The sequence below is a fragment of the Bilophila wadsworthia ATCC 49260 genome, assembly GCF_000701705.1.
GTDB classification, from domain to species: domain Bacteria; phylum Desulfobacterota; class Desulfovibrionia; order Desulfovibrionales; family Desulfovibrionaceae; genus Bilophila; species Bilophila wadsworthia.
Window position 1 is genome coordinate 1 of record NZ_JNJP01000011.1, and the last position, 57,671, is coordinate 57,671.

At 57.3% G+C, this 57,671-nt stretch carries 45 protein-coding genes, 1 tRNA gene and 2 pseudogenes (1 of these 48 running past the window's edge); 21 read left to right on the plus strand and 27 right to left on the minus strand.

The window, feature by feature from the left end:
• Window positions 1–140: 140 nt before the first annotated feature.
• A complete protein-coding gene (locus T370_RS25650) occupies window positions 141–377 on the minus strand; it encodes a transcriptional regulator (RefSeq protein ID WP_029435177.1) in 237 nt (78 codons plus the stop codon).
• A gap of 201 nt (window positions 378–578) precedes the next feature.
• Here T370_RS25650 and T370_RS0106480 point away from each other — a divergent pair, with 201 nt between their 5' ends.
• The gene (locus T370_RS0106480) at window positions 579–1,289 is read left to right on the plus strand and encodes an XRE family transcriptional regulator (protein WP_051643771.1); all 711 of its coding nucleotides are present in this window, start codon (window positions 579–581) and stop codon (window positions 1,287–1,289) included.
• Between the two features lie 272 nt (window positions 1,290–1,561).
• Complete coding sequence (locus T370_RS0106485) at window positions 1,562–1,774, plus strand: hypothetical protein (RefSeq protein ID WP_248604228.1); 213 nt, start codon at window positions 1,562–1,564, stop codon at window positions 1,772–1,774.
• A 677-nt stretch (window positions 1,775–2,451) separates the two neighbouring features.
• Here T370_RS0106485 and T370_RS0106490 read toward each other — a convergent pair.
• The 7 genes and pseudogenes from T370_RS0106490 to T370_RS26265 all read right to left on the minus strand — a co-directional run bounded on the left by T370_RS0106490 (window position 2,452) and on the right by T370_RS26265 (window position 10,709).
• Window positions 2,452–3,978, minus strand: a complete 1,527-nt coding sequence (locus T370_RS0106490; protein WP_029435181.1) for a tripartite tricarboxylate transporter permease — start codon at window positions 3,976–3,978, stop codon at window positions 2,452–2,454.
• A 24-nt stretch (window positions 3,979–4,002) separates the two neighbouring features.
• A complete protein-coding gene (locus tag T370_RS0106495) occupies window positions 4,003–4,455 on the minus strand; it encodes a tripartite tricarboxylate transporter TctB family protein (RefSeq protein ID WP_029435182.1) in 453 nt (150 codons plus the stop codon).
• 54 nt (window positions 4,456–4,509) lie between these two features.
• Entirely contained in the window at window positions 4,510–5,469 is a 960-nt protein-coding gene (locus tag T370_RS0106500; protein ID WP_029435183.1) for a tripartite tricarboxylate transporter substrate binding protein, read from the minus strand.
• Between the two features lie 45 nt (window positions 5,470–5,514).
• A complete protein-coding gene (locus T370_RS0106505) occupies window positions 5,515–7,104 on the minus strand; it encodes an FAD-dependent oxidoreductase (RefSeq protein WP_029435184.1) in 1,590 nt (529 codons plus the stop codon).
• Entirely contained in the window at window positions 7,101–8,765 is a 1,665-nt protein-coding gene (locus T370_RS0106510) for an FAD-binding protein (protein WP_029435185.1), read from the minus strand. The genes T370_RS0106505 and T370_RS0106510 overlap by 4 nt, the downstream gene beginning before the upstream one ends.
• Before the next feature lie 87 nt (window positions 8,766–8,852).
• Window positions 8,853–9,635: a GntR family transcriptional regulator gene (locus T370_RS23515; protein ID WP_029435186.1), complete on the minus strand. Its 783-nt coding sequence runs from the start codon at window positions 9,633–9,635 to the stop codon at window positions 8,853–8,855.
• A 445-nt stretch (window positions 9,636–10,080) separates the two neighbouring features.
• A pseudogene (locus T370_RS26265) lies at window positions 10,081–10,709 on the minus strand (GntR family transcriptional regulator).
• A gap of 1,045 nt (window positions 10,710–11,754) precedes the next feature.
• Here T370_RS26265 and T370_RS0106525 point away from each other — a divergent pair.
• The 10 genes from T370_RS0106525 to T370_RS0106575 all read left to right on the plus strand — a co-directional run bounded on the left by T370_RS0106525 (window position 11,755) and on the right by T370_RS0106575 (window position 21,105).
• Window positions 11,755–12,384, plus strand: coding sequence for a DUF47 domain-containing protein (locus tag T370_RS0106525; protein WP_029435188.1), 630 nt, complete (start codon window positions 11,755–11,757; stop codon window positions 12,382–12,384).
• Window positions 12,377–13,384 carry an inorganic phosphate transporter gene (locus tag T370_RS0106530; RefSeq protein WP_029435189.1) on the plus strand — a complete coding sequence of 336 codons (1,008 nt, stop codon included), beginning with the start codon at window positions 12,377–12,379 and terminating at the stop codon, window positions 13,382–13,384. Before T370_RS0106525 ends, T370_RS0106530 begins: the two co-directional genes overlap by 8 nt.
• Window positions 13,385–13,508: 124 nt before the next feature.
• On the plus strand, window positions 13,509–13,883 hold the full coding sequence (locus T370_RS24200) for a hypothetical protein (RefSeq protein ID WP_016360568.1): 375 nt from the start codon (window positions 13,509–13,511) through the stop codon (window positions 13,881–13,883).
• A 191-nt stretch (window positions 13,884–14,074) separates the two neighbouring features.
• On the plus strand, window positions 14,075–15,511 hold the full coding sequence (locus tag T370_RS0106540; protein WP_029435190.1) for a putative sulfate exporter family transporter: 1,437 nt from the start codon (window positions 14,075–14,077) through the stop codon (window positions 15,509–15,511).
• Window positions 15,512–15,543: 32 nt separating this feature from the next.
• Complete coding sequence (locus T370_RS0106545) at window positions 15,544–15,714, plus strand: hypothetical protein (RefSeq protein WP_005028661.1); 171 nt, start codon at window positions 15,544–15,546, stop codon at window positions 15,712–15,714.
• Window positions 15,715–15,805: 91 nt separating this feature from the next.
• Window positions 15,806–16,039, plus strand: a complete 234-nt coding sequence (locus tag T370_RS0106550) for a GMP synthase (RefSeq protein WP_237910708.1) — start codon at window positions 15,806–15,808, stop codon at window positions 16,037–16,039.
• 887 nt (window positions 16,040–16,926) lie between these two features.
• Window positions 16,927–17,934, plus strand: coding sequence for a TRAP transporter substrate-binding protein (locus T370_RS0106555; protein WP_029435191.1), 1,008 nt, complete (start codon window positions 16,927–16,929; stop codon window positions 17,932–17,934).
• A 243-nt stretch (window positions 17,935–18,177) separates the two neighbouring features.
• Window positions 18,178–18,723: a TRAP transporter small permease gene (locus T370_RS0106565; protein ID WP_029435192.1), complete on the plus strand. Its 546-nt coding sequence runs from the start codon at window positions 18,178–18,180 to the stop codon at window positions 18,721–18,723.
• Complete coding sequence (locus T370_RS0106570) at window positions 18,720–20,027, plus strand: TRAP transporter large permease (protein ID WP_029435193.1); 1,308 nt, start codon at window positions 18,720–18,722, stop codon at window positions 20,025–20,027. The genes T370_RS0106565 and T370_RS0106570 overlap by 4 nt, the downstream gene beginning before the upstream one ends.
• Window positions 20,028–20,094: 67 nt before the next feature.
• Window positions 20,095–21,105, plus strand: a complete 1,011-nt coding sequence (locus T370_RS0106575) for a TRAP transporter substrate-binding protein (RefSeq protein ID WP_029435194.1) — start codon at window positions 20,095–20,097, stop codon at window positions 21,103–21,105.
• Between the two features lie 93 nt (window positions 21,106–21,198).
• On the opposite strand, the gene T370_RS0106580 is transcribed toward T370_RS0106575, so the two are convergent.
• Together T370_RS0106580 and T370_RS0106585 are read right to left on the minus strand one after the other, a co-directional pair.
• Window positions 21,199–22,173 carry a DMT family transporter gene (locus T370_RS0106580; protein WP_034505945.1) on the minus strand — a complete coding sequence of 325 codons (975 nt, stop codon included), beginning with the start codon at window positions 22,171–22,173 and terminating at the stop codon, window positions 21,199–21,201.
• Window positions 22,174–22,341: 168 nt separating this feature from the next.
• Window positions 22,342–23,280, minus strand: a complete 939-nt coding sequence (locus T370_RS0106585) for a LysR family transcriptional regulator (RefSeq protein ID WP_029435196.1) — start codon at window positions 23,278–23,280, stop codon at window positions 22,342–22,344.
• Between the two features lie 369 nt (window positions 23,281–23,649).
• Between T370_RS0106585 and T370_RS0106595 the strand changes: the two genes are divergently transcribed.
• From T370_RS0106595 to T370_RS24205, 3 genes and pseudogenes are all read left to right on the plus strand, one after another.
• A tRNA-Leu gene (locus T370_RS0106595) sits at window positions 23,650–23,734 on the plus strand.
• Between the two features lie 187 nt (window positions 23,735–23,921).
• Window positions 23,922–24,344, plus strand: coding sequence for a tyrosine-type recombinase/integrase (locus tag T370_RS0106600; protein WP_029435198.1), 423 nt, complete (start codon window positions 23,922–23,924; stop codon window positions 24,342–24,344).
• Window positions 24,345–24,427: 83 nt separating this feature from the next.
• A pseudogene (locus tag T370_RS24205) lies at window positions 24,428–25,183 on the plus strand (IS5 family transposase).
• Between the two features lie 136 nt (window positions 25,184–25,319).
• On the opposite strand, the gene T370_RS0106610 reads toward T370_RS24205, so the two are convergent.
• The 3 genes from T370_RS0106610 to T370_RS0106625 form a co-directional block, all read right to left on the minus strand.
• Window positions 25,320–28,043: a response regulator gene (locus T370_RS0106610; RefSeq protein ID WP_029435199.1), complete on the minus strand. Its 2,724-nt coding sequence runs from the start codon at window positions 28,041–28,043 to the stop codon at window positions 25,320–25,322.
• A gap of 177 nt (window positions 28,044–28,220) precedes the next feature.
• On the minus strand, window positions 28,221–30,566 hold the full coding sequence (locus tag T370_RS0106615) for a PAS domain-containing hybrid sensor histidine kinase/response regulator (RefSeq protein ID WP_029435200.1): 2,346 nt from the start codon (window positions 30,564–30,566) through the stop codon (window positions 28,221–28,223).
• A 768-nt stretch (window positions 30,567–31,334) separates the two neighbouring features.
• The gene (locus tag T370_RS0106625; protein WP_029435202.1) at window positions 31,335–33,032 is read right to left on the minus strand and encodes a sensor domain-containing diguanylate cyclase; all 1,698 of its coding nucleotides are present in this window, start codon (window positions 33,030–33,032) and stop codon (window positions 31,335–31,337) included.
• A gap of 559 nt (window positions 33,033–33,591) precedes the next feature.
• Here T370_RS0106625 and T370_RS0106635 point away from each other — a divergent pair.
• The 6 genes from T370_RS0106635 (at window position 33,592) to T370_RS0106660 (ending at window position 43,292) form a co-directional block, all read left to right on the plus strand.
• Window positions 33,592–34,755, plus strand: coding sequence for an MFS transporter (locus T370_RS0106635; protein ID WP_029435204.1), 1,164 nt, complete (start codon window positions 33,592–33,594; stop codon window positions 34,753–34,755).
• Window positions 34,756–35,107: 352 nt separating this feature from the next.
• Window positions 35,108–36,439: an SWIM zinc finger family protein gene (locus T370_RS0106640; RefSeq protein WP_029435205.1), complete on the plus strand. Its 1,332-nt coding sequence runs from the start codon at window positions 35,108–35,110 to the stop codon at window positions 36,437–36,439.
• Window positions 36,436–38,094 carry a DUF5691 domain-containing protein gene (locus T370_RS0106645; RefSeq protein ID WP_029435206.1) on the plus strand — a complete coding sequence of 553 codons (1,659 nt, stop codon included), beginning with the start codon at window positions 36,436–36,438 and terminating at the stop codon, window positions 38,092–38,094. The genes T370_RS0106640 and T370_RS0106645 overlap by 4 nt, the downstream gene beginning before the upstream one ends.
• A gap of 9 nt (window positions 38,095–38,103) precedes the next feature.
• Window positions 38,104–39,198: an ATP-binding protein gene (locus T370_RS0106650; protein WP_005028626.1), complete on the plus strand. Its 1,095-nt coding sequence runs from the start codon at window positions 38,104–38,106 to the stop codon at window positions 39,196–39,198.
• Window positions 39,199–39,563: 365 nt separating this feature from the next.
• A complete protein-coding gene (locus tag T370_RS0106655) occupies window positions 39,564–41,978 on the plus strand; it encodes a DUF5682 family protein (protein ID WP_029435207.1) in 2,415 nt (804 codons plus the stop codon).
• Between the two features lie 147 nt (window positions 41,979–42,125).
• Complete coding sequence (locus tag T370_RS0106660) at window positions 42,126–43,292, plus strand: VWA domain-containing protein (protein ID WP_029435208.1); 1,167 nt, start codon at window positions 42,126–42,128, stop codon at window positions 43,290–43,292.
• Window positions 43,293–43,533: 241 nt separating this feature from the next.
• Here T370_RS0106660 and T370_RS0106665 read toward each other — a convergent pair whose 3' ends face one another.
• The 14 genes from T370_RS0106665 to kdpF form a co-directional block, all read right to left on the minus strand.
• Window positions 43,534–44,094: a GGDEF domain-containing protein gene (locus tag T370_RS0106665; protein ID WP_248604229.1), complete on the minus strand. Its 561-nt coding sequence runs from the start codon at window positions 44,092–44,094 to the stop codon at window positions 43,534–43,536.
• 377 nt (window positions 44,095–44,471) lie between these two features.
• Complete coding sequence (locus T370_RS0106670) at window positions 44,472–44,849, minus strand: rhodanese-like domain-containing protein (RefSeq protein ID WP_005028618.1); 378 nt, start codon at window positions 44,847–44,849, stop codon at window positions 44,472–44,474.
• Between the two features lie 186 nt (window positions 44,850–45,035).
• Window positions 45,036–45,527, minus strand: coding sequence for a MucR family transcriptional regulator (locus T370_RS0106675; protein ID WP_005028616.1), 492 nt, complete (start codon window positions 45,525–45,527; stop codon window positions 45,036–45,038).
• Window positions 45,528–45,589: 62 nt separating this feature from the next.
• The gene (locus T370_RS24900; protein ID WP_156034358.1) at window positions 45,590–45,829 is read right to left on the minus strand and encodes a hypothetical protein; all 240 of its coding nucleotides are present in this window, start codon (window positions 45,827–45,829) and stop codon (window positions 45,590–45,592) included.
• Window positions 45,830–46,172: 343 nt separating this feature from the next.
• On the minus strand, window positions 46,173–47,507 hold the full coding sequence (locus T370_RS0106680; protein ID WP_248604230.1) for a cytochrome c peroxidase: 1,335 nt from the start codon (window positions 47,505–47,507) through the stop codon (window positions 46,173–46,175).
• 152 nt (window positions 47,508–47,659) lie between these two features.
• Entirely contained in the window at window positions 47,660–47,839 is a 180-nt protein-coding gene (locus T370_RS0106685) for a hypothetical protein (protein ID WP_029435211.1), read from the minus strand.
• A 75-nt stretch (window positions 47,840–47,914) separates the two neighbouring features.
• Window positions 47,915–48,211 (minus strand): hypothetical protein, encoded by a 297-nt coding sequence (locus T370_RS0106690; protein WP_009380014.1) that lies wholly within the window; start codon window positions 48,209–48,211, stop codon window positions 47,915–47,917.
• A gap of 95 nt (window positions 48,212–48,306) precedes the next feature.
• Window positions 48,307–49,635 carry a sigma-54-dependent transcriptional regulator gene (locus T370_RS0106695; RefSeq protein ID WP_005028609.1) on the minus strand — a complete coding sequence of 443 codons (1,329 nt, stop codon included), beginning with the start codon at window positions 49,633–49,635 and terminating at the stop codon, window positions 48,307–48,309.
• Between the two features lie 469 nt (window positions 49,636–50,104).
• Window positions 50,105–51,844 carry a sensor histidine kinase gene (locus T370_RS0106700; RefSeq protein ID WP_029435212.1) on the minus strand — a complete coding sequence of 580 codons (1,740 nt, stop codon included), beginning with the start codon at window positions 51,842–51,844 and terminating at the stop codon, window positions 50,105–50,107.
• A 7-nt stretch (window positions 51,845–51,851) separates the two neighbouring features.
• Entirely contained in the window at window positions 51,852–52,979 is a 1,128-nt protein-coding gene (locus tag T370_RS0106705) for a universal stress protein (RefSeq protein WP_005030358.1), read from the minus strand.
• Window positions 52,980–53,021: 42 nt separating this feature from the next.
• Window positions 53,022–53,579 (minus strand): potassium-transporting ATPase subunit KdpC, encoded by a 558-nt coding sequence (gene kdpC / locus T370_RS0106710; protein WP_009380019.1) that lies wholly within the window; start codon window positions 53,577–53,579, stop codon window positions 53,022–53,024.
• Between the two features lie 106 nt (window positions 53,580–53,685).
• Window positions 53,686–55,716 carry a potassium-transporting ATPase subunit KdpB gene (gene kdpB / locus T370_RS0106715; RefSeq protein WP_009380020.1) on the minus strand — a complete coding sequence of 677 codons (2,031 nt, stop codon included), beginning with the start codon at window positions 55,714–55,716 and terminating at the stop codon, window positions 53,686–53,688.
• Between the two features lie 177 nt (window positions 55,717–55,893).
• Complete coding sequence (gene kdpA / locus T370_RS0106720) at window positions 55,894–57,600, minus strand: potassium-transporting ATPase subunit KdpA (protein ID WP_005030365.1); 1,707 nt, start codon at window positions 57,598–57,600, stop codon at window positions 55,894–55,896.
• 9 nt (window positions 57,601–57,609) lie between these two features.
• Window positions 57,610–57,671, minus strand: the 3' portion of a protein-coding gene (kdpF, locus tag T370_RS24905) for a K(+)-transporting ATPase subunit F (RefSeq protein ID WP_148399697.1). It continues 28 nt past the right edge of the window; only the last 62 of its 90 coding nucleotides appear in the window; the start codon falls outside the window, past its right edge; it ends in the stop codon at window positions 57,610–57,612.

The window sequence follows — 57,671 nt, forward strand, 5'->3', positions numbered from 1 at the left end:
CACCTTGGATTGCAAGCCTCCCTCTATCGCCCGTTCGTTGACTGCGGAAACCAGCACCGTTACGGCCTGTTCCCATTCAAGGTGAGCTACCTCGGCAAGTACGGTGCTGCGGATTTGCCGATGGGATCGGGATTGTTCGTTCATGCCGCTGCCTCCTTTCTGGGATCATGGAGAAGGTTTTCAGGCACCCCGATTTTGCGGAGCGCGTCCAGCACGGCGGGGCTATGCCGGTAGCCATACAAAACGGCTGTAACCAACGAGGGATGACGTCCGGCCATTCGGGCGACATCCACCAAATCCAGCCCACGGGCATCCAATTCTTTTCGGATAGTCCAGCGATTGTTAGCGCGGGCATCTCCAAACTTCTTGTTGCTCATTCTTGGAACCTCACAAACGTGTAGGGTTGACCCGAAGAAAACAGGTCTGTAGGGTAAATTTGTTGGTCAATTCTTTTACCCTGCAAAATGTTTTTATACGTTTGTTTTGTCAATTGCAAGCGTTTGTTTGCTTTCGACTTAATTTTTATTAAAAATATTTTGTAGCCAAAAATATAACAATATATCGGTAGGTTACAATATATGAACAAGAAAAAAACTCCTTTCGACTCCACTTTCGACTTCTCGTCAGAAACTCGAAACACCCTTGGTAGTAGAATTCGTCAACTCTGGTTAGAATCTGGAGAAAAACAGGATGACTTTGTTCGAGAACTGAATGTGAGCACAGTGACCCTCGCCAACTACATGAACAATTCAAGGAAACCTGATTCTGAATTTTTGTTGTCTTTAAAAAGAAAACTAAACATAAGTTTAGACTGGCTCTTAACAGGCGAGAGCTCTAGAGAGACAAGTGGAGTATTTCCAGAAAAAGAATCAGAGGTAGAATTTATCCCCATGGTGGAGGCGCGACTCTCCGCCGGGTGTGGAAGTTTGGAAACAAGTGGAGAAAGTGAGCGAGGATACGCTTTTCGAAAAGATTTTCTTGCTAGAAAAGGTAATTATAAGAATATGGTACTGATGCGTGTATCTGGGGATAGTATGGAGCCGGAAATATACAACAACGATGTTGTCCTCATTGATCAAAGCAAAAAAGACATATTCCCTGGAAGGATTTTTGCTGTAGGCTTTGAAGAAGCAATTTATTTAAAGCGGATAGACATGTTACCCGGAAAGATCGTTTTGAAGAGTGCTAATTTGGCTTATCCCCCTGTAGAGCTGGACGTCAGGGGACAGTGTGAAGACTTCTTCCGCGTCATAGGCCGCGTTTTGTGGAGTGGACGGGAATACAAGTAGGAAACGAAAAATCGCGGCCTGTTTTGACCGCGAAAAAGATAGGCGTTTTGGTGTACGTTTTGACACCAAACAACGAAACGGGCGGCTCCGATGAGGAACCGCCCGTTTTACTTATTCCGCGATCAATCTGTCCCAAATCGCGCGCCATTTTCGTACAGCAGACGATCAAAAACGATCAATCTGTCCCAAATCGATCGCCGCACTCGCTCAAGCTAAATCTCCCCTAACCACGCGCCGCGCAAAAGGATTCCCGGTGGATGCGGAAATACCCCGTGTCCCAAATCGATCGCTACCCCGGTATCCCTGCCGCACAGGAGGCGTTTAAACAGGCTCAGAAAAAGGGATTCGAATGCTACGGCCTCGGCATCATGTGTTCGAGTATTGCAACCTTGCTGCCTCATACCAGCCGCGTCATTGAGACGCTTCCACAGCTTGCTCCGGCACTGTTCGGACTGCTCGAAGGAGTCTTGAGGAGGAACGCATGACGGACACTTTCCGACTGTGCCGCCTTGGGCTTTTGCCGAGGATGCCGCTGTGCCTCGGAAAACATGTCGAATGGGATGACGATACTGCCCGCCAGTGCCGTTTGTCTCGTTTTATAACCAGATAGGAAGGAAAAATATGAGTCTTGGGAAATGGATATCGGTGGTGATTGCGATTCTGACCGTCATAGCGGATGAGATGGACGAATAAAACTCGCTAAAGGGTATCCGGTTTTCCCGGATACCCTTGTCCCTGTTAAGGAACAATATTTTTTGCGGAAGTTGCCTTCTCATATAAAAATACTAAATCTAAATTTATTAAATTAAGATTTAGTAAATTATGATTTAAAAATCAAAAATAAAGAGAGATTTATTGGAATAAATAAAATAATTTCAATTGATTAACAATATTTACGAGTGACAGGGCAGTTGCCTTACCATCGTCTACGGCAGAATACGCATAGGAAAACCGGAATTCATCAGAATACGGTTTGCGAGCCAAAACCGCACAGGTACTATGCCTGTGCCGGATGTACGGGCGACGTGCAGTTACGGAAATTCAGCGCCTTTGTTCTGAACCCAAGGCAAAAAGAAGGGATACCCGAATCTAATCAGGTATCCTTTCTTTTCTGCTATTCATTTTACATCAGAGAGTTTATTCGTAAAATAATATATTTTAATTAATCAGATATATTCTTTGCAGCCTTTTTGATCTTTGAAAGATAAATATACGATGTCAGGATAGTCAACACTATAAAAAATAATGCGAATGGTCTCGTAAAGAATACAGTCCAATCATTGCCTGAAATAAGCAGCGTCTGCCGAATTTTTTCTTCCAAAAGCTGTCCAAGGAAGAAAGCCACAATGAGCGTAGGGAGGTTTAAAGACATTTTATTCAGTAGATATCCAATAATACCAAACCAGAACATTACCCACACATCAAACATATTGCCATTGAAAACATATGCTCCCAGAATACTAAAAACAAGAATACAAGCATATAAAGTTGAACGAGGTATGTTCGTCAGGCGGCGCACATAGCGAATGAAAACGCTACCTATCAGCAAGGTAAAAAAGTTGGAAATCAGCAGCACCGCAAAAAGAGCATAGAGCAGCGATGCATGATCTTCCATAAAACGGGGGCCCGGTACCAACCCCTTGATCATGAATCCTCCCATGATCAGAGCCGCCGCAAGGTTACCGGGAATCCCCAGCGTCACCAATGGGACCAGATTAGGGCCGTTGACGGCGTTATTGCCCGCCTCGGAAGCGGCAATCCCCTCTAAGGCTCCCTTGCCAAACAGTTCAGGCGTCTTGGACTTCTTACGCGCCCACAGATAACTCAAATAGGCTCCGACAGTCGTACCGATGCCTGGAACGATGCCTATGATGCTACCGATGAACGTGGAACGTCCGATAGTAGGTAGGCAAGTCTTGAACTCTTTGGCTGTAACCCTGTTGTCGTCCGGGTTGGAGCTAATGATGATCTTTTCCTCCTGCTCCCCACTTTTCCTCTGGGCCAAACGCTGCCGGAAATAATTTTCCGCCTGCAACAGCACTTCCGAAAAGGCCAATAGCCCAATAACCATGGGCATAAGGCTGAATCCGTCGGCCAAATCGACAATGCCGAAGGTCAACCGCATGGTACCAAATTCCGGATCGGTGCCTACTGTGGCAAGAAAAAGCCCCAAGGCTGTCGAAAGCAGGCCCCGTAGAGGATCGGCAGTGGCCGCTACGGAAATAACGACTAAAGAGAAGAGCACGACCATACTGTATTCGGGCGGGCCGATGCGCAAGGCAATAGCCGCGACGGGGGCAGCCAAGAAGATCAGCACCAAATCGGACAAAGCATCGGCCAATACAGAGGAATAAAGAGCCGTCTGCATGGCTTTTCCGCTCTTTCCTTGTCTTGCGAGCGGGTACCCGTCAAAGGTAGTGCACATAGCCTGCGGCGTACCGGGAATATTGAATAAAATAGCGGGCAGAGAACCGCCGAAATTTCCTCCCTTGGAAAGCCCCATGAGCATGGCGATTCCGGGAATCGGACCGAGATAATAGGTAAAGGGCAGGAGCAGGACGATGGCCATAGTGTCCGTCAACCCGGGGATGGACCCCATAATGGCGCCACACAAAACTCCAATAAAGGCCCAAAAGAAATTTTCCCAAGCAAAAACGAGATCCAGAGCCCCAATAATATCTTCAAGCATAGTGTTCTCCGATACGGTTGCGTACTAAAAAAGAATACCGCTTGGTAAAGGATAATTAAGAAAAAAGACAACTATCCCGTAAATAACTCCAAGCAAAAGAAGAGGCGTCAGTACAATACGTATCAAACCACGCTCGAGGAAAAAAAATATGTATATCATGCCAAATACAGCATTAGTCACAAAAAATCCGACGTACTCCGTGCTCATGATACAGACGGCGTAACTCACTATAAGAAAAAGGATACGCGGGAAAACGGAATCGGATGGATTGGAAAACGCCTTGGCCACTGCTTCCAAAGAAATATTTTTTCCTGTGGTACGCAGAGCCATAAACAGGGCTGGAATGGCAAGGAAGATGATTGTCAGGCGCGGGTACATGGCCTGCTCTTCGCCTGAGATCTGCTGTGGGATAATTACAAACCACAACAGTGCGCAAAGACAGAGGAACAGACATCCTATGAAGCGATCTATCAGCATAGGGCCCCCTTTATTCCCGGAGGAAAACCCTCCGGGAATGATTGGTACTATTGACTAGTTGCTGTCCTGCTCATTGTACTTCAGCATTTCTTGAACGGATTCAACGGAATGACGTGAAAAGGCATCATAATCCTTTCCGGAAAGGAACTGCGGGATGAATCCCGCCGCCTTCATCTTGTCCTGGAGTTCAGGATTTTTCAGGACGTTGGCAATAGCCTGTTCCCACTTGTCGCAAATGGCCTTTGGGGTCCCCTTGGGGAAGGCAAAGCCGTACATCAAAGAGGTTGCAAAGGGATATCCCATGTCACGCAGCTTGGGCACGCCGGCAATGTATGGGACTTCCGAAGTTCCCAAATTGGCCAGCACAAGCAAGTCTCCCTTGCGGGCCGCCTGATAACCGGCGGTCCCCACGCCAAGCTCACACGCGTCAATATGCCCGCCCATCAAGTCAGCCGTGGCTGGTCCGCCACTCTTATACATGACCAGCCTGAACTTGATGCCCTCGTGAATAGCCGCGGCGTGAAGAACTTCAAGAGCTTCCTGACTGGCTCCGGAACCCACGGATACGGTGCCGGGATGTGCTTTGGCGTAATCCACAAGTTCCTTCCACGTCTTATAGGGCTTATCCGGACGCGTGAGGAGCAGGCGATCCTGCGGCATATAAGCTCCTACAAAAATGATGTCATCCAAATTGTAGGCAGGAGCCTTGAGAAAATAGGTGGCCACCAGCGCATTGCCGATAGCTCCGCCAATGACGGTATATCCATCATTTTTAGCCTTCAGGCCAAAATTCAATCCGGGGATGCCGCTTCCTCCCCCCTTATTGACGATGACGAGGGGCTGCCCCAGTTCTTTGGACAGATAGTCTGCGACCATCCGAACCGAAACATCAGCCGCACCGCCCGGAGCAAAAGGAACTATACAGGTCACAGCCTTGTCGGGATACTGCGCCGACGCGGAACCTGTACCTGCCAACAACAACGCCGCCAAGAGCAACCCAAAGAAACTCTTCATGATATACCCCTTTTCATGCCAGCCGAACGAGATCGGCTTTTGGAGTTAGCGAAGAAGATAGGGAATATTGACGTACAGAGCCTGTTGAGGACATTCCACTTCACAAGGCAGACAGAACCAGCAGTTCCTGTAGTGCCCAGTGGGACCGCCACAGGACAGGCAACGCGATGCTTCGTCCCGGGCCTCCTGCTCAGTCAAATATTGCGTCGTTTCAGTGAAATCTCCGGTACCCGTGCAGAAGTGGCCCAAGCCCGTTTGACGAGGGATAGCGACGGCATTGCCGGTATCAACGGTAAAGTCGTCTACATAAGGACCGGCGTACTGACGGCCATAGAACATGTCCTGACCAGCCAAGAGACGGATGATCGAGGTAGCTGCGCGACGTCCGGAAGCCATAGCGTATACGGCGGACGAAGGCCCATGCTCCATGTCGCCGGCGGCGAAGATAGCCTTGTCTCCGAGCTGCAATGTCACGGGATCAAGGGTGACATCTCCCACAAGCTGCGTCAGCTGGCTGTCCCGTTCCTGCCCCACGGCCATAATGACGCTGTCAGCCTCTATGCTGCGGATCTCGTCGGCCTTAAAGTCAGGGTAGTCCAGACATTGCGGCGGCAGCAATTCCAGATCATGACGGCAAGACAACGCCAGTTTCCCGTTTTTGCCCTCCACTTTCACGGGTGCCCAGGTAAAAGCAAATTTGATGCCCTGCTTCCTGGCCTTGGCAATATCTTCAGCATCGGCTCGGAATGCATCAATGGTGCGGCGATAAACGATGGTAACGCTTTCCGCGCCTTGACGCATGGCCGCTTGCGCGCTGTCGAGAGCCACATATCCGCCGCCAACCACCACGACATGGCCGGACAACTTTTGACAGCCCCCTGCACGGACTTCCATAAGAAATCGGAATGCCGACAGCACGCCCGGCAATTCTTCTCCTTCAATAGACGCCTTGCGTCCGCCTCCCGCTCCCAGAGCGAGTACTACGGCATCATAACGTTGCGATAAATCATCCAATGCCTTCTGATCCACGATACGCTGGCCATAATGAAAGACAACGCCAGCCTGTTCCATGATGCCGACAGCCTCATCCAGCACGGCGTCGGGGAGTTTCCAAACGGGCAGGATATTCCGTAACACCCCTCCGGCTTTACCCTCCGCTTCATACACGCTTACGGCATGCCCCGCCTTGCGCAGATCATGAGCCGCCAATAACCCTGCCGGACCCGCTCCGATCACGGCCACCGTTTTGCCGGACGCTTCGGCGCACTCCAGCGGAAGCATCTTTTCTCCGGCAAAGAGATAACGCTTGATGCCGTTAATATTGACGGCCTGCCCGTCGACCTTGCAGCGGTTGCAGGCATGTTCGCAGGGGTGGTCGCAAATGCGGCAAATCAGCTGGGCAAATGGCAAATCCTGAGCGATTACGGCACGGGCTTCATCATCCTTCCCGCGAGCCACCAACTGCACATATCCCTGAATGTTCAGGCCCAAAGGACAGGCCGCGGAACAAGGGGCGCGATTGATCCGAATATTGTCGAGTATGCACGTCTCCGCACACTTTCCACAAAAAATACATTTCGTCTTGTCCACGACGAGGTTGTCGGTCAACGCCTCAAGAAGATTGCCGGCGCTCATGCGGTTTCCTCCATTTTGATGACAGGTGCGTATGAAACACGAATATCTTCCAAAGAATCCCCCTGGGTAAGCACGATGTGCTTCAGCCACTGGGCATCATCCTTGACGGGGTAATCCGAGCGCATATGCCACAATCCCCACCGGCTTTCCTTCCGCTCCTTGGAGGCCACGGCACTCATGGCCGCACATTGGATGATGTTTTCCACTTCATATGCCTTAAACAGATCATGCTGATTCCTGATGCATACCTCCGTACGCAGTTCACTACGGAATCTGTCCATCCACCACAGTGCCCTGTCGAGCTTGTATTCATTCTTAGGAGGCCGTACATAGTCGTTGATCAGACGGCGGACCTTGTATTCGAACTCTTCAATGGGAACCTGCCCGCCGGTTTGGGCAAGTTTGGCGTCACGATCCCGAATGACGTCCATGACCTGTTCGTCGTCAATGACGGGGTCGGCTACCGTACGGGCGTATTCCGTGGCGTTTTCCGCCGTAATCTGTCCATAGGTGAAAGCTCCGCTCAAGTGTCCCCGGGCCACCAGGGAAACGTCTCCCGCCGCATACAGCCCCGGCACGGAACTCTCTCCGCGCTCGTTGATCCGGATGCCCGTCAGACCGTGCCCGCCGCACAGGTAACAGTCCGTCGGCCACAGCTCGATTTCTCCGGTACGGAAATCAACGCCGCGGCCCTTAAAGAAGCGCTCCTGCACGGGCCGTTCCGTGGAGAAAAGCAGTTCCTCCACTTCACGGATCTTTTCCTCGCTCAAATGGCGCATGTCGATCCGCATGGGGCCACGCAGCGCCATATGCTCCGAGTGCATGAGGTGAATCCCCGGATGATTTTCTTGAAATTCCTGTGCGAAGGCATTGAGCAAATGAGCCCCACGAGTGAGCGTGATGTACAGCAGGGGGGCGTTGATATCCTTAATGATGTAGTAAACAAGCGTATACTCGAAGCCTGAAAGCTCCGCCCCGGCGCGGTAGGCCATTACATAGCCGTCGCCGGTATTCCCGGGGAAATCGTAAACGCCATAGAGGTAGCCGTTTTCCGGCAAACCGAACCGTGCCGTACCGCCTGAGCACAAGATCACGCTCTTGGCTTTACAGACCACGATTTCCCCTGTGCGCACGTTGATCCCTACGGCACCGCAAACCCGGTCGCCATCCTTGAGCAGCCGCAGGGTCATGATCCTGTTGTACACTTCCGCGCCATACTCATGGGCCTTGGCCGCCAGAATGGTCTTGAGTTCGGGCTCCTTCATCGTGATGCAGAATTTGCCCTTGTTGTGGATCTGCAACTTGTCATATTCGCCCTTTTCATCGACGGGAAAACATACGCCCCAGTCGATGAGCTCCTGCATCACCGCCCAAGTACGCTGGGCCATGACATAGTTAACAGGTTCGTCCATGATGCCCTGACAAGCCTCGCCATTGGTCTCGACATACAATTCCGGGGTTTCTTCCGTGCCTGGAATGGAAACGATATTCATAGCGTCCATACCACGCGCGATGCAGCCGGAATATTTCATATCCCCCTTTTCAAACACGACAACTTTCTGTTTTGGATCCATCTGCTTCGCTCGGATGGCAGCCATGACGCCAGCGCTGCCGCCTCCGACGATCAACACATCTGCGCTTACGGTCAAATAAGGCTTCATTCCTCGTCTCCTCCTTTAGGGTATACTGCTATGGTTATATAGAGCAGTTGTTAGGGTAAAAAAGGGGGGCATCCCCTTTTTCCGAACCTATTCCCGGAAATTGTGAAGCCGGATCAGGCCAAAGGGCTCCGTCCGAATCAAGCTCTTGCGGAACTCAACGATGGTGTCGTCATAGCTTGTTGAAACCATAAAAGAACTGATGACAGGGGCAGACACGGGCAAATCCATGATCTCCGACTCCCGCTCTGCAATCATTTCGATCTCCAAGAGTTCTCGGCTATTCAGCACGGGGAGGCGGCAATACTTTTCAATCAAAAGATAGAGGGAGAAATCTTCCAACTCTCCACTCATGGCCCTCTTCAAAGGCTCCCCAAAGGGAAGGGGGATATAGGAAGTACTCAAGGCGACAGGGCAACGTTCTTCTCCCTGCTCTCCGCTGAACAAACGTTCTATACGCAAAAAGGAGGGGATATCTTCAGGGACGGCAAACCGTCTATCCATCTCAGCCTGGCGGGGAACTTCCTCCATGGAAAGGAGTTCGACGCTTAACGAGACATCCTGCTCGGAAAGATTCCGCCGCAGCCGATAATATTTGACGGCATTCTTGTCGATAATACTCTTGGTGACATAGGTTCCTTTTCCCTGAATACGGACGAGGTACCCCTGATGCACCATATTTTCCAAAGCTTTACGCACCGTTCCCACACTGAATCCCGTGGTCTGGGCAAATTGGCGTTCAGAAGGAAGCTGCTTTCCGGCTTGCCATTCCCCATTGACGAGCTTATCCATAATCGTTTGCTGAAGACGATAGTAGGCCGGTAACGCCTCGGCGTGTTTCTCAGAAAACTGGATATGTTTTGCTGTGTACATTCAACCATCCCTGTTTAGTGCTCTATAGCTCTACAGCTCTAATGCTGTCAAATCATTTTTCAGGAATAGCCATCTATACGTTGCGAACCTCCTCGCCATACCTTCTGACTTCGACATGCTCGACAACTTACGCTTGATTTCCAGTGTGCCAAAGTGCTATCAAGGAACCGAACCCGCCCAGCACAACTATGAATTTTTCCTTATTTATTAAAATATGTTACGCAATAGGCGGTGCCGAGAAAAATGGAGTCCCGCCCTCGGCACCACTTTTCAGCCCTTATGACAATTGTCATGAGGGCTTTTTCTTTTTCCGACAATGTTTCACCCTCTCCATGCTTCTTTCCCTCTCGTGTCGAACGTAGCTTCCCCAAAGGTCAAAGAAGGCCGCCTTTCCCATATGGCAAGGAAAGGCAGCCCGATATGGGGGAGCCCTGCCGCGGTTTTCCTAGTCCAGATTGTATTCCTTGCGGATGCATTTTTCGTTGTATTTGTACCCCCAATGCAGCTCGTTGACGCAGTGCATCAGCCGTTCGTAATTGCGTTCCTCAATAGCGTCGATGATGAGGGAGTGTTCCTCCACGGCGGCCAGATACCATTCGCGCACAAAATTTTTGCGAGGAAAATCCCACAGGCGGTTCTTGATGGGCGAGAGGATACGCTCGGCGAAGATATTGGGGGAAACTTCAAAAAAACACTGTGAAAGAGATAGTGAAGCCGATCATAGGTAACCATGTCGCCGCTCATGACCGCTTCCCTCATGTCCCCACTCAGGCGGCGCATCTTGGCTATGGTGGCCTCGGTGTACTGGTCGATGGACCCGGCGATGATGGTGTACTCCAAGGCCCCCATGATCTCGTAGAGGAAAGGGAAATCTTCCGCCTCAAGGGTATTGATGACCACCTTGCTACGGGGGTAGATAGTCAGGTAGCCTTCCGCCTCAAGGCGGATGAGCGAATCTCGCAAAGGCGTGTTGCTGATGCCGAGTTTGTGGCTGATGGCCGGAAGATCGAGCACGCTCCCGGGCAGGAGGCTCCCTTCCCGCATTTGCTGCCGGATGTACTCATACACCATCATCCTTCCCGAGACGGCAGCTGTTTCTTTCCCGGCCCGCGACGGTGCCGCCTTGGACTTTTGACGAGGATGCCGCTGTGTCTCGGAAAACAGTCGAATGGGACTGCGGAACTGCCCGCCAGTGCCGTTTGTCTCGTTTCATAGCCAGATAAGAAAGGAGGAACATATGAGCTGGTCTGCATGGATCGCTGTTGCCATTGCCGTACTCGAAGTCATCCGTGAGGAATCGGATTAAACGAAAAAGGAGGAGCACCCGATGTGTTCGGGTGTTCCTCTTCATGTTCCTCAGAAGTTTTTTTTGAGCTCGCAGTGCTGTTGGGAAGGCTTGCCAAGCCTCCGCTTTATGGATACGGTCTGTGCAACGAACATAGCCATGCAGAAATAAAGTTCAATGAGTTAGGGTTATTAAACATGAATTTCACCCTCTCCGCCACTTGGAAACTCCAAGACATCCGATAAAGTCCGAAAAGCCCTTGACCTGAATGGTTGAGGGCTTTTTCTGTGTTCAACGTTGTCTGAAAAATCCTTTTCCACGACTCTATTCGAGGTGCATTTTACCGTATCTTGATTTTCTACGTCCATCATGCTTCAGCTTGTGTACTCCTAAGACGTATCTCCACAGACTTTTTCATGATGGCTTTGTGCAACAGCCTTCTGCTTATCCTGCATCTATCCAATGGAAAGGAGCAGGAATTGTCTCACAGCTTGTTCTTCTTACGGTTGTATGCCGTAAAGGAACGATTCTATGGATAAGGCCATTGTGAAAAAAAGAAAAAAGCATTGACATAAAAGATGCCGTATTCTATTCTCTAGAAGAAGTGTAAGGGGAGTAGCTGGGTCCTTGAGACCCCGGTAGCGTCAACAGCATGGCTTTACGGCCTGGCGTTACCATCAAGTGTTTGCTTGATAAGTGAGACCTTCACGGCAGTCATGCCGTGAAGGTCTTTTTTCTTTATTAGGCATCGCCTCACATTCTGCCCACTTTCAGCGGCTGTTCAGGAACGTACACCGTCCCTGTTTTTCCATACTCAACCGTTAGGACAGAAGAATGTTTGCACGCTTTTTGCCTCAGACCGTCCCTTTTTTCGAGCTTCTGGTACAGCAGAATGCCCTCCTGCAAGAGATGTCGGAGGCGCTCGCCGTCGTCATGGACAACACGGAAGCGTCGGAGCGCCATCTGAAGCGGATCAACTTGTTGGAAGAAGAGGCGGATCGGCTCTATCGGAGCATCACTCAGCATCTCTCCCAGACGTTCATCACACCCATCGATCGTGAGGATATCCATGCGATCAACATGGCCCAGGAGCGGGTGGCGGATAAGATACAGCATCTTGCCAACCGTTTTTTTGTTTCCGGGTTCATGTACCAGCGTTTTCCCGCTCAGATGATCACGGAAAGGATCCGGGGGATGCTGCGGGACACGAAGTCCATGCTGGATGAAATTTCCATGAAGAAAGAGGTGTCCGCGCACATCCATACGCTCAAATCCAGGAAGTCCGACTGTGAAATGTTCCAGTCGACCGGGCTTGCCGAGTTGATGGACAGCGAGATCAAAACGTTTGAACGCGTCAGGGAGCTCATCCTCTGGGGGCAGGTCTACGACCGCATGGAGCGCACGGTCGATGCGGTATCGGATCTCGCCGACACGCTTGAGGAGGTTGCGCTGAAGTATGTTTGACGTTTCCTTCCTCCTTATTCTGATCATCATCGTGGCGTTGATCTTCGATTTCACCAACGGCGCTCACGACTGCGCCAACGCCATCGCTACCGTGGTTTCGACCAAGGTGCTGAGCCCTCGGACTGCCGTCATCATGGCAGCCACCCTCAACCTGATCGGGGCGTTTTTAGGGACAAAGGTCGCCAACACGCTCGGATCGGGCATTGTCCACCCCGATATTGTCGCAAACTGCCAGCCGCTGGTGCTTGCGGCCCTGATCGGGGCGATAGGCTGGAACCTGTTCACATGGCATTTCGGGATCCCCTCCTCTTCCTCCCATGCGCTGATAGGAGGGCTCATGGGGGCCGCCGTGGCCTATGCCGGCTTTTCATCCCTCAACGGGGGCTCCATCCTGACCAAAATACTGCTGCCGCTGGTCCTCTCCCCTCTGGCTGGATTCGGTATGGGGCTGCTGGTCATGTTCCTCATCATGTTCCTGTGCGCAAAGTGCGCGCGGAACAAGCTCAATACGGCCTTCACGCGGCTTCAGGTGCTCTCGGCGGCGTTCATGGCGACCAGCCACGGTATGAACGATGCCCAGAAAACGATGGGGGTGATCACCCTTGCCCTCTTCATTTTCAACGAAATCGAAACGATAGCCGTCCCCCTCTGGGTCAAGTGCCTCTGTGCCACCTTTATGGCGCTCGGTACTGCCATGGGCGGCTGGAAAATCGTCAAAACCATGGGGCATAAGATCTTCAAACTGGAACCCGTTCACGGCTTCGCCAGCGAAACGTCGGCCGCACTGGTCATCTCCGGCGCGTCGCTCCTTGGTGCGCCGATCAGCACGACGCACACGATCACGGCCTGCATCTTCGGCGTAGGCTCGACCAAGCGCCTCACCGCCGTCCGCTGGGGGGTCGCGGGGCACCTCATCATTGCCTGGGTCCTTACCATTCCCGCTTCCGGTCTTCTGGCGGCCTGTTCCTTTTTCCTTTTAAACGCTGTGGGGTTCGCCTAGTATGCAGTATTATTTCAATGGAAATATACTGTCTGATAAAATAATATCAAATCGTATTGACATGTTCTATTTTCAAGTTTAAAAATTCACTATACCATCCGAATAATACCCAGAGAGCTGTTGTATGCCTATTCCTTCAGTCACACAAAAATTCATGTGCACACTTTTTGTGTTCACAATGATCTGTGGTGTATGGCAATATGCAGCAATAGAGAATACCTTTTACTTCGAAGACAGAGAAAACATCGTATCCGAAGAAATCTGCGAATATGCCGTAACGCAGCGTATTGCTGAGCACAAGCGTTTAAATTACAATACAAATACAAGCGGCATAGAACCTCTTCTTCCGTTGCTTTCCCTCTTGCTTGGTTTTCTTCTCTACGCCCCCGTCGTCAGGAAAATCCATCTTTGCCGCCTGCAAAATGATTTTCTTCCCAAACTGTGCGACTTTCACGGGATGCTCCCACTCCCCTTCGCTCCTCCGCGCTCCCTCTCGTAAGTCTCCAGATCGGATATGGCTGAAAGAGGCTCTTTCATGCTCCCGGACACGCCTGACACGAGAACGGCATCCGTTCCCGTGAATGAGGACCGTTTCCTCCGTCTTTTTCAGCGTGCACCCGGTCGAGGGGGCTGGACTCATGCTTTAGGACCATTTCGCATTACTTAAGAACATATTTCGGAGTGAGGAATATGGAAACCGTAAGAAAGCCGTTGAATGAAGATCGCGTAGCCTTGTTGCTTGGAAGCGTCATCTTTATCCTTGCCCTGCTCAAGTTCAGCGGGATAGACATGCTCGGCTGGGCCGTCAAAATCGGCATGTGGGTGGGCGATCCGCTTGACGCGTGGCGTCCCGCCACCAAAGGTCTTCTCCCCGGCTATGGCGCACTGTTCGCTACCTATGCCATCCTGACGGGCGCACTGGCTTGTTGTGTGAAGCTCATGGGGAGCGACGTGGTGAAGTTCGTCAAGTCCTTCACCATCATCTTCTTTATCGCCATGATTTGTTATACGCTGGGCGCCAACGCCTACATCGCGGCCAACCCCACCCAGCTCAAGGCGCAGGGGATTCCGTGGGCGCTGGGCCTGAGCACCGAGGCGGGGCTCATCCTCGCCCTCGTCATGGGCATCGTGATCAGTAACTTTATGCCGAATCTTGCGGAATCTTTGAAGGACGCCTGCCGTCCCGAGCTGTTCGTCAAGATCGCCATCGTCATCATGGGCGCGGAACTCGGCGTGAAGGCCGCCGACGCCGCCGGTTTCGCCGGGCACATCATTTTCCGGGGACTGTGCGCCATTGTTGAAGCCTATCTCCTCTACTGGTGCGTGGTCTATTACGTCGCCCGCCGGTACTTCAAGTTCAACCGCGAATGGGCGGCCCCGCTGGCGTCCGGCATCTCCATCTGCGGCGTTTCCGCCGCCATCGCCACGGGCGCGGCCATCCGCTCCCGGCCCGTCGTTCCGATCATGGTTTCCTCGCTCGTCGTGGTATTCACCTGCATCGAAATGCTGATCCTCCCCTTCATCGCGCAGCACTTCCTGACCGGAGAACCCATGGTCGCGGGCGGCTGGATGGGCCTCGCCGTCAAGTCCGACGGCGGAGCCATCGCTTCCGGCGCCATCGCCGAATCGCTGATCCTCGCCAAGGCCGCCGAAGCCGGGATCAACTGGGAACCCGGCTGGATCATCATGGTCACCACCACCGTCAAGATCTTCATCGACGTATTCATCGGCGTGTGGGCCCTGGTCCTCGCATGGGTATGGTGCACCAAGTTTGACAAGTCCGGCGACCGGACCATGCACTGGGGCGACGTGTGGGCCCGTTTCCCCCGCTTCGTGCTCGGCTATATCATCACGTTTGCCATTCTCCTCATCATCTGCCTCCAGTCCCCCGAGCTGCAGAAGACCGGCGCGAGCGTTTCCGGTACGCTGAACGCGTTCCGCGTCATCTTCTTCCTGCTCACCTTCTTCACCATCGGCATGGTGTCGAACTTCCGCAAGCTCATGGAGGAAGGCATCGGCAGACTGGCCATCGTCTATGTGGTATGCCTGTTCGGCTTCATCATCTGGCTTGGGCTGTTCATCTCGTGGCTGTTCTTCCACGGCATGACCCCTCCTCTGGCCTCCTGATTTCACACACTGCTTAGCTAAGGAGAACGATCATGGCAGAAAAGAAGAACGACGTGAAGTTTCATGAAGAAATACAAAAGATGGAATACGAGCCCATGGACGAAACGGAGCTCAAGCTCATCAAGGGCGGCATCACTTTGGGCATCGTCCTGCTTGTGGTTCTGTTCGTTGTGAGTAAATATCTTCTTCCCGGCCTTCATTAATCCTTAACACGGCGGGGGGAGAGCCAGCCTCTCCCCCCGTGGACACACCGCCATGTCTCAGTACAAGCTTGTTTACTACTCAGGGATGAACATGAACCTTGTCCAGGGCGCTTCCGAAATCGTGGAAGCGGATTCTTTCAACGACGCGCTGTCCCTCAAATGTTCATGGCCCGTTTTTGAGGCGAGGGATCACCTCTCGGCCGCCGCCCAAAATCCCGGCACCTGCGTCTACTACACGGAAATGTGGGAAGCCGTCCTGATGGACCCGAAACAGGCCTCCACCAGCCACGACTGTTACGGCGACTTTTCCGGGATGCGGTACTAGGGTCCCGCCCGCTCCAAACGGCGCCCCATCCATGAAACAAGCGTAGCGGGCCGTTTCCCGCGCCCCGCGCCCGTCCTGAAGGACGCCAAAAGCCCCCGGGCCATTCTAGCCAGGGGGCTTTTGGCGTTTGTCCCGCAGGCGGCAAGGCGTCCCTCCCGATCACCCGTTTTGGAGGACTGCCTTTACCGATCGCGGATGGTTTCCGACTGTATGCCCAGGGGCACCGCCGTCACGCGCCTTTATGTGTCGACAGTCATCAACGGGTATAAAAACAAAACAACGGGAAGGAAAAAGAATCGTGGGAAGATATAAATGGATATTTCATCAGGGCATATCCATCTATTTATCCAAATAAAGACCCCATGATATGTATGCAAAACCATTTTCTGGCGAAGAAAAGCAGTCTGGAGAACAGCATACCATGTTCTTTATGGAACATATGGCATTCTCAAGACAGCGTCTCTTCTTTGCAACATTTACGGCTCCCCTACGCAATATACAAATGCATTCCAATGAACAGCTTGATACAATTATATCAATAAATCAATATAGTTATTGTAACCTATAGTTTTTGACAGTATCACTGAAAAGACTTCTTTATTTTTCCAGAAATATTTTGCACAAAAATATCTTTCATACATCAAACATACTGAAATAAAAATACTATCCACTTAAAATGCATACAAATCCCGCGTTTCGCACAATAGCGGGCATCAGGCCCGTTCTTGCTCAAAATGCTGATAAATTTTCAGTATTACAATGTATTCTGTATATTACGGCAATCCCCCCTGCCTCTTTTCTCCTCCCTCTAGCCTTCAATTATTTTTTGTGCTAGTGTCGATAATAGGTTTTTTTCACAATCCAACCAATGAGAGAGGAGAACATTCATGAGCTACAAGAAGATGCTTCCCCTTGTACTGGCGGCACTGCTTCTGTGGACCGTCCCCGCATCCGCCGCGCCGGAAACGACGCTGAAAGTCGCTTTGGGTGACCCTGAAGATTCTGAAATGGGTGTCGTCGGCCATGCTTTCAAAAAGTATGTGGAAGAAAAGACGGGCGGCAAGGTGGAAGTGCAGTGCTTCTACGGCGGCTCGCTGGGCGACGAAAGCGAGTGCTTCCGCAACGTCCAGAAAGGCACCCTGCCCTTGGCTCTGGGCGGCATCGCCAACCTCGTGCCCTTTGAAAAGAAGCTCGGCCTGCTGACCCTCCCCTACCTGTTCGCCAACATCGACGAAGTCGTGGCCGGCACCAATGGCGCGCCCGCCGAACTGCTGAACAAATACGCCACCAAGGCCGGTTTCCGCGTCCTCACGTGGACCTACACGGACTTCCGCTACATCTCCAACTCCAAGCACCCCATCACCAAAATGGCCGACATAAAAGACCTGAAGTTCCGCGTGCCTCAGAGCGCCGTGCTGATCGCCGCCTATAAGGCCTTCGGCGGCAGCCCGACCCCCATCTCCTGGGCCGAAACCTTCACCGCCCTCCAGCAGGGCGTCGTGGACGGCCAGTGCTACGGCTACATCGGCTTCAAGGCCATGAAGTTCAACGAAGCCAACCAGAAATACCTCACCGAAGTCCACTACACCTATCAGCTGCAGCCTCTGGTCATCAGCGAACGCGTGTTTAAGAAGATGACCCCCGAAATGCAGAAGCTCATTGTTGACGCGGGCAAGTACGCTCAGGACACCGTCCTGAAGTTCCAGCTCGAAAACGCCGAAGCAGCCAAGAAGGAACTCATTGCCGGCGGCCTCGTGGTTTCCCAGCTCGAAGACGAAGATCAGTGGAAGAAGGCCGCCGTTGAAAAGGTATGGCCCGAAATGGCTGACTTCGTGGGCGGCAAGGACGTCATCAACGAATACCTGAAGGCTTGCGGCAAGGAAGCCTGGAAGTAAATCGTCATGAAGACATAGGGGGGTGGGGCTGCGGGGATGGACCTGCCCCTCTTGAACATGGAAGGAATTCGTGTAGTACCTCTGACGTGGGACTGTTTTGTGGAGCGGCGCCGGGGTGGAAGAAACACGGATTCCTCTTGTACGGAATGCCTTCTTGCTGCGGGGTTCGCCGTTTTTCGGCCCGGCGCCCTTCCGGGAAATATACCCCGCCCTTTTCAGGATGTTAGAGGAGGAATAGCAAGCGTGAAAAAAGTAGTCTTGGCCCTTTTGGACCACTTCGAAAGCTATCTGTGCCAGTTTTTGCTGGTCTTCTTTATCGTCGTCATTCTGCTCCAGATCGTCCTGCGGCAGATCAACATGTCACTACCGTGGACGGAAGAAATCGCCCGTTTCGCCTTTATCTGGTTCATCCTGTTTGGCGCGTGCTATGCGACGCGCCTGTGCGCCCTGAACCGCGTGACGCTCCAGTTTTCCAAAGCACCCAAATGGGTGGGGGACCTGTTCCTGTTCATCGGGGACATCATCTGGTTCTGCTTTTCGCTCATCATGGCTTGGGAAGGCTACATCGCCGTCCTCGACCTCGTGGAATTTCCGTACGCGACCCCGGCCTTGGACTGGGATTTGGGCATGGTTTACCTTGTCTTCCCCTTGAGCTTCCTGCTGATGGCCATCCGCATCGTTCAGGTGAACGTCATCAAGTACATCCTGAAAGAAGAGATTCTTGACCCGGATCAGGAATCCATCAAAGAAAGCCAAAAGACGCTCATGGCAGAAGGAGACAAGGAATGATGGAAGCCCTTTCCCCCGCGAACATCGGCCTTCTGCTGTTCGGCATCTTCTTCGTGCTGCTCCTTATCGGCAGCCCGATCATGGTCGCCCTCGGCGTTGCGACCATGGCCTGCTTCATCGTGCTCGACATTGACCTCAGCCTGATGATCGAACGAGCCTTCGCCTCGCTGACGGCCTTCCCGCTCATGGCGTTGCCGGCGTTCGTCCTAGCGGGCTCGCTCATGGAGGCGGCAGGCGTGTCCAGACGTCTCGTGCATGTCGCCGAAAACATCGTAGGCCCCACGCCCGGCGGCCTAGCGATTTCCACCACGCTCTCCTGCGTCTTCTTCGGTGCCATCTCCGGCTCCGGCCCCGCGACGACCGCCGCCGTCGGCATGCTCATGATCCCGGCCATGGCCAAACGCGGCTACAACATCGGGTATGCGGCCGCCGCCACAGCCACCGCGGGCGGCATCGGCATCATCATCCCGCCAAGCATTCCCATGGTCATCTACGGCGTGTCCGGCCAGCAGAGCATCTCCAAGATGTTCATGGCCGGCATCATCCCGGGCATCCTCATCGCCATCGGCCTCAGTATCATGCACTTCTTCCTGTGCCGGAACCTGAAGACCGATGGGCTGAAATGGTCCATAGAGTCCTTCATCCACTCCCTGCGTGACGGCTTCTGGTCCATCCTCGCCCCGGTGATCATCCTCGGCGGCATCTACGCCGGCATCTTCACCCCGACGGAAGCCGCGGTCGTAGCCATTTTTTACACCATCCTCGTGGGTATCTTCATCCATAGGGAACTGACGCTGAAAAGCTTCATGGCTTCCCTCAAGACCACGTCATGGCTGACGGGCCGCGTACTCGTGCTCGTCTTCACGGCAACAGCTTTCGGCTACCTGCTCACCTCGTACCGGATCCCGGTGGAAATCGCCAACTGGATCCTGTCCTTCACCAACAATGTGAACCTGGTGTGGTTCCTCGTGGTCGTTCTCCTCCTGTTCCTCGGGATGTTCATGGAAACCCTCGCCATCATCATGCTGGTGACGCCTGTTCTGCTGCCCATCATGACAGCATATGGGGTCGATCCGATCCATTTCGGCATCATCCTCATCTGTTGCTGCGGCATCGGGTTCTCCACGCCGCCGCTGGGCGAAAACATGTTCATCGCCTCCGGCATCGCCAATGTTTCCCTTGAGGAAATATCCCTCAAGGCGCTGCCCCTCGTGGCGATCAACATCGCCGTCATCGCCATTCTGGTGATGTTCCCGGATATCGTGCTCTTCCTGCCCAACCTCATGGGTACCGGGCTGCAATAACTGCCGGGCGGCGGGGCCCTCCCGCCGCCTTCGCTTCACACAAGCCAATCAGAAAGAAGAGAATGCTATGAGCTGCAAAACCATCGTTTCCTTGCTGATGGCGGGGTTCTTCCTGTGCGCCGCCTCCGCTTCCGCCGCGCCGCACACGACGCTGACGATCGCCATGGGCGATCCCGAAAGCTCCGAAATGGGCGTCGTGGGCAATGCGTTCAAAAAATATGTGGAAGACAAGACCAACGGCGCCATCCAGGTTGTCTGCATTTACGGCGGCTCGCCGGGCGACGACGAAGGGGAACGTTTCCGCAAGGTCCAGAAGGGCACGCTCGACATGGCCCTTGGCGGCATCGCCAACATCGTGCCCCTTGAAAAGAAGCTGGGACTTCTGACCCTGCCCTACCTGTTCGCCAACCTGAACGAGGTCGTGGCCGGGACCAACGGCGCCCCTGCGGAACTGCTGAACAAGTACGCCACCGAAGCCGGGTTCCGTATCCTGACGTGGACGTACACGGGATTCCGCTTCATCTCCAACGACAAGCACCCGATTACCAAACTGAGCGATATGAAGGGGTTGAAATTCCGCGTGCCTCAAAGCGCGGTCATGATCGCCACCTACAAGGCGTTCGGGGCTATCCCGTCCCTCATCCCGTGGTCCATGACCTTCAACGCCCTCCAGTCCGGCGACGTCGACGGCCAGTGTTACGGCTACATCGGCTTCCGGGCCATGAAGTTCAACGAAGCCAACCAGCGCTACCTGACCGAGGTGCACTACACCTACCATCTCCAGCCGCTGGTGATCAGCGAGCGCGTTTTCGAAAAACTGACGCCCGAAGTCCGTCAGATCCTGATCGATGCGGGCAAGTACGCGCAGGAAAAATCCCTGCTGTTCCAGGTCGAGCAGGCCGAGGCCTCCAAGCGGGAACTCGTGGCCGGAGGGCTCAAGGTTTCCCAGCTCGAAGACGAAGAACAGTGGAAAAAAGTCGCCATTGAAAAGGTGTGGCCTGAAATGGCGGACTTCGTGGGCGGCAAGGATGCCATCAACGAATATCTGAAGGCTTGCGGCAAGCAGCCCTGGAACTAAACGACATTCCCCCACAAAAAAGCCCGGACGGTTTTTGTCCGGGCTTTTTTTGCGGGAAGAGGGAAAACGCCGTTGCCCGTCTGCGGAAAGGCGTCAGGCCCGGCCCTGCTTCCAGCACCATACCTTTCCGAGTGCCATCGCGGGAATCATGGACAAGGCAGGGATAAGCGAAACCAGCGAACCCGCGAGGATAAACAGGACGCCCACCACCATGCTCACCGGAATGGCTTCCTGCAGAAAAAACAAGGCCAGCACGGGCGCGAGGGCGGGCTTGAAGAAGAAGACCAATGAGGCGGTGATCGGAGAGGTCGCCTCCATCGCCATAAAGTAGCAGGCAAAGCCCGCCCCGGTCACGCCGACGCAGATGTACAGCATCATCAGCGCGCTGAACGGGGTATACCCGGAAAGCAGGGGGATATCCGCGAAAAGGCCGAGCCCGATGTCCGCGAGAACCCCGGCGACCGCCGAGAGGCGGCTGACCGCGACGATGGCCGCCATTTCAAGGCTGGCGAACAGGAAGCTCCCGCATGTCACGACCACGCCGGAATACTTGGCGCACATTTTGGTCCCGAGCACGGCATACAGGGCGAACACCGCCGTGGACAGCAGGGTAAACGTGATGCCCGCCGTGCTGATGGACGTATCCAGAGGATTGATCAGGATAAGGATGCCGAGGCATTCCAGCACCAGCGCCATGACGTGCTGGCGCAGGATCTGCGTGCGCAGGATGAGCCCGGCGAAAACGAGCACGAACACGGGATTGCAGCTGAACAGGACGGCGACGACCGAGGCGTTCGTGTTCTCCACGGCGAGCTGATACAAGGTCATGCTGACCACAATCCCCAGAAAGCCGAGCCCGGCCAGTTTAACGAGGCTCAAGCCGTCGATCCGGACACCGCGCTTCCTGAGCATCCGCCTGGCGAACGGGATAAGGACAAGGCCGCCGATGAGAAACCGCGTGAGGTTCAACTGGACAGGATTAAACAGTCCGGCAACTTCCTTGAGCGCGATTTCCATCGTGCTGAAAAACAGCGTTGCCAGTGCAATAAACAGGTAACCTCTTTTCATAATGGCATATCCCCTTACTGCAAAACCGGCGTCCCCTCGCGCGACGGCCATTCTGGCCGTACGCCTCCGCAACGTGGGCGCCTCCTGCCTCCCGTTCGTACGCTACGCCCATTCATGCGTAAAATGAAATATACTCATGAGAAACATGCCCTTAAGTTAATGATTCGATCAGCCTGGACCACACTTTTCCCGCGGTTGCTCACCTCCGGCCTCTTCAGTTCCTTTTCCGGTCAGGCAACGTATGAAGGCATGGCCCGCGTGTGAAATCTGGCTTCGCTTTCTGGTCACCACAGCAATGGCCCGCTTCGGTATCTTATGCGTTGTCTGGAGCTCGAAGACGCTTCCCGCCCTGAGGCTCTCCTCCGCAAATCGCCGCACGGTTATGCCCACCCCCAACCCTCGCTCCGCAAAAGGTACGATCAGCACCGTCGTCGCCAGTTCGCATTCCGGGTCAAGCACAACGCCGTGCGACTGGAAAAACGCATCCAGATACGCCCGGGTGCTGGTCCCCTTTTCCGGGCACACGATAGGGAGCTTGGCAACCTCATCCGGCGAGAGCACGGAGCCTTCCAGATGGCGAAATGTGTTACCCGCGATAAACGTATCCTGAACCCTGCAAACGGGGATTATGTCCAGATCCTCGTTTTCTTCCACTGGCGAAAACACGACGCCCAGATCGATCCGGCGGGCCCGCAGCGAGGCAATCGTTTCAGGCGTCGATGCCGTGATGGTGCTGATGCGGACCTTGGGATAATCCTTATGGAACCGCTCCAGATACGGGAGCAGGAAGGCATGCATGATCATATCGGAGGAACCAATATGGATGCTCCCCCAGTCCAGATGCAGCATGGCCTGAATCTTCTTTTCCCCGATGGCGATCTGCTCGCAGGCCTGCGCAACGTGCTGGTAGAGCACTTCCCCTTCAGGCGTGAGCCGCATTCCTTTGTGCATCCGATAAAACAACGCGCAGCCGAGTACCTTTTCAAGCTGCCGTATGCACTTGCTCACCGCCGGTTGCGAAAGGAACAACGCCTTGGCCGCAAGGGTAATGCTCCCGAGCCTCGCCACGTGATAAAAGACCTTGTAGTATTCAAACGAGACGTTCATGCCCACCATCCTTGTTCAGCCGATTCCCCCTGCATTGACATGCAACAGCCCGGCAAGGCAACCCTTTTCGACAGATTGAAGGAAAAGCGCGTCTTTCCGCCGCTGCCCACCCTCCTCTAACGTGCGGATCAAAGCGGCTTCCCCAAGCGCTGGGTTCCGCGGCCCCCAGAAAAGAACCCTCAGCAGCCGAAACAAACAGGTTTCTCCTCCCCTTCCATAGCAAGGAATGCGGCTCCTCCCCACTCGGGCCATCCGTAACGCCCGCACAGGGAAAAAGGCCGGGACCCCATGCGGACAGGCGAAAAAATTTCACTGAATCGCAAAAAAAAGCTTGCCAGCCGCCTCTGTTTTGCATATACCTCTTTTCGCGCCGAGGTGGTGGAATTGGTAGACACGCTATCTTGAGGTGGTAGTGGGAATTCCTGTGCGGGTTCGAGTCCCGCCCTCGGCACCATATCGAAGTTCGGTAAAACCCGTTAAGGTTCACAAAGCCTTGGCGGGCTTTACTTTTATGCTGTTTGCATGTTCGCCAACGTTCATTGGTGTCCGTGTACATCCACGCTTTTTGTCGGTATTATTGACGGTACTAGGTGGCGGCGCAATACCGTCACCGGAAAAATACCGTCAGAGGGAATACCGTCATGCCGCTATCAGACGTATATCTGCGAAAACTCAAGGCCGGAGACAAGCCGAAACACGCCGACGGTGGCGGGCTATACCTGTTTCTTTCGCCTGCCGGGGGGATGCTCTGGCGCATGGACTACCGTTTTGAAGGCAAGCGCAAGACTCTAAGTTTTGGTTCCTACCCCGCTGTGGGGCTGAAGGATGCCCGCGCACGCCACGAGGAAGCCAAAAAGCAGCTTGCCGCTGGCATAGGCCCCGCTGCGGAAAAAAAGCGGGGGAAGGTTCAGGCCGCCATTGAAGAGAAGGCAGCGGCCTTGACCTTTGAGGCCGTGGCCCGTGACTGGTTCAGCAAGAAGCGCACGGCATGGACGGAAAGCCACCAGAAGAAAATCCTTTCCCGGCTGGAGAACCAGCTTTTCCCCCATATCGGGAACAAATAGATTTCCGCCTTGGAAGCTAGGGGCAGGACCCGTTATTTTCAAGGGAAGGAAAACAGGGGATGCAGGAGGCACGGAGGTGTCCCATGCATACCCTGTTTTATCTTTCCGAAAGCCTAGTTAGAGCGTATCAAACCGCTCTTTCCCCGTTCTCACGGTGCTCCCGTGTGGATGACAGGCGTGTCGTCAGCGGCATTATCTACGCCATCAAGCACGGACTTCAGTGGCAGGATGCACCTGATGAATACGGCCCCCACAAAACGCGTACAATCGCTTTGTCAGGTGGAGCAGGATCGGTGTTTTCAATAAAATTTTCATTGAGTTGACAAATAAAACACCTTTTGATGGCTCCCTGATGATCGCTCCATCCATCTCAAGGCTCACCGCACGGCGGCAAGCCTGCTCAAAAAGGGGATTCTCCACGTCTTATAGAACGAACAAAAGTTGGCCTGAATTCCAAATTCCATATTGTTTGTGACGGGCATGGGCGTCCTGTCCTGCTTTTGCTGACTGAAGGACAGGTCAGCGACGACAAGGGTGCAGCCATCCTCCAGCATTTCCTCCCCGATAACAGTACGTTTTTGGCAGACGGAGGCTACGACGCAACGTGGTTGCTTGAATCTCTGAAAGCCAGAGGGATGACGGTCTGCATGCCACCCCGAAAAACTGGAAATGAAGCATTTCCCTTTGACAACACGCTGTATAAGCAACGGTATCTTATTGAAAATACATTCAGCAGGCTGAAGGACTGGCGACGTATCGCGACCAGGTATGACCGCTGTGCCCATACCTTTTTCTCAGCTATCTGCCTTGCTGTTACCGTTATCTTTTATCTTAATTAAGGAGTCCTGCCCCTAGCTCCTCCTCTTCCGCTGTTCTCTATCTCCACAAATAAAAAAGAGTTGCGGCCTCATTCCACAACTCTTTTTTCAATCCCATTCCGGATGCCGCAGGCATTGACGGAGCAATACCGCCACATCACGGCCGGTTTCCTTTATCATATTCCAGCCAGTAGTGCAGTGCCGCGCAAATGGAATCCATATCCACAGGCTTGTTAAAATGCGTGTTCATGCCGCACTGCAGGGATCGTTGGATGTCGTCCGCAAAGGCGTTCGCGGACAGGGCGAAAATCGGAATACGCCGCGCGTCTTCCCTTGTCATGCCGCGTATGTGCCGTGTGGCTTCAAGGCCGTCCATAACCGGCATACGGACATCCATCAGGATAGCGGCGTATTCCCCCGGTTCGGATTCCGCAAAGAGCCCCACCGCAACCTTGCCGTTCTCGGCCCAGACGACGGAGAGATTCCTTGACTCCAGAAGCGTTTTGAGGATCTCGGCATTCAGATCGTTATCTTCGGCAATCAGGATCTTTTCACGGTTAAAACGGACTTCCTCCGGCATGGCCGGAACATCAAAGGCGTGCCTATGATGGGTCACCACTAAGAGCATATCACGCAGATGCTCCCGCAATACGGGTTTGTTGATAAAATAATCCACGCCGGCGGTACGGGCAGGGGCTTCCATCCCCCTCCAATCACAGGCCGACATGGCGATGGGGGTCGTGGCCTTTCCAACGATTTCCCTGATATGCCGGACCGTTTCCATATCGTCCATGCCCGGCGTTTCCCAATCGATCAGGATCATGCCGTAATCCCGCCGCCTCTCCCGGGCTTGCCGCACACAGACGACGCCCTCTTCGCCGGAAAGCACGAAGGACGCTTCAACCGCCATACGGCGCAGCAGTACCGCCGTATGCTCACAGGCAGCCCTGTCATCGCCTATGACCAGCACTCGCACGCTCTCGGATTGTTCCAAGGCGTCCTTATCCCATCCGTACAGCGCCCCCTCGAACAGCCCGAGCGGTATGTCCACGGAAAAAGACGACCCCTTTCCTTGCTCGCTCTCCACGCGAATGGTCCCGTCCATCAGCTGGACGAAGCTCCTGACAATGGCCAGGCCAAGCCCTGATCCCGAAAGGCCCCGCTGATCCGTCATCTCCTGCTCGAACGGCTGGAACATCCTTTCCTGAAAGCTCTTGCTCATGCCGATCCCATTATCGGAAATGACGAACCGTATGAGTTCCCGATGCCCGACTTTTTGGACTGGCGTGATGTTGAATTCGATCCTGCCCTTTTCGGGCGCAAACTTCAGGGCGTTGGACAGCAAGTTCATCAAGACTTGCTTGATGCGCAGGGGATCGCCGACATAGATCTTCTCAAGGAGCGGAGAGGCAAACAGGTTGAATATTATGCCCTTCGCCACCGCGCTGCCGTATGTGAACGAGCTGACGGAGCTGACGAGTTCATCAAAATCAAACGGTTCGGAAGCCAAGCTCATCTTGCCGCTTTCGATCTTGGCGACGTCCAAGACGTCATTGATGAGCGACAGCAGGAAACGGGACGACAAGGCGATATTGTTCAGGCACTCGCTGAGCCGTTCGGGGTTGCCCACGTTCATGCCCGCAATGGCCGCCATGCCGATGATCGCGTTCATCGGCGTTCTGATGTCGTGCGACATCCGGGAAAGGAACTCGCTTTTGGCATGGTTGGCCTGTTCGGCGGCAACGAGCGCCATACGCAACGTAGCCTTCTGGCGCTCCTCTTCCTCAACGTCTTTGGCGCAAAAGAGGAGCATCCGCCTTACGGGGTCAAAAAGATACGCCCGTAAGCAATGCCACCGGGCTTGCCCGTTGCCCATGAGCACACGATACTTGAGCTCATGGGACAGCCCCGGCGTGCCATTTTCCCAGGCAAGGCGTTCCAGTTTGAAAAAGGCCCGGTAAGCCTCCACATCATCAGGATGGACGACCGTTTCGCTCCGGAGCCGCACCAGCTCGCTGAAAACGCCCTGCATCCCGCTTCCGATCATGCTGTTCCGACCCGAAAAAAAGTACTCGTACCTGTCCGCCGGGATGTCGACCAACAAGATCCATTCGTAGTCGTGGTTGACCGTGAACCTGCAAACATCCTGGACGGTTTTGGTCTTTTCCTCCATGTTTTTCAGGTCGGTGCAGTCCGAGACGTAGCCGTACACGATGGTCCCGTCCACCGTTTTGACAAACGAACACTGCGTGAGGAGCCAGCGGACCTTGCCGTCCCGCCTGATGACTTTCATCTCGAAGCCGACGGAGGACTTTCCGTCTTCATAGGCCGTCCTGATCAAGTCGTTAAAGCGTTGGAGGTGGTCGGGGTGAATAAGCTCGCTCCCCCTGATATCCGGAGCCGTTTTCATCTGGTCCTGCGTATACCCGTGCATCGCGCAAAACCCTTCCGAAACGTAAAAGAACGAGAAGTGCTCGTCCATGACGAACTGGAAAATACCTATGGGCGCGTTGCTTTTCAGGAATTCGAGCATTTCCTTGTCCCGGTACGTGGACGTCACGTCATGAATCCGGGACAACTCGAGCATACCCGATTTGGTATGAAACCGGCTGATACCATCGACTTCATAAAAACGCCCTTCCCCCGTGAACAGTACAGGGGCCTTGCCGCTCCTGTTGAACCGTGGGCGCCGGGAAACGGATAGGAGGGACGCGAGTGGTTTACCTATGCAGGCATCTTCGGCTTTCCCTACAATATCCAGCGTGTGCCCGTTCGCAAACACGAAACGCCCGTCCTCGTCCGTGATCACCATCGGGACATCGGCCATATCCACAACGAACTTGAGAGCATCCAGCGAGGAATCATGCGGCGAAAGCTTCATTTGCCCACCCACTCCGACAGGAGGATCCACTCCCCTCATAGGGACAGCGCTGCATCAATATAAAAGGGACAGCCAGCCTTTTGTCCCTTCTCAGTTCCCTTCCCCACACCTCATTTTTCCTTGCGGAAGGAAACCCCATCACCCTTCGCACAAGAAGGCATTCAACCCGCCGGGCCGTCATCCCCTTTTCTTATGGCAGGACGCCGCGATCATGGCGTACAGCTTGTCCGGGTCGAACGGCTTCGAAATATGCCCGTTCATTCCCGATGCCTCGGCCTTGATGACGTCGTCCGAGAACACGTTGGCGGTCATCGCCAGAATGATGGCAGTCTTCGCATCATCCCTGCGCAAGGAACGGAGTGCGGCAGTCGCCGTGTATCCGTCCATGACGGGCATCTGGATATCCATCAGGACAAGCTGATAATACCCTTCCTCCGACCGGGCAAAGATGTTGAGCGCTTGTTCCCCGTTGTCGGCGACGTCAACGGACGCCCCTTCCATCAGGAGGAGTTCTTTAGCTATTTCTTGGTTGATTTCATTGTCTTCCACGAGCAAGACATGCAATCCGCCCAAGCGTTGACCTTCGGGCCTGGGCACAGCCGAGGCATGTCCACATCCCCGATCCTCCGCAAAATTTCGCAACAGGTGCACCATGTTGGATTTGAAAAGCGGCTTCATGATGAAGACGTCCACGCCCGCGGCGAGGAAATCCGCCCCCACATCCGAACAGTCATAGCCCGACAGCATGATGATGGGGAGATCCGGCCCGACCCTGCGGCGGATTTCCCGGGCCGTATCGAGCCCGTCCATATCCGGCATTTTCCAGTCCAGGATGACCGCGAAGTAGTCGTCCCTTTCCTCATGGGCGCGCACAATCTCGGCGACGGCTTCTTGCCCGCTCAAGACCCAAAAAGCCCGCATCCCCACTTCCTTGAGCAACAGGCTCGCGTATTCGCAGACATCCCGTTCGTCATCCACCACAAGCACGGGAAGATCGGTCAAAACAGGGGGTTCCCCGTCTTCGGCATCCCGGAATTTCAGCGCAACGCTCACCGTAAACCGGCTCCCTTTTCCCAGCGTGCTGTCCACGGTGATCTCGCCGTTCATCATATGGATGATGTTCTGGCTGATCGCCATGCCAAGGCCCGTTCCCTGGATTTTGCTGATCCGGGAATCCTCGGCCCGGGAAAACGGTTCGAAGATGCGCCCGACGAACTCCTCGGACATGCCGATCCCGTTGTCTTCAAACGTAAAGTAAAAGACGCTGGCCCCTTCGGCATGGGTTGGCTTTTCCTCAATGCTGAAATGCAGACGCCCGCCCGCCGGGGTATACTTCACGGCGTTCGACAAGATGTTCACCAAAACCTGCTGGAGGCGGCTCTCATCCCCATACAGGCCCTCGTGCCTCACCTTGCTGATGTTCATGGTCAGGTGATGCCCCTTTTCAATGATCATCGGCCTGCACACCTCGAACACGTTCTGCACCAGATTGGAAAGGCTGAAATCGTTCGCCCGCACATCCAAGCGTCCGCTCTCGATTTTGGACATATCCAAAACTTCGTTGATCAGATTGAGCAGATGTTTGCTGGACGTATTGATCTTCTTGAGGCAGTCCCTCACTTTCTGGGTATCCTCAATATGGGCGCCCGCAATCGCCGTCATCCCCACAATGGCGTTCATGGGGGTCCGGATGTCATGGGACATCCGGGAAAGAAATTCCGTCTTTCCCTGGTTGGCGTGCTTCGCCACCCGACAGGCGTCTTCCAGCGCCTGTTGCTGGAGCCGCTGCCGCTCGACCGTTTCCGTCACGTCAATGCCCAGGCTGTAGTAGGACGGTATCCCATCCTCGCTGTCCTTCCCGTCCATATAGCTGAACGTGATGGTCAAGTGACGGATTTTTCCAGACCGGGTCACGATCCGGCCCTGCATGATGCTGCTCCGCCCCGTTTCCTTCGCCTCGTGCATCGCCGCCTCGGCCTGCTCCAGATCCTCCGGATGAACATACAGGCACTGGCTCTGCAGCTCTTCTTTAAACTGCTCTTCCGTGTAGCCGATGATCGACAGGAATTCCGAACCATACCACAGGATTGTGCGTTCATCGCGCGCGTCGAGCCGGGCGATGCCTCCCGGAAGGCTCCGCAGCATCGCCGCCTGCTGTTTTCCCTGCTTGTCCAGTTTGTTCTTGTACTTGGAGACATCAAAAACGAACTCGATTCTGGATTCCCGCCCGTCCCACAGTACCTTCCGATCTTTCAGGAGATACGTTTTCCCCAGCTGTTCGTTATAATGCTCCCACTCATAAAATCCTGAATCTTTCAGGTAGTTGTTGGTACAAAAAGGACAAGGCGTATTTCTTCCGTGGAATATCTCATAGCAAAGGTACTTTTTTCCAGAAAAGAGTTCTTCCCGAGAAAGATGGAACATATCAAGACCTGCTCGGTTCACATACAGCAATTCATAATTGTTCAGATCGCTGACATAAACCATATCGTCATATTCTTCGAGTATCCAGTTCCATTCCATATTTCTCTACCTTCAGGATCATTATAGATCGTATAACGGATCAAAAATGATAATAGAAAACTGGGTTATCGGCTCAAGAGGTATTTCTGCAATCTTTTCTAGCGAATCCAGATACGGAAATGCCGTAATACAATATCAGGAAACCCTCCCAGCAGAATGGAGAGCCTTTCCAGCATACATTTCGATGGCACATGAGCCTTAATGTTTTACACTAAAATATTTAATATAATATTTTATAGGCTTCATTTAATGTGACACGTATCATAAACCTATTCAAGATGTTTTTACAGCGAAATAAAACTGCATATACCTGTATAAACACATTCAAAACAGAGAAACAAGAAGAAAATATGAAAGACAACGCGTCATAAAGAACAAAAACCATCATAAAAAACGAAATATCCGTTATGTTACGCGACTCGTTCTTTAAAAAGAGATCAGTGCAGAAAAGAAAAAACGGCGCAGTCTCCCCGGTCCCTTCCATTTGGCCGGGCATTTCCTCCCCGCATGGGAATGGGGTTACCGAAAAAGTGCGTCATCTTGCCGTGAGTGCCGTTCATGAAAAAGGCGAACCAAGAAAAGGTCGCCCCATCGGACATAAAAAAAGGCATCCAAAAGGATGCCTCCGTCTTGGGGCTGATTGCCTTTGAAGTGTTGCGCCTTTCAAAGGGCCATCTTGCCGGAAATACCATTTTTGCCGAATCCGCGCTGTGTTGCGGCGCACTGAATATGCGTTCGGCGTCAAGGCCTTTTCAAAATGGGGAAGGCCTAATACCTGTCGTCTTCAATCGAGACGACGACGTCCATGTTTTGCTCGATCCACTGTTTGATCCGCTCATGGGCCGCTTTCCGGTGGAAACGTTTTTCCTTGAGCATTTCCCGATCGGCTTCCACGAGGATCGCGGAGGCTGGGATATCGGCGGATTCGGCACAAGCCAGCCCAAAAGAAACCAGCGCGGGCATCTGATCGGAACAGGCGTTGTGCCGATCAAAGTTCCTCCGCAGCTTGGCAAGGATCTCCTCGCCAGCCTCACGTGGGCATGTGGGCAGCAGGATAACGATCTCGTCCCCGCCCATCCGGGCCACGCAATCCGATGTGCGCACGCTTTCCTTGCACAAGGCCGCCACGGTCTGGAGCAACTTGTCTCCGACAAGATGCCCCATGTAATCGTTCGCCAGCTTCAATCCGTTGACGTCACAAGAGATCACGCACAACGGGCGGATCCCTTTGTTCTCGATGTTCGCCAGCTTGATATCAAAGTAGGTCCGGCTGTGCAGGCCCGTCAGCGCATCGTTCTGGGCGAGCTTTTCGAAATAATCCCTGTCCGCCTGGGAAGCCGTGATGTTGGTGTGCAAGCCGACGATGCGGGTGGCCCGCCCCTTTGCGTCGCGGTGCGTCACGTAACCCCGCCCGAGGATCCAAGCATAGCTCCCGTCCAGGCGCTTCAAGCGGTACGTACACTCGAACGTGTCGCCGTATTTCGGGGAATCCGCCAGCTTACGCTGCGGTTCCACGATTTTTTTGAGATCGTCCGGATGGATCTTCTCTTTCCACGTTTCAAGGCGCCCGGGGAACTGTTCCGCCGTGTACCCGAGCATGGAAAGCCAGCGCGGGCTGTAATACACTTCGTCCGTAATGGGGTTCCAGTCCCACAGGCCGTCCCCGGCTGCATTGAGCGCGGAAAGCAGGCTGCCGTTTTCCGGCGTCCGTTGTTCGTGGCGTTCCTCAACAAACCCAAAAGGCTGCCAGGTGCCCGACATGCTGACGGCGTGACCATCCGCATCACGGCTCAGGATGGAGCCCCGCACCCATATTTTGACATACGAGCCGTCTTCCTTGCGGACCCGCAGATCATCCGTAAGCTCGTCTCCGAACAACGGCTGTTCGATGATGAGCTGATAGCGGCAATCGGTGCCTTCTTCGGGGTGGAGACGCTCTTTCCATTCATCAAGGTTGAACACACGCGGTATGGCCTCGGCATACCCGAGCAGGCGGGAGCCGTTGGCGTCGACCCACAGCGTCCTCTTTTCCAGCGAACAGTTCCAGAAACAGATCTGCGCCTGCCCTTTGGACACGGTGCTCACCGGAGGCAGATAGGCCATCGTGCCGGGAGCGATCTCAAATTGCCCTGCGATGCGGATCGCCCGGCCTTCGGCGTCCCTTTCCAATACAATCAGCCGTTCTCGGACAAAAAAGTTTTCGACCGGATACGCCGTCTCCAGAAAGCCCCTGTCCCCGCCGATAACGCCTTCACGCAGCTCGCAAAGCGACTGCAGGCAACCTTCCGGGATATGTTCAAAAAATGCCGCCATTGTGGCGGGGCTTTCCCCATCGGACAAGCCAAAGGCCAACCTGGTTCCCTTGCTGAAGAAAAGCCGATCCGAAGGGATATGCCATTCCCAAAGTTTTTCAGTGGAATCGAGAGGAATTGAAGGGGAAAAGGCAATAGGGTCGGTCTGGATCATGTGCGTTCTCTCTAGAATGACAAACTGGACTTGAAAAACACACCGTCAGAGCGTGCCCCTGCGTGATATTCATGCGGCATCCCGGGGCTTCTCCCGCAATCAGACGAAACGCCGCAAGCGGAAACAGAGCCGATCAAGACCAGCCTGGAAGGATTTCTCCCGTTTTTCATGTGCCGTCTTGCGGCATCATATAGAAAAGAAGGAAAAGCCGATAGTCCTTTCTTTGAGGCATCTTTTGTTGCTCATGAGAAATCTCCGATCGAGAGGAAGACGCCGCTTTCTCTCTGCGGGCGCATATCGTGCATCACTCCGGCGTTGCCTCCTTGCGTAACGCCTCCTTCTCCCTTCCCGCTTTCACAATACACTCCTGATCCATTCCCTCCATATTCCCGGCCGTTTTGGAGCGCCGCCTTGTACAGCCCCATGCTTCAGGTATCCGCCGGGGCTCTTGCCCAACCCCGGATGCCTCCTCGGGGCTTTGCCCCTTTGCGTCACCAAAAGGAAACTGGACGAGCGCCCCCCTTTGGGGTAGGAAGTCCCCCCTCAAAAGGAAACGCCCATGCCATTCATTCCATTATTTCAGTCCCCCAAGAGTTTTTACCGGCTCGCCGTGGCAAGCTTCTTTTTCCTGCAAGGGCTGGTCTTCGCCAGCTGGGCCAGCCGTATCCCCGACATCAAGCAGGCCCTCGCTCTCAACGAGGCGCAGCTCGGCGGCGTCCTGTTCGCCATCCCCGTGGGGCAGATGTCGGCGATGGCCCTGTCCGGCTATCTGGTCAGCCGCTTCGGAAGCCATAGGATGCTGCTCCTCGCGGCCCTGCTCTATTCGGGGACCCTCATGGCCCTCGGCTTCATCAGCGAAACGTGGCAGCTTTTCGCCATGCTGGTATTCTTCGGCGTCGCGGCCAACCTGCACAACATCTCGGTGAACACACAGGCCGTCGGCGTCGAACGCCTCTACCGCCGCAGCATCATGGCCGCCTTCCACGGCCTGTGGAGCCTCGCCGGGTTCGTCGGAGGGATCGTCGGCGCGCTGTTCGCGGCGTTCTCCGTCAGTACCCGCGTGCACTTCAGTTTCATCTTCGCCGTCTGCATGGGCATCGTGGCGATCATGTTCCGGTTAACCCTGCCGCGCGACAGGGCACGCGACACGGCGCCCGGACACAAACGCCCCAAGGGGAAAATCGATCCCTATGTCGTCCTGCTCGGGCTGATCGCTTTCGGCTGCATGGCGAGCGAAGGGACCATGTACGACTGGAGCGCCGTATACTACGAAGCGATCATCAAGCCGTCGCCGGAACTGATCCGCCTCGGCTATATCGCATACATGTGCACGATGGTCTGCGGCAGGTTCATGGCGGACGGGCTTGTAACCCGGTTCGGGGTCATCCGTATCCTGCAAGCCAGCGGCGCGCTCATCGCCGCCGGGCTGCTGATCTCCGTTCTCCTGCCCCATGTGGCCACGGCGACGTTCGGCCTCGCGCTGGTGGGCTTCGGCACGGCTTCGGTGGTGCCGGTCTGCTACAGCATGGCCGGGAAATCCCAGATCATGCATCCGAGCGTGGCGCTGGCCGTGGTTTCAACCATCGGGTTCCTCGGCTTCCTGCTCTGCCCGCCGGTCATCGGCTTCATCGCCCACGCGTCGAGCCTGCGCCATTCCTTTGCCCTCATTGCCGTGTTCGGGCTCATGACCGCTGTGCTGGCGCGGTTCCTGCGGCGGAACTGAACCGTCCCGCCTTCCCCGTAAAGGGAAACGCCCCGTTGGAACGACGGTGTTGTTCCCTCTTCCAAACGGCGGCCTTCCCAACAAAAGAGCCTTTTTCCCATCCTCTTGAGGAAAGGGCTCTTTTTGCGGACAGCGCCCTGAAAAGGGTTACGGGTTGCCGGAAAGCCTTCATTATGGCAGAACGCTTCTAACACCGTGGGGTGTTCCCGCAGGAACGCCTGACTTGCCGGCCTTGCCCCGGAACAGGGCCTGCCGCGTAAGGCAAAGGGGTTCCGCCGGACCCGTCCCGCCGTCCCCCCTTCTTTCGATCCTTTAAGAAGCGGCCGCATGGCCGCCGACAACAGGACAGACGATGGAACTCACCTCCGAATCTGTACTGGCCCTCGCCCCGGACGCCTCCTCCGTCAAGGCGGCGCAAGCTCTGCTCAAACCCGGCCAGTGGCCGACGCTCGGCTTCAACGAAAACGCCGTATGGGGCGAATGCAAAGGCAGCGGCTCCAAACCTTACCAAGTCGAAGCCGACCTGTCCGGGCCGGTCTTCAAGTGCACCTGCCCGAGCCGGAAATTTCCCTGCAAGCATTCCCTGGCCCTGCTCCTGCTCCGCGTCCAGCAAGAGGCCGCCTTTACGCAGGGCGAAGCGCCCGATTGGGTAAAGGAATGGCTTGACGCACGCGAAAAACGCGCTGCGCGTCAGGAGCAAAAGCAGGAAAACAAGGGCCAGCCCGCCGATCCCGCCGCCGCAGCCAAGCGCGAGGCGTCCCGCCTCAAACGCATGGCTGCCGGCTTGGACGATCTGGAGCGCTGGATGTGCGACCTCATACGCCACGGCCTCGGGCAGCTCTCCGGGACTCCCGCCTGGCAGGAGGAAGCCGCCGCGCGCATGGTCGACGCGCAGCTTCCCGGCATCGCCGCGCGGTTGCGGAACCTGCAAGGCGTCACGTCCTCCGGGGAGGACTGGCCCGGCGTGGTGCTGGCCCAGTTTGGGCAGCTGCAGCTCCTCATCGACGCCTTCCGCCACCTTGACGCACTGTCCCCGGAGGAACAGGCGGATGTCCGTGCCGCCCTCGGCCTGTCCCCGGATAAGGACGAAGTGCTCGCCACCGGGGAACGCCTGAGCGATCTCTGGTTGGTGCTCGGCGTGGGCTATGCCGAAGAAAACAGGCTCTGGCGGCGGCGCGTCTGGCTGCGCGGGCAGAACAGCGGGCGCGCGGCCCTGCTGCTGGATTTCTCGCACGGCGGCAAGCATTTCGAACAGAGCTTCGTCGTCGGCAGCCTTGCGGATATGACGCTGGCCTTCTATCCGGGCGCGGTTCCCCTGCGGGCCATCGCCACGGGCGATCCCGTCCGGGCCAAAACGGCTCCCATCCCTACGGTTTCCCTCCGCGAAGCGCTGGAAGGCATGGCCAAAGCCATCGCCGCACAGCCGTGGCAATGGCCCCTGCCCCTCATGGTCAGCGACGGCGTCCCTTGCCGCTCCGATGATTCGTGGTTCCTGCAGACGGATGCAGGCGACCGCCTCCCGCTCTCCATAACCGACAACGACGGCTGGGAATTGCTCACGCAAGGCGGCGGACGCCCCCTGAGCGTCTGGGGCGAATGGGACGGAGCCCGGTTTCAGCCCCTAAGCGCGTGGGAGCCCGGAACGTCCGGTTCCCCGCTGTGGCGAGAAGGAGCCCGCCCATGAACATGCCCTTCCTGACCATGCAGGCGCTGCTCGGCACGGATAAGCGCCCGCCCGAACTTCCCGCCGACGACAGCGAACCCGGACGGCTCACGCAAGCCATTGCCGCCACGCGGGACGGCTCCGAAAACGCCGAAGCGCTCAGGCTGCTCCGTGCCGCCGGGGTGCAGGCCGTCTGCGGGCTGGCGGGGTACCAGCCGCCCCGCGCCGACTCCGCCCTCCCCGAGCCCTGCCCGCCGGAACCCCGCGCGTCCGTCGACAAGGCCGCCGTCATCGACGTATTGCGCCAAGTCCTTTCCAGCGGCTCCGACCGTATGCGCCTTGAAGCCTTCAGGCTCATGCTCGGCGCGGGGAAAGTGCTCCCTCCGGCGCTGCTCCCGCAGGCGCTGGAGCTTGGGCGCCGCACGCCGTCCCTGCGCGGGCCCATCGCCCTGATCGCCGGGGAACGCGGCCGCTGGCTCGGCGGACGGAACGCCGCATGGAACCTCTTCGCCACCAATGCCGAAAACGAGCTTGATCCCGAAGTATGGGACAACGGCACGCTTATGCAGCGCGAAGCCTATCTCAAGTCCCTCCGCGCGCAGGATCCCGCCAAGGCCCGTGAACGCTTTGAAACGGCCTCAGCGTCCTTCGATGCCCGCGAACGCGCCGCCTTTACCGGGTGCCTCGGCGAAGGCCTGAGCGCGGCGGACGAAGCCTTTCTCGAAACCCTGCTGGAAAAGGATCGCAGCAAGGAAGTGCGTCAAGCCGCCGCCTCCCTGCTCGTCCGCCTGCCGGAAAGCGGCTATGTCCGGCGCATGGGCGAACGCCTTGCCGCCTGCATCGTCGTCCCGGAGGCCAGGGGAGGGCTCATCGGACGTATCGCCTCAGCCTTCTCCGCGCCGCTCCCGGCCGTCGAGCCCCCGGAATCCTTCGATCCCGAGTGGAAAAAGGACTTGCTGGAAGAAAAAAAGCCGCAGTACGAGGAATTCGGCCCGCGCGCCTGGTGGCTCTATCAGATAGGGCGCTGCGTACCGCTGGCGTGGTGGGAGGCGCATACCGGCCTGTCGCCCGAAGCCCTCATCGACTGGGCGCAGAAAACCGACTGGCGAAACGTGTTGCTCCGCAGCTGGCTGGAGGCCGCCCGCCGTGAGCGCCATGCGGCATGGGCCTCCGCCCTGCTCGCGCATGTGTTCAAGGAACAGATTGAGGTTTCCGTGGGCAAGGGCCGGTTCAGCGCCTTCGCATTCATCGGCCTTCTGCCGCCCCCCGAGCGTGAGGCGGCCCTTCTTGAACGCTTCCCCTGCCCCGCCTCCGCGGGCGGCGGGGCCACGTTCGCACAGCAACACTATAAACAGGTGATGCAGTTCGGACGTTTCGCCGCATCCGAATGGGAGGGGGATGCAACCTTTTCCCTTGAAGGCGGACACTCCCTCGTCCGGCGGATCCGCTTCTGGGCGGACCATTCCGACGGCATCGGCCAAATAAGTTACCAGACCTCCATCGCGCTGGGGCACATCATCGAGGCCACCTTTTGGCTGCTCCCGGTTTCCTTGCTGGATGATCTGCTTGAGGGCTGGCCCCACGGAGAAAACGGGGCCCCCTTCTGCCGATCCGGGTACGACTTTCTGACCACGGCCATAAGGACCCGCAAGGCCCTTCACCAATACTTTGCCTGAGAGAAAACCATGAGCACGGCTACCAACGAAAACAAGCTGCGGCACCACGCCGAACAACAGTTCGCCGAGGAACTGGAAGAACTCAAAAAATCCGACGCCCGCCAGCGTCCCGCCAACTGGGAGCTTTCCCCGTGGGCCGTCTGCACCTACCTGCTCGGCGGCGAACTGGACAACGGCTTTACGGTGTCCGCCAAGTATATCGGGAACCGCCGCATCATCGAAACGGCGGTCGCTACGCTGGCGACGGATCGGGCGCTCCTGCTGTACGGGGTTCCGGGAACGGCGAAATCGTGGGTGTCCGAGCATTTGGCGGCGGCCATCAGCGGCGACTCCACGCGCATCATCCAAGGTACGGCGGGCACCAGCGAAGAACAGATGCGGTATGGCTGGAACTATGCGGAACTGCTCTCCAAAGGGCCGTCCCGCGCCGCGCTGGTCGAAAGCCCGCTCATGCGCGCCATGTCCGAGGGCCGCATCGCCCGCGTGGAGGAACTGACCCGCATCCCCGCCGACGTACAGGATACGCTGATCACCATCCTGTCCGAAAAGACCCTCCCCATCCCCGAGCTCAACGACGAAGTGCAGGCCGTGCGCGGCTTCAACCTCATCGCCACGGCGAACAACCGCGACAAGGGCGTCAACGAACTGTCCTCCGCGCTCAAACGGCGCTTCAACACGGTCATCCTGCCCGTGCCCGCCACGGAGGAAGAGGAAATCAGCATCGTGTCCAAGCGCGTCTCCGAAATGGGCCGCGCGCTGGAGCTTCCCGCCGAGCCCCCGGCGATGCATGAAGTGCGCCGCGTGGTGCAGATCTTCCGCGAGCTGCGGAACGGGCAGACCGAAGACGGCAAGACCAAGCTCAAGTCGCCCACCGGCACGATGAGCACGGCGGAGGCCATCTCCGTGCTCAACAGCGGCATGGCGCTTGCCGCGCACTTCGGGGACGGCGTGCTGCACGCCCGCGACGTCGCCGCGAGCCTCGTGGGCGCGGTGGTCAAGGATCCCGTGCAGGACGATCTCGTCTGGCGCGAGTACCTCGAAACAGTGGTCAAGGAACGCTCCGACTGGAAGGATCTCTATCGCGCCTGCCGCGAAGTGGATTAGGGAAGGAATCGGGGGAGGGTGCTTTTTGTAGAAAGCTCCCTCCCCCGTACCCCCTACCCGCAAAAACTCCGGCCGGTGGGGAGGCGGCGCAAAGGGAGCTGGTGGGGCACGGTGGGGCTGGGAAATCGGCCCATGTCCGCGCCGTTTCCGTTTCAGCCATGCGTATGCCGCCGGAAAACAGGGTTTCCGTATGCCCGGTTTCTCAGGGTGCACCCATCCTGGGGGCAAACGGAGCAAACGCCGCCCCACAGTTGTTGCAAGAAGAAGGGCGCACGCCCGCATATCGATTCGGGGAAAAAGGCTTTCTGGAAAGCCCCCTTCCTTCGGCGGGCACTCTTCCCCAACAGTTTACAAAAGGCTTCGCCATGCCTGATCAGACCGTTCGACTTTTCGGCATCCGCCACCACGGGCCGGGGTGCGCCCGCAGCCTGTTGCGGGCTCTGGAAGCAATGCAGCCCGACTGCCTGTTGATCGAAGGGCCGCCGGATGGGGAATCCGTGCTGCCGTTCGTGCTCGAATCGGGGATGTGCCCTCCGGTGGCCTTGCTCGTGTACGCTCCCGACGATTCCCGCCGCGCCGTCTTCTATCCTTTCGCCGAGTTCTCCCCGGAATGGCAGGCCTTGCGGTACGGCTTGGGCCAATCCCTTCCGGTGCGCTTCATGGATCTGCCCATCGCCCATCAATTCGGGCTGGACAAGGCCTTTGAAGACGAATGCAGGGCTAAGGAGGAAGCGCTGAGAGACGCGGAAGGACGTACAAAAACGGACGACGCCGAAGGCACGGAAGCCCCCGCTTCAGGCGCGCAGGCACCTGAAAACACCGCCACGAATACGCTTGCCCCCGAACAGCCTGAAGGCGGCGATACGGGCGATACGGACGGAAACGCCGGGGGTGAGGCGTCTGCTCAGGAGGACGTTTACGGCGATCCGCTCGACTGGCTCGGACGCGCCGCCGGATACGGCGACGGCGAGGCGTGGTGGAACCACATGGTCGAGGAGCGCATCGACGGCCTAGAGCTGTTCGACGCCATCCGTGAAGCCATGACCGCGCTGCGGGCCGAAGCGCCCAGACGCGAACGCGGCGAACGGGAGACGCGGCGGGAAGCCCTGCGCGAAGCGTACATGCGCAAAACGCTGCGGCAGGCGAAAAAGGAAGGCTTCCAGCGTATCGCCGTGATCTGCGGCGCGTGGCATGTGCCCGCGCTTGAAGCGGAAACGCCAGCCAAGCAGGACAACGATCTGCTCAAGGGCCTGCCCAAAATGAAGGTCGCGGCGACATGGACGCCGTGGACCTATGCCAATCTGAGCAGCCGGAGCGGTTACGGCGCGGGCGTGACCTCTCCCGCGTGGTATGAGCACCTCTGGCGCAGCGGCAAGGGCGATCGGGCCATAGGCTGGCTGACCCACGCCGCCCGCCTGTTCCGCGAACAGGACATGGACTGCTCGTCCGCCCACATCATCGAAGCCTCGCGTCTCGCCACGTCGTTGGCCGCCCTGCGCGAGCGCCCCCGCCCCGGCTTGCCGGAGCTTTACGAAGCGCTGCAAACCACGGTCTGCATGGGCGACTCCGCGCCGCTGCGCCTCATCGAGCGTCAGCTTATCGTGGGCGACAAATTGGGGACGATTCCCGAAACCGCGCCCACCGTCCCGCTCCAGCGGGATCTGGAACAGCAGCAGAAAAGCCTGCGCCTGAAGCCCGAAGCCGCGCGGAAGGTATTGGATCTCGATCTGCGCCAAGCCAACGATCTGGCGCGCAGCCACCTCCTGCACCGCCTGCGGCTGTTGGAAATCGGCTGGGCCACGCCGGGAGGCAGCCGGAACGCCAAAGGGACGTTCCATGAACTTTGGGAAATGCAATGGGTGCCCGAGCTCCCCATTGCGGTGATCGCCGCCAGCCGCTGGGGAAACACCATCCTTGAAGCCGCCACCGCGAAGGCCGTGGAGCTGTCCGGTGAAGCGGACTTGCTCCGATTGGCGGAACTGGTGAACGACATCCTGTTCGCCGATCTGCCGGACGCCGTGGGGCACGCCACCCGTATGCTGGAAGAAAAGGCCGCCACAGCCAACGACGTCGGCCAGCTGCTGGAAGCCATCCCGCCATTGGCGGCCATCGCCCGCTACGGCAACGTGCGCCAAACTGACGCCGGGATAGTCGCCCGCGTCCTTGAAGGCTTGATCCCCCGTGCATCCATCGGGCTGCCGGGGGCCTGCACCTCGCTGGACGACGAAAGCGCCGCCGCCATGCGTGCCCGCATCATCGCGGCGCACAACGCGATACGGCTCCTTGGAAACGAAGGGCTTTGGGAAAGCTGGCTGTCCGCCCTGCACCAGACGGCCCTGCGCGACGGGATGGTCCACGAGCTGCTGCGGGGCATGGCCGTCCGCCTGCTGTTCGACGAGCAGCGCCTCCCTGTGGAAGAAGCCGCCCGGCTGATGAGCCTTTCCCTGTCGGCGGCGGCCGCGCCCGCCTCGGCCTCCGCATGGATCGAAGGGTTCCTGAACCAAAGCGCGCTGGTGCTGCTGCACGACGACGCCCTGTGGGGTGTGCTCGCCAACTGGCTGGACAGCCTGAACGATACGCATTTTACCAATATCCTTCCCATGCTGCGCCGGACATTCTCGGGCTTTTCCGCTCCCGAGCGCCGTCAGCTCGGCGAACGCGCCAAACGAGCCGCCGGGAAACCGATGCAGAAACAGGCCGAAACCCGTTGGGATGCGGAACGCGCGGCCCTGCCCGTCCCGTTGCTGCGGCGCGTGCTCGGCCTCACGGCACAGGCATAAACGGATGGAGGGCGTTGGCTTCCGAATGACGCTTCCCCAAAGACATGGAATGTCATAGGACATAAAATCAAAATGATTCAAAGGCTAACACGCTCAACGGATGACGCCGGGCTTACGGCGGCTCCAATGGGCGAGCAGGAGTTGATGATGGATACGGCTGAAGGGGAACGCTTGCGGCGTTGGCGGCTGGTGCTCGGCGAAGAGGCTCAGGCGAGCTGCGGCCTTGCCGGGCTGAGCCCCGAAGACCGGCAGATGGACGAAGCGCTGGCGGCGCTGTACGAAGCGGACAGCAGGCACAGCCTGCGGGGCGGCAGCGGAGCCTCGTCGCCGCGCGTGGCCCGCTGGCTCGGGGACATCCGGCGTTTTTTCCCGTCTTCAGTGGTGCAAGTCATGCAAAAGGACGCCTTCGAGCGCCTCAACCTGCACAGTATGCTGCTCCAGCCGGAAATGCTCGAAAGCGTGCAGCCCGACGTGAACCTCGTGTCCACGCTCATGTCGCTGCGGGGCATCATCCCCGAAAAGACCAAGGAAACGGCCCGGCTGGTCGTCCGCAAGGTTGTGGACGCGCTCATGAAGCAGCTTGAGGAGCCCATGCGCACGGCGGTCAGCGGCGCGCTGAACCGGGCTGTGCGCAACCGGCGTCCCCGCCATGCCGAGATCGACTGGAACCGTACGATCCGGGCGAACCTCAAACATTGGCAGCAGGAATATAAAACCATCGTTCCGGAAACGCTGATCGGCTATGGCCGCAAATCGCAGCGCGTCCAGCGGGAAATCATCCTCTGCATCGACCAGAGCGGCTCGATGGCGTCGTCGGTCGTCTACTCCAGCATCTTCGGCGCGGTCATGGCCTCCATGCCCGCCGTGAAAACCCATCTCGTCGTGTTCGACACCGCCGTGGTGGACATGACCGAGCAGCTTGACGATCCCGTCGATCTCCTGTTCGGCGTCCAGCTCGGCGGCGGCACGGACATCAACCGCGCGGTGGGCTACTGCCAGTCGTTGATCCGCGATCCGCGCAACACCATCCTTGTGCTCATTTCCGACCTCTACGAAGGCGGCGTGGAAAAGAACCTGCTCCAACGCGCCAACGAGCTTGTACAGTCCGGCGTACAGGTCATCACCCTTCTCGCCCTGAGCAATGAAGGCACGCCATTCTACGACAAGGCCCTCGCCGCCAAACTCGCCGGCCTCGGCATCCCGTCCTTCGCCTGTACTCCAGACCTGTTCCCCGGCATGATGGCCGCCGCCATCCGTAAGGAGGACGTCAACCTTTGGGCCGCCAAACAGGGTATCGTCGTTTCCAAGGGGTAACATCCATCCCCCCCACTTTTGGAGGCGGCACCACAGCTTCCCTCCGCGCATCCCCCTATAAAACAGCCGCCCGGCTCTTCCGTAACGAAGAACCGGGCGTTTTTTCATCTTGCCTATAGCCGGAACCTCCCCGGCTCACGGCCTTTCAACGATTGGGGATTGCTGCGAGAAAGGAGTCTGGGGGCAATGTCCACCAGACAGAATGGGATGAAAGGCTCCTTGGCCCCTTCCTCTCCGCCTCCTAACGCTTCCTTCCCTCACAGCCGGGAGCAAAGGCCACCCGGTTCAGCCCAAGCCGCTTGGCCTCATGCAGTGCGGCGTCGGCACTCTGAAACACGGTCTCGAAGAGAGTCCCGTCCATTGGATATCGGGCTATGCCGACACTACACGTCGGTTTATAGCGCTCATCGCCACGGGCGGAAAACAGCGTGCCGAGGGCCGTATAAAATTCCTGCGCCTTTTTCTCCGACAGGCGTTCCGGCTCCACATCCCGGAGCAGGACAAGAAATTCATCGTCACCGATCCTGCCGATATAGTCCGAACGCCGGAATATCCGCCGCAGGACAGCCGCGACATCGTTCAGCACAATGTCCCCGAACTCCCGCCCCCACGTATCGTTGACCCTTTTAAAGTTATCCACATCAATAACAAACATCGCATGGGACTGGCGCACGTCGCTTTTCAAAAAACACAGATCTACCAGATGCCGAATCGTCATCCTATCGTAGCATCCCGTGAGGCAATCCCGGTGCGCCGTTTCTTTCTCAACCAACACGGCTTGCTTGCATTCCGCCATACTCATTGCCCTCTCTATGCGGTGGGAAGAATCCTCTCCACCAGTACGCTCATTGCAGCCACTCCCACCGGATGCCGAAACCGTGCTCCAAACCCGTACTCACGAACTTCCGGATTTTCTTGTGGATGCGATGGACTTACTCTTTTCAAACAATAAATCCATAGTAACAACATATTACACTCACTATGACAAACGCCGGAAGAGGAGCAACATGAAGCGGGCGGCACTCTCGGCCCCTGCCGACATTTGAGAACATTTCCTGTTTTCGGTCAAGCGCTGCCAGCCTTTTTGGGCTATTTCCACGGAGGAAAGGCATAAAAAAGCCCCCCGTTCCAATAGAAAAAGGAGGGCGGAAGGGGCAAGGCTCAGATAAAATACAGGAGTCAGGCAAGAACCCCGGAGATAAAAGCCGGTTCCTGCGCAAAACAGGGCAGCAGCTCGCGTATGCTCCAAACCGGAAATCCCGCCTGTTCCCAGGCGAGAATCCCGCCCCCAAGCTGATACGCCTTGCCCGAGGCGCTTCTTTCCAGGAGCTCGGCCTTATTCTGCGTCCTGCTTCCCGAGCGGCAAAAAAAGACGACCGGCTTGCCGGAAAAACGGCTGTCCAGCCCGCCCTCACGTTCCAGTTTGTCGAGGGGAACAAGCGGGCAACCGGGAATCGCCCGTTTGAGAAATTCCTTTTCAGTACGGACATCCACAAAAAAGGCGCCGCCATTGCGGAAGAGCGTCATGGCCTCTTGCGGGGACAGTGTTTCCAGCATCAGAAAAATCGTTTGTTGAAGTCAGGGGCAACGAACGGCACACAAACCAAACGGGCATCCCGCAAGGGAGCGGCCCGTACAAGTGCAATACCACTCCCGACGGCGGAAGGTCCACCCCTCTTTCCGGCCTCCCCACCCAAGCATACGCCACGAAACGGGGCATCCGAACGGATGCCCCGCCTTCGCTTATTTCAGGTGTTCGCCGGACAGCTTCTGCTCTCTGGACCGCTGGGCCTTCTGCACGTTTTCCTGCAGTTTTTCCAGCAGATTTTTGCAGATAAGCTTCTGCTCCGGTACGTATCCGCACAGCTTCTTGTATTCATCCACGGAAATCCCGTGGGACAGAAGGTGCTTCGCCGTCAGATTCTGAAATCCCCGGCCGCAGAGGCAACACTGAACAACATCGTCCCCAATGGCTTCTTCTGGGCGGACAACAAGGCTGCGCTTGGTGAACTTCTTCTTCGGCGCGGCGCTAGGGGCGGCCTCAGCAGCTTCCGGCATGGGTTCTTCGATGATCACTTGTTCGCAGACAGGTTCTTCCATATCCATTGCGGCCAGCTTATTATTGGCCTGAATAAGCCCGGCCTTGAGAACGGTAAATTGTTCGATGATAAACGGAGTAGGCTGTTCGGGATATCTTTCCATAACCAACTTCAGCAGTTCGGCGTCACTTATCATGCATTCACCTCCGAGTAGATTGCCTAGCAATGTAATCGACTTTTATCGACTTGTATAGACCGTCAGGCCATAGGGAGATATTTTTTGCCTGATTGCAATAAAAAATAGAGTGCGGAGCAAGAGGCCGGCATTCCGTTTATCAGAAGTTGTCCAAGCCAGAAAGCCTGTTGCGCAATCTTACTTTTAGAGTCGCGGAAACGTTTGTCCGGTTTCATACAAAAAGCAGCATTACGGATACAAATCTTCTTCTGAAACGGCAATAACTTCTTCAAAAGCCGCTTTTCCCCTGTTTGGCTTTCCACGCACCACCCTGCGTGCACAAGAATCGTTTTTTCATCTTATTCCGTACCATAATGCGGGACCCGAACATCTTGTTCCCCAAAGTATCTCCAATGCATTCAAGAAGATCCGTATTGCAACGAACGGCGGGAACATATTTTCCCGAAAACAATCCGGAGGGTATCCATTCTGTAAAGTTGTTACACGATCCCTTATTTCCCTTTCGCAATCTTAGTGCCGGCGCTGAGGCTTCTTTCTCCACTCTCAAAAGAAATGCTCCAGAAATGGAGCTTCCCCAGGTTTTGACAGGATCAAAAAAAGCGGCACCGGGATTTCCGATGCCGCCCTTTATTCGTTTACGGACAACTAGTTCTTTACGGCTTCCCCTGCCAGCGGCTTACCGTTCCATTCGCCCGTCAGAGTCCGCAGGAACCCAACGATGAGATCTCGATCGCCCTTGGGGATGTCCATGCCGGAGAGATACACGCCCATGATGCGTACGGCCTCGTCCAGCGTCGTTACGGTGCCGTCATGAAGATACGGAGCCGTCAGTTCGACGTTGCGCAGGTTCGGGACCTTGAAGCGGTGCAGATCTTCAGCCTTGCCGGTAAAACCCTTGAGCCCTTCGTCGGAGCCGAGCGGGTTGCCGCGATCCTCAAAGTACGCCTTCTTGAGATCCATATATTCGAAGGACTGCCCGCCCACGGACTTGCCGACGTGACAGCTTGAGCAGCGGTACATCTTGAAGCGTTGATAGCCTTCGATTTCCTGCGCGGTCAACGCCTTGTCGTCCCCCTTCAGCCACTTGTCAAAGCGGCTGTTCGGCGTGATGAGCGTCTTTTCATATTCGGCAATGGCATCGGTAACGTTCTTGCCGTTCCAGCCGTCGGGATAGACTGCGGTAAAGGCGGCGGTCAGTTCGGGGTCCTGCGCGAGCTTGGCGCAGATTTCATCCCAGTCCTTGCTGCCCATCTCAATGGGGTTCATGGGAGGCCCGCCGGCCTGCTCCTGAAGGTCCGCGGCCCGTCCGTTCCAGAACTGCTTGGTGTTGAACGCGGCGTTGAACATGGTCGGCGCGTTGATGTCGCCGAACTGCCCGCGGATACCTTCCGCGAAGCGCTTGTTGTCCGTACTGGCCTTCGAAAAATCATGACAGGTTACGCAGGCGACGGTATTGTCTCCGGACAACCGCTTGTCGACGAACAGCTTTTCACCGAGCGCCACCTTGGCGGCATTGACGGGGAGCGCGTCCGGCAGCGGCTGCAGCGGTTCATCGGCATGACGCGGAGCCGCCAGCCCGGTGGCATAGTGGGCGGCACGCGAGGCCTTCACCCAATCGAGGATGGCGGCCCTGTCTTCAGACGACACACGGCTGCCCCAGTGCACGGCGGTAAACTTCGCGGGCGGCATGGTTTCGTTGACGATAACCCATTCCATCTTGGCAAGCGTCGCTTCGCCGATCGGCTTGTCCTTCGCGGCTTCGACCAGTTCCAGATTCAAGTCCATCGCCCGAAGGCCGTCGTTGAAATCCTTTTCGATGATTTCCTTGATCCCCGGAATTTTAGCATAGAACGGCAAATCATAATTCCGTGAATGGCAAGCCATGCACTTGTCCATCACTATGTCGGAAACCTTGGAAAACTTCGTCAGCTGAGGGTGGTTCGGGGGAATCCCCTTGTCGGCGCCAACGCTCTCGTTCAACGCTCCTCCTGTCACGACGGAAGCGGCCAAAACGCAGCTGGCCACCAGCAAAGCGGAACGGGTTCTCATCTTGCCCTCTCTTGTTATAAAACGATAATGCGAACGCTTCCTCTACTCCTGTTTGCGGATTTTTGAACAAATCATGCATGAAGTCAATAGTAATAGGAATTGTTTTTGATAAAATCTTTTTTTACACAAGCAATCGCCTTGTTTTGCTCCCGATATCCCAGTTCAGCCGGGATAAACAGCTCAGGAACTCTCCGCCATTGCCCTTCAACATCCAGCCGCTCCCCATGAGAGCCCCTGCCCTTCCCAACCATCTGCAAGTCCATAAAAATGCCCTCCCGGTAAACCGAAAGGGCATCCTTTTCATCATTTCATGAAGCGCCGTACTCTGAAGCATCCGCTCAAGGTTTCTTCTGCCCGGCGCCGCCGAACAGTTTCCTGTATTCCTCGTCGAAATCCTCAAAGGACAAGCGCACGGGCTTCCCTTTCGCGGCACCGGTTCCCGCATGGACAAGCGAAGGGATCATATCGGAAACGTCGTTGAACCCGTCCCGCGTATACGAAATTTCCACAGGCCGCCCATTCTGCCAGAACCGGCAGATCACGGGATACGTTTCGTCAGGATTCCTGATCACATCGCAGACCATGCCGTACCCGTACGCGGCATCCAACACGCTGTCCCCGGCGATAAACCCCATATAAACCTCCCTTCCGGCCTTCTCTTCCCCGCTTGCGACGCCGGGCCGGGAAGATGCCTCCTTCGTACGGCCTTCCGTCCAAAAAAGGAAGCCCGTTAGGCTCCGAGTTCCTTACGTTTGCGCCAGAGCGTCACCGTGTTGATTCCGAGCAGTTCGGCGGCCCGTTCCATGCTGACGCCGAGCCCGAGCACTCGCCGGATGTGTTCCGCTTCCAGCTCACGCAGGGTCAGGATATGCGGCTCCTCATCCGGACCGGACCGCACCCCTTCCCCGGCGCTCAGCGCGGGCGGCAAATCCGCCAGCGTCACTTCACGCCCGGCGGCGAGCAGCGCGACCCGTTCCATGACGTTCCGCAGTTCCCGGACGTTGCCGGGCCAACCGTACCGCAGCAGCGCCTGGCGTGCGGCCTGCGACAGGGTGGGCGGCGTGCCGTACTTGGCGGAAGCGGAGCGCAGGAGCTTTGCGGCGAGGGGCTCGATGTCCTCGGGCCGTTCCCGCAACGGCGGAACCGTACACTCGAATACGTTCAGCCTGTAGTACAGATCTTCGCGGAACGTCCCGGACTTCATCATAGCGGCAAGATCCCGGTTCGTCGCGGCAATGATGCGCACATCCAGCCGGATGGGCTTATTGTCCCCAACCCGTTCGATGACCTTATCTTCAAGGAAACGCAGCAGCTTGGACTGCGCCGTAGCCGACAGTTCCCCGATTTCGTCAAGGAACAGGGTGCCGCCGTCCGCCAGCTCGAATTTGCCCGCCTTATCGCGCACCGCTCCGGTAAAAGCCCCCCGCACGTGCCCAAACACTTCGGATTCGAAAAGGTTTTCCGCGATCGCCGTGCAGGTTACTTCCACAAACGGCTTGTCCGCACGTGCCGATCTTCTATGGATGGACCGAGCCAGCTCGGTCTTGCCCGATCCCGTCTCGCCGGACAGGAGCACTGTGGCATCGCTCGGCGCGATCCGCTCCACAACGGACTGGAGAGCCTGGCATTTCGGTGAAGTCAGCCCGTCGAACCAGTCACCGGACCCGGCCCGCAAGCGCGAGTTTTCCCGCTGGAGGTCCACCAGCATCTCCACCTTGCGGATGAGGTGCTCCAACTGTTCGGTGGTGAACGGTTTCGGCAAATAATCGTAGGCCCCGGCCTTGATGGCGGACACGGCGTTTTCGTACGAGGCGAAGGCGGTCATGACCACGCAGATCATCTCAGGCCAGCGCGCATGTGCATCCCGCACAAGATCTACCCCGGACATGCCTTCCATGCGCATGTCCGTCAGCAGCAGGTCCGCGCTCTTGTCTTCCAGCGCCTTGATCGCGGCTTCCGCGCTCTCCACGCCCACGGGCTGGCAGCCCATCATTTTCAGGCCAAGCATCAGCGTCCTCACGATCCCCGGATCGTCGTCCGCCACCAGAACTCGCAGCATGTGGGACTCCTTATGAGGATGAATTGGGGGAGGGGAGAGGAAACCTTTCTGGAGAAAGGTTTCCTCTCCCCTCCCCCAAGCCCCCTCCTCTCTCCTTCCCAAGACTTTCCTATGCGGGCATCAGCCTGTTCCCTTATGCGGGAACGGGCCGACCGTACGCTTTTCGTTATCGCAAAAAGGCTGTCGGCTCAAACCGGCAATACCGGCTTTCGACGCAGGTTAGGCGTAGCCCAAGGGGATTGCCGTAAAACCGGGCCGCCTTCAAATGCGTTCCATTCATTGTTACCTGTCGGTCTATTGTCTTTTCACAAAACCGGACCCCCGCGTCAAACCCTCCCCCTGAACAGGAATTCGATAAGCGCAAAAGTCTTTGGAAAGGGAGGGATGTTTTTGAGGAAGTGAGGGAAAAGCGTGGGGGTATTCCCCTCTTTCTTCAGAAAAGTTTTCCATCCCTTCCCAATGCCTTCCTCTACTTCGCCAACGGCAGCAATACGGTGAAAATGGCTCCCCCTCCGGGATTTCGCGCATAGCGGATCACGCCGCCGTGCGCTTCCACGATATCGCGGGTGATCGCCAGACCAAGCCCGACCAGCCCTTCACGCGTCCCAGCTGTCCGTCCGTGCGAGAACGGCTCGAACAAACGCGCCTCCAGCTCCGGCGGAATCCCCGGCCCATCGTCTTCTACCCGAAGAACGGCATCGTCTTCTTCCTGCGTGATGACGATCCGCACCGTGGAGCCGACGGAACCGACACGCAGAGCGTTGGACACCAGATTCGACAGCACCCACGCAAACCGCTCAGTATCAATGGTCACGGGGATATCGGTTTCGGGCATACTCAGAAGCAGGCGCTCGCCGGACTCGCGGGCCACCAGCTGGAAGGGGATCAGCCACTCGCGCACGCGCTCGACAAGATCCACCGTATCGGGGACAAGCTGGAGCGCCGAAGGGCTCATGCGGGCGATTTCCATAAACTGCCGGGCCACGGTCCGCAGCCGGGCGGCATCCTGCCCCACCGTCTCAACGAGCATGGACATCTCCTCATCCAGCCCCGGACGCCGGGCCATGAGATCCGCCGCCAAACCAAGGGACTGCATGGGCGTCTTCAATTCGTGGGATATCCAGTCCATCATCTCCGAACGCAACCCGTCGCGCCGCCGCTTCTCGGTCACGTCGCTCAGGAGAAACACCTGCCCCGTCACCGCGCCCTTGCCGCTGAGCAGGCTCCGCCGACGCCCGGCATAAATGCGCTCCTCACCGCCGACGCGCAGGGTGATCTCCTGCTTGCCCTGCATGTCGTCGCGGAGTCCGTCCCGCAGGGCCATGTAGTTGGGCGCGCTGGTGGACAAATCCCTCCACGGCTTGCCCTGCACATCATCTTTGGCCAAGCCAAGAAGCGAAAGCATACGGTGGCTGACCAGCATGACGTCCCCTGCGGCGCTCAGCACCAAGACCCCGTCCTCGACCGACTCGAGGATCACTTCAAGCTTCCGCTTTTCCACGACCAGCTTGTGCACATTCAGCTCGTCCAGTTCCCCGAGGCGATCCCACAGGCGGGACAACTCATCGAACAACAGCCGCACTTCCAGCGTCTGCGGGTCCGGCAGATGGAGCTTCCGCCCAAGCTGCGGGCGATCGCGGAACAGTTCCGCCACCCGCCGCAACGGATGGGCCAGACGCTCCGCCACGCTGTCCGCAAGGAGAAAGGCCCAAAACGTGCCGAGCAGGAACGCCGCGGCCGTCACCGCCATCATGATGTCGCGGAACCGGGCGTTCTTGCTGAGCCGCAGGAACATGCCCCGCTCGTTGACCTGAACCAGGGCGTCGATGCGGGCGTGCAGGCCCCGGTAATTGGCGTCGTCCGGAGTCTGGCGGTACGCATCCCATGAGGCTTGAAGATCCGTAATGACCTTCCGCTCGGCCTCTTCGGTAATGTTGCCGGAAGCCTGTTCCAGCGTGTCGGCAAACCGTTTTTCCCAGCCGAGCGTATCGGTGTCGCGGTACAGCTCGGGGAACCGGATGCCGTTCATGGCCCGTACCATCTCCTGCGCGTAGGCGATGGAGTCGTAGTTCATACGGATGAGCTCCGAGGGAACCCGCCCCGCAATGGTGATGCCGGTCACCATCAAAACCCCGAGCGCCCCGAACAGCAGCACGAGACGCAGAAAGGAGCGGCGTATCCGCTTGTGCATGGTGGGAAGAACAATCATGACGCGCTCACTTGATATACTTCGGGGTGACGTTGGCGACGTGCACATCCACGCCCACGGCCTCATACAGGAAATCCAGCAGGAACGAGCCGCGCAGCCGCTCCCGCAAGGGCGACAGCCGCGACTTGCCGAAGATCGCGTGCCGCACGTTGCGCTCGCTGGCGAAATTCACCAGCGTTTCGGCGATATCCACGCCTTCAAGCTGCACCACTTCCGCGCCGAGCCTCGTCGCCAGCTGCAGGTTGTGCTGAAGCTGGCGCTGGATGCCCGCGTCTATGCGGGTCGGGCTTTCCTGCGGCCTGCGGACATAAACCACGTAACACGGCGATCCGAGCTGGTTCGCCATACGCACGCCACGGCGGATAAGCGATTCGGCATCGGTGGGCCATGAGCTCAGGGCGACCATGACCGCCTCCACCGCATACCCGGCCAAGGCGGGCTTGAGGAGCTCCTGCGCCTCGATCTTGCGGACCTGATCCCCTGATGCCTCGCGCAGGCACAGCTCGCGGAGAAAGGACAGGTTCTCGTAGGTGAAGAAGCTCGACAGCGCCCGTTCGGCCTGTTGCGGCGCGTAAATCTTGCCTTGCCGGAGGCGCTCGCGGAGTTCCTCTTTGGTCACGTCCACGTTGACGACCTGATCGGCCCGCCGCAGCACGGTGTCCGGGATGCGTTCCCGCACGGCGATGCCGGTGGCCTCTTCGACGCGCGCCGCCACGGATTCCAGATGCTGCACGTTGATGGTCGAAATGACATTGATGCCCTGCGCCAGCACTTCGAGCACATCCGAGTAGCGCTTGTCGTTCTTGGAACCGTCCGCGTTGGTGTGGGCCAGCTCGTCCACCAGCACGACCTGCGGTTTGCGGGCAAGGATGGCCTCGACGTCCATTTCATGGAAAACGGCGTCCCCCACGCGCCATTCGCGGGGGGGGACGGTTTCCAGATGCTCGGCGAGCGCCATCGTCTCGGGGCGGTCGTGGGGTTCGAGGTACCCGATCACCACATCCACGTGCTGCTGTTTCAGGCGCAGCCCCTCCTGCAGCATGGCGTAGGTTTTCCCCACGCCGGCCGCGTATCCCAGATAGACTTTAAGGGACCCCTGCCGTTTGCGTTCGATGAGTTCCGCGAAACCGTCCATGACCATCCTCCCGACACGGAAAGTACTTCTTTCCTCGCCCGGCTACCGGAGTTCGTCAAGAGCCAGATTGAGGCGCAGCACATTGACCTTCGGTTCGCCCCACACGCCCCATTCCGGGCCTTCCACATGGCCGCGCACGAGCTTTTCCACCGCTTCCGGAGACAGGCCGCGGGCTTCGGCCACGCGCCGGACCTGCATCAGGGCCGCATCCGGGGAAATATGAGGATCAAGGCCGCTTCCCGAAGCGGTCAGCATATCCACGGGCAACACGCCTTCGGGCCGCTCGGCGCGCAGCTCCTGTTCCGAGGCCCGGACGCGCTCGGCCAGAGCCTTGCTGGTGGGGCCATAGTTGGAACCGGAGGAGGAACCGGCATTGTACCCGGCTGCTGAGGGGCGGGGATGGAAATACTTCGCGCTGGAGAACGGCTGCCCGATGAGGGCGGAACCGACGATCGCGCCGTCCCGCAGGATCAGCGAACCCGCCGCTTCTTTAGGGAAGAAGGCGTCGGCCGCCCCGGTGACGAGCATCGGGTAAGCGGCGCACAAAAGGACGGCGAGGCACAGCGTGGACAGAACGGACTGACGAATGAGCTTGAACATGACGTATATCCTTATGAGAAAAAGAAACCTGAAGGGACGCACGCGGAGGAGACTTCCGGAGTTGGAGAGGAACGAACGCCCCTTCAGGTTATATGTACCGACGCGGCTAGACGAGGCCGACGGCGGAAATCACGATATCAATGAGCTTGATGCCGATGAACGGGGCGATGACGCCGCCGAGCCCGTAGACCAACAGGTTGCCGCGCAGGACCGAAGCCGTGGAACGGGGACGGTAGCGCACGCCCTTGAGCGCCAGCGGGATGAGCAGGATGATGATCAGGGCGTTGAAGATCACTGCGGACAGGATGGCACTCTGCGGCGTGGACAGGTGCATGACGTTCAGCACGCCGAGCTCCGGCAGGGCCGCCATGAACAGCGCAGGGATGATGGCGAAGTACTTGGCCACGTCGTTGGCGAGGCTGAACGTGGTGAGCGCGCCCCGGGTAATCAGAAGCTGCTTGCCGATCTCCACGATCTCGATGAGCTTGGTGGGGTCGGAATCGAGGTCGATCATATTCCCGGCCTCGCGGGCGGCCTGCGTGCCGGTGTTCATGACCAGCCCCACGTCGGACTTGGCCAGCGCCGGAGCGTCGTTGGTGCCGTCGCCGGACATGGCCACAAGACGGCCTTCCTTCTGGAGATCCAGAATGAGCTGCAGCTTGTCCTCGGGCTTGGCTTCGGCAAGGAAGTCGTCCACCCCCGCCTCCGCGGCGATGGCCTGCGCGGTGAGGCGGTTGTCGCCCGTGATCATCACGGTCTTGATGCCCATGGCCCTGATGCGGTCGAAACGATCGCGCATACCGGGCTTGACCACGTCCTTAAGCTGGATGACGCCGAGCACGCCCCGCGTGGAGGAGGCCACCACCAGCGGCGTACCGCCCTCACGGGCCACGGGATCGACGAGGGCCTTCAATTCCTCACGGCGTTCGGGAAGCCCGAGCGAGTGCACCCACCGCAGCACGGAATCGGTCGCACCCTTGCGGAGCTGTTCTCCGGCGGCATCCACGCCGCTCATGCGGGTTTCCGCCGTGAACGGCACGCTGACCACATCCTGCGGCACCCCATTCAGGGACACGCCGAGGGTGTTCCCCAATTCGACGATGGAACGGCCTTCCGGAGTTTCGTCGCCGGAGGAGGCAAGGCAGGCGGCCTGCATCATTTCATCAATATTCACGCCCGGCAGAGGCAGGAACGCCGAGGCCATGCGGTTGCCGAGCGTGATCGTCCCGGTCTTGTCGAGCAGCAGCACATCCACGTCCCCGGCGGCCTCCACCGCGCGGCCCGACAGGGCCAGCACATTGCGCTGGAGCAGGCGGTCCATCCCGGCGATGCCGATGGCCGCGAGCAGGCCGCTGATCGTGGTCGGGATGAGGCACACCAGCAGCGCCACCAGCACGACCATATCAATGTTGATGCCGTGGTAAAGGCCCAGCGGCTTCAGGGTGACGACCACCAGCATGAAGATGAGGGTCAGCCCGGCAAGCAGGATGTTCAAGGCGATTTCGTTGGGGGTCTTCTGCCGTTCCGCGCCTTCGACAAGCGCGATCATGCGGTCGAGGAAAGACTTGCCCGGCTCCTGCGTGACGTTCACGACGATGCGGTCGGAAAGCACCGTGGTCCCGCCGGTAACCGCGCTGCGGTCGCCGCCGGATTCACGGATGACCGGAGCCGACTCGCCGGTGATGGCGGATTCGTCCACGGCGGCCACACCTTCGACGACCGTGCCGTCGGCGGGGATCATGTCGCCCGCCTCTACGACCACACGGTCGCCGGGGGCCAACTCGGAAGCGGATACGGTTTCCACGGTTCCGTCCGAAAGCAGCCGGTGCGCGACGGTGTCCGTACGGGCGCTGCGGAGCGTGTCGGCCTGCGCCTTGCCCCGCCCCTCGGCCAGCGCCTCGGCGAAGTTGGCGAACAGCACGGTGAACCACAGCCACAGGGAAATCTGGCCGCTGAATCCGGCGTCGGCGCCGGTCACCACGCGGGAGAAGAACGAGGCCGTCGTAAACACGCAGCCGACGGCGACCACGAACATGACGGGATTGCGCACGAGCACGCGCGGATCGAGCTTGCGGAAGGCGTCCTTGGCGGCCTGAACGTACAGCGAAGGCGCGGTTTCCTGAGAATGGTGACGCATATGAAAAATCTCCTTGGCGGACCGGAGGGAGGAGGCGGGGCTCGCCCCATTCCCCGGCAGGGCTCCGCCCTGCACCCGCCGGGGGGAATGATTCCCCCCGGCCCCCCTCGGTACTATGCCTGTCTTATCCCAACAGGCTCGGATTGAATAAATCAGTTGATGTTCCCTTCGCCGCTCTTAAAACATCATTCCCCGCATCATCTGGAACTGTTCCACGATGGGGCCGAGGGACAGGGCGGGCAGATAGGTCAGCGCGCCCACGATGAAGATGATCCCGAGCAGCAAGAGGCCGAAGGTAGGCCCTTCCACGGGGAAGGAAGAATCCGAAATCGGACGCTTCTTGCGCGCGGCGAGGGAACCCGCCACCACGAGCATGGACAGCATCACGCCGAAGCGCCCAATGAACATGGCGAGGGCCAGCAAAACGTTCCACACCGGCACATTGGCGGAAAGCCCCGCAAAGGCGCTCCCGTTGTTCTGCGCGCCGGACGTGAAGGCATAAAGGATTTCGGAAAGGCCATGCGCCCCGGCATTATTCAGTGCGCCCGTTCCCCACGAACTCACCGCCGCCACGGCGGAGAAACACAGGATCGGTGTGGCGCAGGCCAGCAGGGCCACCATGCACCACGTAATCTCGCGGCCTTCGATACGCTTGCCGAGATAGTCGGGCGTGCGGCCCACCATCAGGCCGGCGATGAACACGGTCAGCAGGATGAACAGGATCATGCCGTACAGGCCGGACCCGACGCCGCCGTAGATGATCTCGCCGAGCAGCATGTTGAACAGCACCAGCATCCCGCCAAGCGGCGTCAGGCTGTCGTGCATGGCGTTGACCGCGCCGCAGGAGGCGTCCGTGGTCGCCGTCGCGAACAGCGAGGTGCCGAACACGCCGAAACGCACTTCCTTGCCTTCCATGTTGGGTACGGCCCCGCCCGCAATCTGCTGCAGGAGGTGCGTACCGTGCAGCTCGCTGAAGTAGATCCACAGCACGCCGCCGATGAACAGGGCCAGCATGACGGCCCAGACCGTCCACGCGTGACGGCGGCTGCCCACGGCGTCCCCGAGGAAGAACACCAGCGCGCTCGGGATGATCAGGATGTAGAAAGACTGGAGGAAGCTGGCCAACGCCGTGGGGTTCTCAAAAGGATGCGCGGCGTTCACGTTGAAGAAGCCGCCGCCGTTGGTCCCGAGCAGCTTGATCGCAATCTGCGAAGCGACGGGCCCGGTGGCGATGAACTGCTTCCCGCCCTCAAGCGTGGTCGCGGTAACGCCCGCGTCGAAATTCTGGACCATACCCTGCCAGAGCATGATCAGCGCCCCGATGATGCTCAAAGGCAGCAACACGTACAGCGTAATGCGCACGAGATCGGACCAGAAATTGCCGATGGACGAGGATTCGTTGCGGGCGATGCCACGCACGACCGCGGCGCACACGGCGATGCCGACGGCTGCGGAAACGAAATTCTGATAGGTCAGGGCCACCATCTGCGAGAAATGGCTCATGGTGGTTTCGCCGCCGTAGGACTGCCAGTTCGTATTCGTCAGGAAGCTGACCGCCGTATTCAGGGCCAAATCCCACGAAAGGCCGGGGAAGCCTTGCGGATTCAGCGGCAGCTTATCCTGAAAAAGCAGTACCCCGAACGTGAGCAGGAACCCCGCAAGGGAAAATCCGATGAGGCTGACGGCGTACCGGCTCCACGTCTGGTTTTCGTCGGGATGAATGCCGGACAGCGAGTACACGCCCCGCTCCACCGGCCCCAGGACAGGATGCAGGAAGGTGCGGCGGCCGGAAAAAACCTGATGGACATACCGACCCAACAGCGGGCTGAGCGCCGCTAAAAGGCCGATGAACAGGACAAGCTGCAACAGATCTCGCAGGATCATATCATCCTCCTAAAACCGTTCCGGCTTGAACAGCGCGTACAGCATGTACGCAAAAAGACCTGCCGCGCAGG

Bases quoted from the DNA above. Each gene is read 5' to 3' on its own strand.
- T370_RS24200 (WP_016360568.1), top strand. From the start codon at position 13,509: ATGCCTATTCCTTCAGTCACACAAAAATTCATGTGCACACTTTTTGTG.
- T370_RS0106490 (WP_029435181.1), bottom strand. From the start codon at position 3,978: ATGCTTGAAGATATTATTGGGGCTCTGGATCTCGTTTTTGCTTGGGAA.
- T370_RS0106705 (WP_005030358.1), bottom strand. From the start codon at position 52,979: ATGGACGGTTTCGCGGAACTCATCGAACGCAAACGGCAGGGGTCCCTT.
- T370_RS0106510 (WP_029435185.1), bottom strand. From the start codon at position 8,765: ATGAAGCCTTATTTGACCGTAAGCGCAGATGTGTTGATCGTCGGAGGC.
- T370_RS0106540 (WP_029435190.1), top strand. From the start codon at position 14,075: ATGGAAACCGTAAGAAAGCCGTTGAATGAAGATCGCGTAGCCTTGTTG.
- T370_RS0106600 (WP_029435198.1), top strand. From the start codon at position 23,922: ATGCCGCTATCAGACGTATATCTGCGAAAACTCAAGGCCGGAGACAAG.
- T370_RS0106650 (WP_005028626.1), top strand. From the start codon at position 38,104: ATGAGCACGGCTACCAACGAAAACAAGCTGCGGCACCACGCCGAACAA.
- T370_RS0106505 (WP_029435184.1), bottom strand. From the start codon at position 7,104: ATGAGCGCCGGCAATCTTCTTGAGGCGTTGACCGACAACCTCGTCGTG.
- T370_RS0106610 (WP_029435199.1), bottom strand. From the start codon at position 28,043: ATGAAGCTTTCGCCGCATGATTCCTCGCTGGATGCTCTCAAGTTCGTT.
- T370_RS0106670 (WP_005028618.1), bottom strand. From the start codon at position 44,849: ATGCTGGAAACACTGTCCCCGCAAGAGGCCATGACGCTCTTCCGCAAT.
- T370_RS0106585 (WP_029435196.1), bottom strand. From the start codon at position 23,280: ATGAACGTCTCGTTTGAATACTACAAGGTCTTTTATCACGTGGCGAGG.
- T370_RS0106555 (WP_029435191.1), top strand. From the start codon at position 16,927: ATGAGCTACAAGAAGATGCTTCCCCTTGTACTGGCGGCACTGCTTCTG.
- T370_RS0106640 (WP_029435205.1), top strand. From the start codon at position 35,108: ATGGAACTCACCTCCGAATCTGTACTGGCCCTCGCCCCGGACGCCTCC.
- kdpC (WP_009380019.1), bottom strand. From the start codon at position 53,579: ATGTTCAAGCTCATTCGTCAGTCCGTTCTGTCCACGCTGTGCCTCGCC.
- T370_RS0106655 (WP_029435207.1), top strand. From the start codon at position 39,564: ATGCCTGATCAGACCGTTCGACTTTTCGGCATCCGCCACCACGGGCCG.
- T370_RS0106495 (WP_029435182.1), bottom strand. From the start codon at position 4,455: ATGCTGATAGATCGCTTCATAGGATGTCTGTTCCTCTGTCTTTGCGCA.
- T370_RS0106645 (WP_029435206.1), top strand. From the start codon at position 36,436: ATGAACATGCCCTTCCTGACCATGCAGGCGCTGCTCGGCACGGATAAG.
- T370_RS25650 (WP_029435177.1), bottom strand. From the start codon at position 377: ATGAGCAACAAGAAGTTTGGAGATGCCCGCGCTAACAATCGCTGGACT.
- T370_RS0106570 (WP_029435193.1), top strand. From the start codon at position 18,720: ATGATGGAAGCCCTTTCCCCCGCGAACATCGGCCTTCTGCTGTTCGGC.
- T370_RS0106615 (WP_029435200.1), bottom strand. From the start codon at position 30,566: ATGGAATGGAACTGGATACTCGAAGAATATGACGATATGGTTTATGTC.
- T370_RS0106675 (WP_005028616.1), bottom strand. From the start codon at position 45,527: ATGATAAGTGACGCCGAACTGCTGAAGTTGGTTATGGAAAGATATCCC.
- T370_RS0106530 (WP_029435189.1), top strand. From the start codon at position 12,377: ATGTTTGACGTTTCCTTCCTCCTTATTCTGATCATCATCGTGGCGTTG.
- T370_RS0106480 (WP_051643771.1), top strand. From the start codon at position 579: ATGAACAAGAAAAAAACTCCTTTCGACTCCACTTTCGACTTCTCGTCA.
- T370_RS0106660 (WP_029435208.1), top strand. From the start codon at position 42,126: ATGGATACGGCTGAAGGGGAACGCTTGCGGCGTTGGCGGCTGGTGCTC.
- kdpA (WP_005030365.1), bottom strand. From the start codon at position 57,600: ATGATCCTGCGAGATCTGTTGCAGCTTGTCCTGTTCATCGGCCTTTTA.
- T370_RS23515 (WP_029435186.1), bottom strand. From the start codon at position 9,635: ATGTACACAGCAAAACATATCCAGTTTTCTGAGAAACACGCCGAGGCG.
- T370_RS0106525 (WP_029435188.1), top strand. From the start codon at position 11,755: ATGTTTGCACGCTTTTTGCCTCAGACCGTCCCTTTTTTCGAGCTTCTG.
- T370_RS0106700 (WP_029435212.1), bottom strand. From the start codon at position 51,844: ATGATTGTTCTTCCCACCATGCACAAGCGGATACGCCGCTCCTTTCTG.
- T370_RS0106575 (WP_029435194.1), top strand. From the start codon at position 20,095: ATGAGCTGCAAAACCATCGTTTCCTTGCTGATGGCGGGGTTCTTCCTG.
- T370_RS0106665 (WP_248604229.1), bottom strand. From the start codon at position 44,094: ATGAGTATGGCGGAATGCAAGCAAGCCGTGTTGGTTGAGAAAGAAACG.
- T370_RS0106550 (WP_237910708.1), top strand. From the start codon at position 15,806: ATGAACCTTGTCCAGGGCGCTTCCGAAATCGTGGAAGCGGATTCTTTC.
- T370_RS0106685 (WP_029435211.1), bottom strand. From the start codon at position 47,839: ATGGACTTGCAGATGGTTGGGAAGGGCAGGGGCTCTCATGGGGAGCGG.
- T370_RS0106545 (WP_005028661.1), top strand. From the start codon at position 15,544: ATGGCAGAAAAGAAGAACGACGTGAAGTTTCATGAAGAAATACAAAAG.
- T370_RS0106690 (WP_009380014.1), bottom strand. From the start codon at position 48,211: ATGGGGTTTATCGCCGGGGACAGCGTGTTGGATGCCGCGTACGGGTAC.
- T370_RS0106635 (WP_029435204.1), top strand. From the start codon at position 33,592: ATGCCATTCATTCCATTATTTCAGTCCCCCAAGAGTTTTTACCGGCTC.
- T370_RS0106500 (WP_029435183.1), bottom strand. From the start codon at position 5,469: ATGAAGAGTTTCTTTGGGTTGCTCTTGGCGGCGTTGTTGTTGGCAGGT.
- T370_RS0106625 (WP_029435202.1), bottom strand. From the start codon at position 33,032: ATGATCCAGACCGACCCTATTGCCTTTTCCCCTTCAATTCCTCTCGAT.
- T370_RS0106695 (WP_005028609.1), bottom strand. From the start codon at position 49,635: ATGCTGCGAGTTCTGGTGGCGGACGACGATCCGGGGATCGTGAGGACG.
- kdpB (WP_009380020.1), bottom strand. From the start codon at position 55,716: ATGCGTCACCATTCTCAGGAAACCGCGCCTTCGCTGTACGTTCAGGCC.
- T370_RS0106580 (WP_034505945.1), bottom strand. From the start codon at position 22,173: ATGAAAAGAGGTTACCTGTTTATTGCACTGGCAACGCTGTTTTTCAGC.